At 71.8% G+C, this 50,623-nt stretch carries 49 protein-coding genes and 1 tRNA gene (1 of these 50 running past the window's edge); 27 read left to right on the top strand and 23 right to left on the bottom strand.

Annotated elements, in window-relative coordinates:
* The first annotated feature begins 91 nt into the window (after positions 1-91).
* On the top strand, positions 92-193 hold the full coding sequence (locus J2W20_RS19215) for a hypothetical protein (RefSeq protein ID WP_373458002.1): 102 nt from the start codon (positions 92-94) through the stop codon (positions 191-193).
* 171 nt (positions 194-364) lie between these two features.
* Here the strand turns inward: J2W20_RS19215 and J2W20_RS10950 are convergent, their stop codons facing one another.
* Positions 365-1,594: a hypothetical protein gene (locus J2W20_RS10950; RefSeq protein WP_307006612.1), complete on the bottom strand. Its 1,230-nt coding sequence runs from the start codon at positions 1,592-1,594 to the stop codon at positions 365-367.
* A 247-nt stretch (positions 1,595-1,841) separates the two neighbouring features.
* On the bottom strand, positions 1,842-2,582 hold the full coding sequence (locus J2W20_RS10945) for a helix-turn-helix transcriptional regulator (protein WP_307006610.1): 741 nt from the start codon (positions 2,580-2,582) through the stop codon (positions 1,842-1,844).
* A gap of 150 nt (positions 2,583-2,732) precedes the next feature.
* On the opposite strand from J2W20_RS10945, the gene J2W20_RS10940 reads away from it, so the two are divergent.
* The 7 genes from J2W20_RS10940 to J2W20_RS10910 are packed head-to-tail and all read left to right on the top strand — an operon-like array spanning position 2,733 to position 9,463.
* A complete protein-coding gene (locus tag J2W20_RS10940; RefSeq protein ID WP_307006609.1) occupies positions 2,733-4,100 on the top strand; it encodes an MFS transporter in 1,368 nt (455 codons plus the stop codon).
* 39 nt (positions 4,101-4,139) lie between these two features.
* Positions 4,140-4,532, top strand: a complete 393-nt coding sequence (locus tag J2W20_RS10935) for a RidA family protein (protein WP_307006608.1) — start codon at positions 4,140-4,142, stop codon at positions 4,530-4,532.
* 27 nt (positions 4,533-4,559) lie between these two features.
* On the top strand, positions 4,560-5,873 hold the full coding sequence (locus tag J2W20_RS10930) for an alanine racemase (RefSeq protein WP_307006607.1): 1,314 nt from the start codon (positions 4,560-4,562) through the stop codon (positions 5,871-5,873).
* Between the two features lie 25 nt (positions 5,874-5,898).
* On the top strand, positions 5,899-7,467 hold the full coding sequence (locus tag J2W20_RS10925) for an N-acyl-D-amino-acid deacylase family protein (RefSeq protein ID WP_307006606.1): 1,569 nt from the start codon (positions 5,899-5,901) through the stop codon (positions 7,465-7,467).
* A gap of 6 nt (positions 7,468-7,473) precedes the next feature.
* On the top strand, positions 7,474-8,406 hold the full coding sequence (locus J2W20_RS10920) for a sugar kinase (protein WP_307006605.1): 933 nt from the start codon (positions 7,474-7,476) through the stop codon (positions 8,404-8,406).
* A 17-nt stretch (positions 8,407-8,423) separates the two neighbouring features.
* On the top strand, positions 8,424-9,056 hold the full coding sequence (locus J2W20_RS10915; RefSeq protein ID WP_307006604.1) for a bifunctional 4-hydroxy-2-oxoglutarate aldolase/2-dehydro-3-deoxy-phosphogluconate aldolase: 633 nt from the start codon (positions 8,424-8,426) through the stop codon (positions 9,054-9,056).
* A 2-nt stretch (positions 9,057-9,058) separates the two neighbouring features.
* Positions 9,059-9,463: a rhodanese-like domain-containing protein gene (locus J2W20_RS10910; protein WP_307006603.1), complete on the top strand. Its 405-nt coding sequence runs from the start codon at positions 9,059-9,061 to the stop codon at positions 9,461-9,463.
* A gap of 9 nt (positions 9,464-9,472) precedes the next feature.
* Here J2W20_RS10910 and J2W20_RS10905 read toward each other — a convergent pair whose 3' ends face one another.
* Both J2W20_RS10905 and J2W20_RS10900 read right to left on the bottom strand, forming a co-directional pair.
* Entirely contained in the window at positions 9,473-10,120 is a 648-nt protein-coding gene (locus J2W20_RS10905; protein WP_307006602.1) for a dihydrofolate reductase family protein, read from the bottom strand.
* 125 nt (positions 10,121-10,245) lie between these two features.
* Positions 10,246-10,815 carry a dihydrofolate reductase family protein gene (locus J2W20_RS10900; RefSeq protein ID WP_307006601.1) on the bottom strand — a complete coding sequence of 190 codons (570 nt, stop codon included), beginning with the start codon at positions 10,813-10,815 and terminating at the stop codon, positions 10,246-10,248.
* A 285-nt stretch (positions 10,816-11,100) separates the two neighbouring features.
* On the opposite strand from J2W20_RS10900, the gene J2W20_RS10895 reads away from it, so the two are divergent.
* On the top strand, positions 11,101-11,544 hold the full coding sequence (locus J2W20_RS10895) for an SRPBCC family protein (RefSeq protein WP_307006600.1): 444 nt from the start codon (positions 11,101-11,103) through the stop codon (positions 11,542-11,544).
* A 9-nt stretch (positions 11,545-11,553) separates the two neighbouring features.
* Here J2W20_RS10895 and J2W20_RS10890 read toward each other — a convergent pair whose 3' ends face one another.
* The 5 genes from J2W20_RS10890 to J2W20_RS10870 all read right to left on the bottom strand — a co-directional run bounded on the left by J2W20_RS10890 (position 11,554) and on the right by J2W20_RS10870 (position 15,958).
* Positions 11,554-11,799 carry a hypothetical protein gene (locus tag J2W20_RS10890; protein ID WP_307006599.1) on the bottom strand — a complete coding sequence of 82 codons (246 nt, stop codon included), beginning with the start codon at positions 11,797-11,799 and terminating at the stop codon, positions 11,554-11,556.
* Positions 11,800-11,882: 83 nt separating this feature from the next.
* The gene (locus tag J2W20_RS10885; protein ID WP_307006598.1) at positions 11,883-13,391 is read right to left on the bottom strand and encodes a CYTH and CHAD domain-containing protein; all 1,509 of its coding nucleotides are present in this window, start codon (positions 13,389-13,391) and stop codon (positions 11,883-11,885) included.
* 81 nt (positions 13,392-13,472) lie between these two features.
* Entirely contained in the window at positions 13,473-14,696 is a 1,224-nt protein-coding gene (locus J2W20_RS10880) for an MFS transporter (protein WP_307006597.1), read from the bottom strand.
* Positions 14,697-14,748: 52 nt separating this feature from the next.
* Positions 14,749-15,369: a VC0807 family protein gene (locus J2W20_RS10875; protein ID WP_307006596.1), complete on the bottom strand. Its 621-nt coding sequence runs from the start codon at positions 15,367-15,369 to the stop codon at positions 14,749-14,751.
* Positions 15,370-15,406: 37 nt separating this feature from the next.
* Positions 15,407-15,958, bottom strand: a complete 552-nt coding sequence (locus J2W20_RS10870) for a flavodoxin domain-containing protein (protein ID WP_307006595.1) — start codon at positions 15,956-15,958, stop codon at positions 15,407-15,409.
* A gap of 264 nt (positions 15,959-16,222) precedes the next feature.
* Between J2W20_RS10870 and J2W20_RS10865 the strand changes: the two genes are divergently transcribed.
* Positions 16,223-17,776 carry a hypothetical protein gene (locus tag J2W20_RS10865; RefSeq protein ID WP_307006594.1) on the top strand — a complete coding sequence of 518 codons (1,554 nt, stop codon included), beginning with the start codon at positions 16,223-16,225 and terminating at the stop codon, positions 17,774-17,776.
* 79 nt (positions 17,777-17,855) lie between these two features.
* Here the strand turns inward: J2W20_RS10865 and J2W20_RS10860 are convergent, their stop codons facing one another.
* The 3 genes from J2W20_RS10860 to J2W20_RS10850 all read right to left on the bottom strand — a co-directional run bounded on the left by J2W20_RS10860 (position 17,856) and on the right by J2W20_RS10850 (position 20,263).
* Positions 17,856-18,647, bottom strand: a complete 792-nt coding sequence (locus J2W20_RS10860; RefSeq protein WP_307006592.1) for an IclR family transcriptional regulator — start codon at positions 18,645-18,647, stop codon at positions 17,856-17,858.
* Positions 18,648-18,720: 73 nt separating this feature from the next.
* Complete coding sequence (locus tag J2W20_RS10855; protein WP_307006590.1) at positions 18,721-19,431, bottom strand: HD domain-containing protein; 711 nt, start codon at positions 19,429-19,431, stop codon at positions 18,721-18,723.
* A gap of 202 nt (positions 19,432-19,633) precedes the next feature.
* Complete coding sequence (locus J2W20_RS10850; protein ID WP_307006589.1) at positions 19,634-20,263, bottom strand: HutD/Ves family protein; 630 nt, start codon at positions 20,261-20,263, stop codon at positions 19,634-19,636.
* Between the two features lie 69 nt (positions 20,264-20,332).
* On the opposite strand from J2W20_RS10850, the gene J2W20_RS10845 reads away from it, so the two are divergent.
* Complete coding sequence (locus tag J2W20_RS10845) at positions 20,333-21,412, top strand: tellurite resistance/C4-dicarboxylate transporter family protein (RefSeq protein ID WP_307006588.1); 1,080 nt, start codon at positions 20,333-20,335, stop codon at positions 21,410-21,412.
* Positions 21,413-21,505: 93 nt separating this feature from the next.
* Here the strand turns inward: J2W20_RS10845 and J2W20_RS10840 are convergent, their stop codons facing one another.
* On the bottom strand, positions 21,506-22,798 hold the full coding sequence (locus tag J2W20_RS10840) for an MFS transporter (RefSeq protein ID WP_373458001.1): 1,293 nt from the start codon (positions 22,796-22,798) through the stop codon (positions 21,506-21,508).
* Between the two features lie 115 nt (positions 22,799-22,913).
* Between J2W20_RS10840 and J2W20_RS10835 the strand changes: the two genes are divergently transcribed.
* From J2W20_RS10835 to J2W20_RS10805, 7 genes are all read left to right on the top strand, one after another.
* Entirely contained in the window at positions 22,914-23,660 is a 747-nt protein-coding gene (locus J2W20_RS10835) for an IclR family transcriptional regulator (protein WP_307006625.1), read from the top strand.
* A 174-nt stretch (positions 23,661-23,834) separates the two neighbouring features.
* Complete coding sequence (locus tag J2W20_RS10830) at positions 23,835-25,025, top strand: 4-hydroxybenzoate 3-monooxygenase (RefSeq protein WP_307006586.1); 1,191 nt, start codon at positions 23,835-23,837, stop codon at positions 25,023-25,025.
* A 199-nt stretch (positions 25,026-25,224) separates the two neighbouring features.
* Positions 25,225-25,704, top strand: a complete 480-nt coding sequence (locus J2W20_RS10825; RefSeq protein WP_307006585.1) for a carboxymuconolactone decarboxylase family protein — start codon at positions 25,225-25,227, stop codon at positions 25,702-25,704.
* Positions 25,705-25,862: 158 nt separating this feature from the next.
* Positions 25,863-26,543 carry a PadR family transcriptional regulator gene (locus J2W20_RS10820; protein WP_307006584.1) on the top strand — a complete coding sequence of 227 codons (681 nt, stop codon included), beginning with the start codon at positions 25,863-25,865 and terminating at the stop codon, positions 26,541-26,543.
* Positions 26,544-26,617: 74 nt separating this feature from the next.
* Entirely contained in the window at positions 26,618-28,570 is a 1,953-nt protein-coding gene (locus J2W20_RS10815) for an ABC transporter ATP-binding protein (RefSeq protein ID WP_307006583.1), read from the top strand.
* Between the two features lie 321 nt (positions 28,571-28,891).
* Positions 28,892-30,133: a 23S rRNA (adenine(2503)-C(2))-methyltransferase RlmN gene (rlmN, locus tag J2W20_RS10810; protein WP_307006582.1), complete on the top strand. Its 1,242-nt coding sequence runs from the start codon at positions 28,892-28,894 to the stop codon at positions 30,131-30,133.
* Between the two features lie 121 nt (positions 30,134-30,254).
* A complete protein-coding gene (locus J2W20_RS10805; RefSeq protein ID WP_307006624.1) occupies positions 30,255-31,319 on the top strand; it encodes an FUSC family protein in 1,065 nt (354 codons plus the stop codon).
* A 69-nt stretch (positions 31,320-31,388) separates the two neighbouring features.
* Here the strand turns inward: J2W20_RS10805 and J2W20_RS10800 are convergent, their stop codons facing one another.
* A complete protein-coding gene (locus tag J2W20_RS10800; protein WP_307006581.1) occupies positions 31,389-31,892 on the bottom strand; it encodes a GNAT family N-acetyltransferase in 504 nt (167 codons plus the stop codon).
* A gap of 154 nt (positions 31,893-32,046) precedes the next feature.
* Here J2W20_RS10800 and J2W20_RS10795 point away from each other — a divergent pair, with 154 nt between their 5' ends.
* Positions 32,047-32,712, top strand: a complete 666-nt coding sequence (locus J2W20_RS10795) for a GTP cyclohydrolase II (RefSeq protein ID WP_307006580.1) — start codon at positions 32,047-32,049, stop codon at positions 32,710-32,712.
* Positions 32,713-33,039: 327 nt separating this feature from the next.
* Here J2W20_RS10795 and J2W20_RS10790 read toward each other — a convergent pair whose 3' ends face one another.
* The 4 genes from J2W20_RS10790 to J2W20_RS10775 form a co-directional block, all read right to left on the bottom strand.
* Positions 33,040-34,140 carry a pyridoxal-phosphate-dependent aminotransferase family protein gene (locus J2W20_RS10790; RefSeq protein ID WP_307006579.1) on the bottom strand — a complete coding sequence of 367 codons (1,101 nt, stop codon included), beginning with the start codon at positions 34,138-34,140 and terminating at the stop codon, positions 33,040-33,042.
* A 92-nt stretch (positions 34,141-34,232) separates the two neighbouring features.
* Positions 34,233-35,612, bottom strand: coding sequence for an APC family permease (locus J2W20_RS10785; RefSeq protein ID WP_307006578.1), 1,380 nt, complete (start codon positions 35,610-35,612; stop codon positions 34,233-34,235).
* 113 nt (positions 35,613-35,725) lie between these two features.
* The gene (locus J2W20_RS10780; protein ID WP_307006576.1) at positions 35,726-36,790 is read right to left on the bottom strand and encodes an agmatine deiminase family protein; all 1,065 of its coding nucleotides are present in this window, start codon (positions 36,788-36,790) and stop codon (positions 35,726-35,728) included.
* Positions 36,787-37,908, bottom strand: a complete 1,122-nt coding sequence (locus J2W20_RS10775; RefSeq protein WP_307006575.1) for a nitrilase-related carbon-nitrogen hydrolase — start codon at positions 37,906-37,908, stop codon at positions 36,787-36,789. Before J2W20_RS10775 ends, J2W20_RS10780 begins: the two co-directional genes overlap by 4 nt.
* A gap of 241 nt (positions 37,909-38,149) precedes the next feature.
* Here J2W20_RS10775 and J2W20_RS10770 point away from each other — a divergent pair, with 241 nt between their 5' ends.
* Both J2W20_RS10770 and J2W20_RS10765 read left to right on the top strand, forming a co-directional pair.
* On the top strand, positions 38,150-38,848 hold the full coding sequence (locus J2W20_RS10770) for a TetR/AcrR family transcriptional regulator (RefSeq protein ID WP_307006574.1): 699 nt from the start codon (positions 38,150-38,152) through the stop codon (positions 38,846-38,848).
* 202 nt (positions 38,849-39,050) lie between these two features.
* Positions 39,051-40,454 (top strand): flavin monoamine oxidase family protein, encoded by a 1,404-nt coding sequence (locus J2W20_RS10765; RefSeq protein WP_307006573.1) that lies wholly within the window; start codon positions 39,051-39,053, stop codon positions 40,452-40,454.
* A gap of 6 nt (positions 40,455-40,460) precedes the next feature.
* Here J2W20_RS10765 and J2W20_RS10760 read toward each other — a convergent pair whose 3' ends face one another.
* Positions 40,461-41,135 (bottom strand): methyltransferase domain-containing protein, encoded by a 675-nt coding sequence (locus tag J2W20_RS10760; RefSeq protein ID WP_307006572.1) that lies wholly within the window; start codon positions 41,133-41,135, stop codon positions 40,461-40,463.
* 55 nt (positions 41,136-41,190) lie between these two features.
* Between J2W20_RS10760 and J2W20_RS10755 the strand changes: the two genes are divergently transcribed.
* The gene (locus J2W20_RS10755) at positions 41,191-42,846 is read left to right on the top strand and encodes an FAD-binding dehydrogenase (RefSeq protein WP_307006571.1); all 1,656 of its coding nucleotides are present in this window, start codon (positions 41,191-41,193) and stop codon (positions 42,844-42,846) included.
* On the opposite strand, the gene J2W20_RS10750 is transcribed toward J2W20_RS10755, so the two are convergent.
* Together J2W20_RS10750 and J2W20_RS10745 are read right to left on the bottom strand one after the other, a co-directional pair.
* Positions 42,843-43,418, bottom strand: coding sequence for a hypothetical protein (locus tag J2W20_RS10750; RefSeq protein WP_307006570.1), 576 nt, complete (start codon positions 43,416-43,418; stop codon positions 42,843-42,845). The two genes, J2W20_RS10755 and J2W20_RS10750, sit on opposite strands and share 4 nt — an antisense overlap.
* Before the next feature lie 143 nt (positions 43,419-43,561).
* Positions 43,562-43,635, bottom strand: a tRNA-Met gene (locus J2W20_RS10745).
* Between the two features lie 94 nt (positions 43,636-43,729).
* Here J2W20_RS10745 and J2W20_RS10740 point away from each other — a divergent pair.
* Positions 43,730-44,797, top strand: coding sequence for a YihY/virulence factor BrkB family protein (locus J2W20_RS10740; RefSeq protein WP_307006569.1), 1,068 nt, complete (start codon positions 43,730-43,732; stop codon positions 44,795-44,797).
* Between the two features lie 88 nt (positions 44,798-44,885).
* On the opposite strand, the gene purB is transcribed toward J2W20_RS10740, so the two are convergent.
* A complete protein-coding gene (purB, locus tag J2W20_RS10735) occupies positions 44,886-46,337 on the bottom strand; it encodes an adenylosuccinate lyase (protein WP_373458000.1) in 1,452 nt (483 codons plus the stop codon).
* A gap of 181 nt (positions 46,338-46,518) precedes the next feature.
* On the opposite strand from purB, the gene J2W20_RS10730 reads away from it, so the two are divergent.
* A complete protein-coding gene (locus J2W20_RS10730; protein WP_307006567.1) occupies positions 46,519-47,058 on the top strand; it encodes a hypothetical protein in 540 nt (179 codons plus the stop codon).
* Positions 47,055-48,446, top strand: a complete 1,392-nt coding sequence (locus J2W20_RS10725) for a hypothetical protein (RefSeq protein WP_307006566.1) — start codon at positions 47,055-47,057, stop codon at positions 48,444-48,446. The genes J2W20_RS10730 and J2W20_RS10725 overlap by 4 nt, the downstream gene beginning before the upstream one ends.
* Before the next feature lie 31 nt (positions 48,447-48,477).
* On the opposite strand, the gene J2W20_RS10720 is transcribed toward J2W20_RS10725, so the two are convergent.
* Positions 48,478-48,903 (bottom strand): phage holin family protein, encoded by a 426-nt coding sequence (locus tag J2W20_RS10720; RefSeq protein ID WP_307006564.1) that lies wholly within the window; start codon positions 48,901-48,903, stop codon positions 48,478-48,480.
* A gap of 154 nt (positions 48,904-49,057) precedes the next feature.
* Here J2W20_RS10720 and J2W20_RS10715 point away from each other — a divergent pair, with 154 nt between their 5' ends.
* Together J2W20_RS10715 and pdhA are read left to right on the top strand one after the other, a co-directional pair.
* A complete protein-coding gene (locus J2W20_RS10715; protein WP_307006623.1) occupies positions 49,058-50,128 on the top strand; it encodes a histidinol-phosphate transaminase in 1,071 nt (356 codons plus the stop codon).
* 157 nt (positions 50,129-50,285) lie between these two features.
* A protein-coding gene (pdhA, locus tag J2W20_RS10710) for a pyruvate dehydrogenase (acetyl-transferring) E1 component subunit alpha (protein WP_373457999.1) crosses the window boundary here: on the top strand, positions 50,286-50,623 show its beginning. It continues 889 nt past the right edge of the window; 338 of the gene's 1,227 nt are visible here — the first part of the coding sequence; the start codon lies at positions 50,286-50,288; its stop codon lies off the right edge, out of view.

Here is a 50,623-nt window from a genome sequence, read left to right as displayed (position 1 = left end):
AACGGAGCCAGGAAGCCACGAGGCGCCGCCGGGATCACCTTCCCGGCGGCGCCTCGCCATGCCCACTTGACAGCGGACTACTCCATATCAGGTGTTCATCACCTTCGCTGGCATCGCGCTGCTCGGCGGAATCGTCACGATCTTCTTCGCGGTCGAGACCAAGGAGCGAGTGCTCGAGGAACTCGCACCCTAGGGCTGGGCCGAGGTGTCAGGCGAGCGTACGACAGCGGGTGGGTGCCCGCCGTCGTGCGCGCGCTCCTGAAGTGCGCACGGTGGACGCCCCCTTGGGCGGGCGCCTCCACGAAGCCCGGAGGGCCGCTGGCGGGACGCCGAGTATGCGAGGATGTCGGTTTGCGGCTCCGTTCTACGGAGACGACTGTCCGCGCCGGTCGAGTTCGGTTTCGGTCGTTCGAGGTAGGGCCCCTTCTCGGACCTGTGCCGGCGACATCACCGAAAGGCCTTGCGACGTTGGCTCAAGTTCTAGGACAGTATTGTCGGACTCCGTGAGGAGCGGCAGGGCGTCAGGGGTGGTGTGAAGCGCCCTCGCCAGGCGGCCGAAGCTCGTCCGTGCAGTCAGGGTGCGCTTGCCGGCAATGGCGATGGGTATCTTGCTCGCGTCGATCTGAAGGACGCAGAGATCTTCCAAGACACGAGCTAGCTGCGACTGCCGGTCTGCAAGGGTCGACAGCTCATCTCGCAGGGCGTTCTCGACATGGGGAAGGGATCGGTTCGGGTTGGAAAATTCGGCCGCGATCTTCTCAAGGACAACAACGCGCGCGCGAAGAGCGAGCGCCTCGTACGTCAGCGTGACCAACCGCTCGAATTCTTGAACCTGGTCCTCTCGTTTGCCGACGAGCTCTGTCATCAGCTGAGGGCCATATACCCGATCTGAATCTGCATAGCTCGCGGTAACTTCGAGCCAACGATCGAGCTTTCCGATGTATGTGTTCGTCAGGGTATCGAGGTCGGCGAAGGCGTGTGAGGCACTGGAGATGGCGGGCAGGTGCGCTTGATCCAGAAGGTAGCCGGCGACCTTTTGTGCCTGTTGAGCTGCGGTCGTGAGTACCGATCGCTCCTGCTCGTCGAGCCGCACATGCATTCGGCTGACGGCGTTCTTGATTGAGTCGAGCTTTTGGTTCATCTGGTGCTGTGCGAGCATCTCGGCGGCAACCGCGAGGCCGACCGTCGCAATGAGCGGCCCCGCTGCCGTTACGGCCCCCGCACCTGCTGTGGCCGGGATGAGGCGTGCATGGCCAGTGATCCCTGTCGATCCTGAGGAACGAACCATCCCGCGGAAGCCGCCGCCAACCGCGGGTACGAGATCTCTCGCAACTGAACCGGTCGGAAGGATCACCCGGTAGAGTCCCTCGGGCCGCAGGCTGTTTCCGTTCCGCCCGATCGCCTGGCTGACCGACTTCGCAAATGCTCCGGAAGCCTGCGCCACCATTCCAGATGGAACCTTCCTGCCAGCAGCCGGCTTGTGGGCGATGAGGAGAGCTTCCCGGTTCAGAAGCATGCGGAGCATGACTTCGGTGCTCGGCTGCGCGCTCAATGGAACAAGCGGGATTACTACGGCATTTTCTTCGGGTTCCACGGCATCTCCGGATCACAGTGTGCGAGCACTCCCTGCCAATTGGGAGGTCACCACAGCTTATGGGGTCTCAACGCTGTGGCCGGCGATAAGCGCCGGTGGCGAGTAGAGACGCACCAGCCCTTAAGACGTGATTCTGGGCTGGCCGGGTGTTGCCCTGCCGGGCAACGGAACATGTACGAAGGTCAGCGGAATACGCACCGTTGTGTGTCCGCGGAGGGGCTCATCGCGGCCCAGCTCTGCGCAGAGCTCACGCTTCGGCGCCCTGGTTCCGCGCCTCGTCGAGGTACGAGTAAGCCGTCACCCGCGAAATCCCCAGGCGCGCCGCGACGCGGTCGATCCCCTTCCGCATCTGAAGCACGCCCTGCTGGTCGAGCTTGGTCAGGATCGCGATGCGGTCGTCGCGGCTCATCTGGTCCACGGGCTTGCCCACCTCGCGGATGGCCTCGGTGACCATTGCGTCCATCACCGCCACGAGGTCGCGGCCGAAGAACTCGTTCGGCTGCTCGGGGGAGTCGGACGCGGCCGCCGGCAGCAGGCCCTGGAGGAGGGACTGCAGGCGCTGGATCGTGCTGATGTCGAAGTTGACGCAGAGGGCGGCGATGATGCGCCCGGCCGAGTTGCGGAAGTACACCGAGGAACACCGCAGCTCGCGCCCGTCGGCCGTGAAGCCGCGGTAGCCGAACGCGTTGTGCTCCGCGCCCTGGTTGTGGAGCACGCCGGCGCCCAGGCTCGACGACGGGCCGCCCACCTCGCGGCCGGTCACGTGCCCGTTCTCGATCGCCGCGATGGTGTGGCCGAGGTCCACATCGGGCGCCGACAGGTCGTGGAGCACCACCTCGCAGCCCGGTCCCACGGCTGCGGCCATCGCGTGCATGGCCGGGCGGAACACGGCGAGGATCTCGTCCACGGACTCGTAGGTCCCCATGCGGGCGAGCGGGTGGTCAGCCGCCGGCTGGGCCGAAGTCAGGGTCATGTCTACCTCGCTCATGGGTCAGTCCTACGCGTCGCCGAAGGCCATAGACAAATTGTATTGGTCGTAGACAGACTGTTCAAGGGGTGCTAGCTTCGACAACGAAGGGCGGGGCGACTCGCCGCCCGCACTCACCGCATCTGCACACATCGGGGCAAGGAGGCTCTCGTGGCACAGGCATACCAGGTACCGCAATCGGGGTGGCGCTCGATCTCAGCGAAGCAGCGCCGCACGGTCGCTGGCGGCGCGATCGGCACGCTCATGGAGTACTTCGACTACTACCTGTACGGGCTGGCCTCGGCCACCGTCTTCCCAGCGGTGTTCTTCCCGGGCGACAACCCTGTGGTCGGGACGCTCTCGTCCTTCGCCAGCTTCGCGTTCGGCTTCCTGCTCCGGCCGATCGGCGGCCTGGTCTTCGGCCACATCGGCGACCGCATGGGCCGGAAGACCACCCTGATGATCACCGTCATCGGCATGGGCATCTCGACGGCGGCCATCGGCCTGATCCCCTCGGCCAGCTCCATCGGGATCGCCGCACCGATCCTCCTGCTCTTCTTCCGCATGCTGCAGGGGCTGTTCGTCGGCGGTGAGATGGGCGGCGCGGCCGCGCTCGTCGTCGAGCACGCCCCGGCCGGCAAGCGCGGACTGTACGGCGCTCTGCTCATCAGCGGCGCCGGCATCGCCAACGTCGCCTCGGCCGGCCTGATGGCGGCCTTCGGCGCCGGGCCCAAGTCGTTCTTCATGGAGTGGGGCTGGCGCGTCCCGTTCCTCCTCGCCCTCGTCCTGGCCATCGTGGCGATCGTGCTGCGGTCCAAGCTGGAGGAATCGGAGGAGTTCAAGGAGCTGTCGGCGAACCGCGAACTCAAGGGCGCGCAGCGCAAGTCGCCGCTCCGCGAGGTCTTCCGCCACCCGAAGAACGCCATCCTCGGGATCCTCATCGGGCTGCCGCAGAGCATCGCCGGCTACGTCGTCCTGACGTTCGGCCTCGCCTACATGGTCTCCAAGGGCACCCAGGCGCAGGTGGGCTTCATCGGCACCATGATCGTGGGCGTCCTGCAGATCTTCGTCGCGCCGATGTGGGGCAGCCTCTCGGACAGGATCGGCCGCCGCAAGGTCTACATCGGCGCGTGCATCGGGTTCGCCCTGCTGGTCTACCCCGCCTTCGCGCTCTTCAGCACCCAGACTGCGATCCTGATCTGGCTGGGCATGGTGGTCGGCTTCGTGATCCCCGGCGTGGCCATGCAGGGCACGCTCCAGACGATGCTGGTCGAGATGTTCGACGTCGAGGCCCGCACCACCGGGGTCAACATCGGCTACCAGATCTCGAACACGATCGGCGGCGGCTTCGCCCCGCTCATCGCGACCGCGCTCTCCGCCGCCTTCGGCAGCGTGTGGCCCGTGATCATCTACGTCGCGGTGATCGCCCTCATCGGCGTCGTCGCCACCGCCTACGCCTCCTTCCGGCCGGACACCGAGGATGCGGGCCGGCTGCACGAGCCCGCGGCTGAGACCACCACAGAGACCTCCAACCACTAGAACCACCTACTGAGACTCCGCCAGAGAAGAGGACACCTCATGACCGTCACCACCAAGACCGCCTTCCACACCACCAACGCCCCGCAGCCCGCCGGCCCCTACAGCCAGGCGATCGAGGCCAACGGATTCGTCTACACCGCCGGCTTCGGCCCGCAAGATCCCGCCACCGGCGCCGTCTCCGACTCCGTCGCCGAGCAGACCCGGCAGGTGCTGCGCAACATCCAGGCCATCCTCGCCGAGCGCGGCCTCACGCTGGACGACTGCGTCAAGACCACCGTGCACCTCGCCGACCTGGCCGACTTCGCCGCCTTCAACGAGGCGTACCGGGAGTTCTTCTCCGAGCCCTACCCGGTCCGCACCACGGTCGGGTCGCAGCTGGCGAACATCCTCGTCGAGATCGACGTGGTCGCCGCAGTGCCCGAGGGCCGCTGAGGAACACCCGAAACTCGAAGGGAAGACATGGCAGGGCAGCTGCGACTGGGGGAGCTGGGCACCACCCGGCTCTCCCCACGTGACAAGGGAATCCCGGACCGCGCCGTCGGGATGACGGTGGCCGAGTTCCTCGCCAGCGGGCCGAGGCTCTCAGAGTTCTGGACCCCGATCGTCGCCCTCGACGGCGAAGGGATCAGGCACAACCTCACCGTGATGGGCCAGTGGTGCGCAGAGCGCGGGCTCGAGCTGATGCCGCACGGCAAGACCACCATGGCTCCCTCGCTGTGGCAGCAGCAGCTCGACGCCGGCTGCCTCGGCATCACGCTCGCCACCACGGGGCAGGTCCGCACCGCGCGCAGCTTCGGCCTGGCGTCGATCATGCTGGCCAATTCCGTGGTCGACGAGCGCTCGCTGGCCTATCTCGCCGGTGAGCTGGCGGACCCGGAGCTCCGCTTCGTCTGCTGGGCGGACTCGATCGAGACGCTCGAGGCGATGGAGCGCGGGCTCCGCCGCGCCGGCACGCCGCGGCCGGTGGACGTGTGCGTGGAGCTGGGCGCTCCCGGCGGGCGCACCGGCGCGCGGACGGTCGCCGAGGCGCACGACGTCGCGCGGCGGGCTGCCGCTTCCGACGTCCTCCGCCTGGCGGGGGTCTCCGGCTACGAGGGGTCCCTCGCGCACGACCGGTCGGACGCCTCCCTTGCCGCCGTGCGCTCCTACGTGGAGCGGCAGGTCGACCTGCACCGCGAGCTGGGGGAGCTGTACGACGGCGAGGGCGACCTCTACGTCACCGCGGGCGGAAGCGCCTACCCCGACGTGGTGGCCGACGTGTTCGGCAGCGCAATGGCCAGCGACTCGGACACTGGCGACTCGCGCACCCTGTGGACGCTGCGCAGCGGCGCCTACATCACGCACGACGACGGGTTCTACCGCCAGATCTCCCCGTTCGACGAGGGGAACGCCCGAGCCGCCGGCCCCGCAACGGCGAGCCGACTGCGCTCGGCGATACGCGGCGTCGCCCGTGTGGTGTCCCACCCCGAGCGCGGCCTCGCGCTGCTCGACGGCGGGAAGCGGGACTTCCCCTTCGACGAGGGGCTCCCGGTGCCCCGCGCCGTCGCGACCGACCTGGACGGCGCGTGGGCGCCCCTCGCGGACGCCTCGATCCTGGCCATGAACGACCAGCACAGCTATCTCGGGCTGGCCGGCCAGGACGTAGCCCTCGGCTCGGTCGTCGCACTGGGGCTGTCCCACCCCTGCACCACGTTCGACAAGTGGCGCTACCTGCCCGTCGTGGCCTCGCAGGACGACGACCGCGTCGTCGACCTCGTCCAGACCTTCTTCTGACCCCACTACACGGAAAGGCGCACGAATGCGGTTGCTCCTGCGCGGCGGCACAGTCGTCGACAGCACCGGGATGCGGACGGCGGATGTCGCCGTCGACGGTGAGCTGATCACCGAGATCGGCGAGACCGCGCCCGGCCCCGATGACCGGATCATCGACTGCACCGGACGCTACGTGCTGCCCGGATTCATCGACGCGCACTCGCACGCCGACGGCCTCTTCGAGGATGAGGCCGTGCAGCGGGCCCTGCTCAAGCAGGGGGTCACCACGGTGATCGCCGGCCAGGACGGCGTCTCGTACGCCCCGGGCGACGGAGCCTACGCGAGCGAATACTTCGCCGCCATCAACGGCTCGCACCCGCGCTACACCGGAGGCGGCGTCGCGGCCTATCTCGCGGCGGCGGACGGCCGGTCCCGGCTGAACGCCGCCTACCTCGTGCCGGGCGGGACGGTGCGCTGGGAGATCTGCGGGCGCTCCACCGCACCCGCGGACGAGGAGCAGCGCGCTGCCATGGCCGCGCTCGTCGAGGAAGGCATGCGCGACGGCGCGGTGGGGATGTCCACCGGGCTCGACTACGCCCCGGGGATCTTCGCCACCACCGAGGAGATCGCGGCGCTGTGCGCCCCGGTGGCCGAGGCCGGCGGCGTCTACGTCACGCACATGCGCGGCGGGTACGAGGCGAACTCCGCCGCAGGGATCGACGAGATCGCCCGCATCGCCGGGGCCTCGAGGGCCCGGGTCCACATCTCGCACTTCCATGCCCAGGCGCACATCGTCGCCGAGCAGCTCGAGGCCCTCGCCCGCGCAGGCGTGGACGCCACCTTCGACGCCTACCCCTACACCCGCGGCTGCACCCTGCTGGCCATGCCGCTGCTGCCGCCGGACCTCTCGCTGCTGCCCGCGGAGGCCATCGTCGAGGCCATCAGCGACCCTGCCCAGCGGGCGCTGCTGCGCCGCGAGTGGTTCCCGAAGGTGGAGCGCAACGCGAGTCTCGGACCCGAGTGGCCCTCGATGATCACGCTCGCCCACATCGGAGCTCCAGAATTCGCGTGGGCCCACGGCCTCACCCTCGACGCCGCCGCCGCGCGGAACGGCGCCGATCCCATCGACTTCGCGCTGGACGTGCTCGCGGCGTCCCGCCTCGAGGTCAACGCCATCATGGCGGTGCGCCACGAGCGGCCGACCTCCGAGCTCGCGGCGATCTTCTCCAGCCGCCGCCACCTCGGCGGCTCCGACGGCATCTTCATCGGCGCCCACCCGCATCCTCGGGCGCGCGGAACCTTCGCGCGCTACCTGCGTGACTTCGTCAGGGAGACGCCGACCTGGTCCTGGCCGGAGGCGGCCGGCCACCTGTCCGCCGGCCCGGCGGCGCGGTTCGGCCTAGGTCGCCGCGGGCGCGTGGCACCGGGCTGGGGCGCCGACCTCATCGTCGTCGACCCCCAGACGGTCGCCGACACCGCCACGTACGAGGAGCCGCTCGGCGAGGCGGTGGGCATCGACGACGTCCTCGTGGCGGGCCAGCCGGTGCTCGCGCGCGGCGCGCTCGTCGACGGCGCCCCGGGTCGCGGCCTCAGACGCGATCACATCGGAGAATAGGGAGTCATGCTGCACACCTCGAACCCACGCCTGATCACCATCGGCGAGACGATGATGATGGTGACGCCCTCCCGCGCCGAGTCCCTCGCCACGGCCGACGACGTGCGCCTCCACCCGGGCGGTGCGGAATCCAACGTCGCCTGCCACGCCGCCCATCTGGGGATCCCCTCGGCGTGGGTGAGCGCTGTGGGCGACGACGTCCTTGGCCGCCGGATCGTCCGCGCCATCGAGGAGCGCGGCGTGGACACCCGCTGGGTCACGGCCGACCCGGAGGCCCCCACCGGCGTCTACTTCAAGGACCCCGGCCACGGCGTCCTGTACTACCGGCGCGGGTCTGCCGCGTCCCGGATGAGCCCCGCCAGCGTCGCGGGCATTCCGCTTGAGGACGCCGACATCGTGCACCTCTCGGGGATCACGCCTGCGCTGTCCGTGACCTGCGCCGCCCTGGTCGACGCGGTGATCGACCGCGTCGCCGCGAGCACCGCGACGCTGACCTTCGACGTCAACTACCGCCCCTCGCTGTGGCCCGAGGGCGCGGCCGCCGGCGAGCTGCGCCGGCTCGCCGACCGCGCGGACGTGGTCTTCGTGGGCCTCGATGAGGCGCAGGCCCTGTGGGGCTGCGCGACGCCGGACGACGTCCGCGGGCTCCTGCCCGGGCCCGACAGAATTGTGGTCAAGGACGGCGGCATCGGCGCCACCGAACTGGGCCGGGACGGGACCGTGTTCGAGCCAGCGATCCCCACCGAGGTCCTCGAGGCGGTCGGTGCCGGCGACGCGTTCGCCGCGGGCTACCTCGCGGCCAGCCTGAACGGCGCGGGCGCCTCCGAGCGGCTCCGCGCGGGCCACGAACGGGCGAGACTGGTCCTGCTCTCCATGAGCGACTTCGTCGCAGATCCACCCGCTGCCGCGCCCGCAGCGCTCACGCAGCCCACCTCCTGAAAGGACCGGTCTTTTCGATGATCGACAATTCTGAGTTCAGCAGCATCTTCGGCGGAGCGCCGCTCATGGCGATCCTGCGCGGCATCGGCGTGGAGAGGAGCCTCGCGGTCTCGACCACCGCCTGGGACCTCGGCATCGACGTCGTCGAACTGCCCATCCAAACCCCCGACGACGTCGAGGCACTGCGGGTCGTCGCGGCCGCCGGGCGCGAGCGGGGCAAGCTGGTGGGCGCGGGCACCGTCGTGACCGCCGGGCATGTGCAGCAGGCGATCGACGCCGGCGCGCACTTCACGGTGAGCCCCGGCTTCGACCTCGAGGTGGTCCGGGCGTCCTCCGAGGCCGGGCTGCTGCCGCTGCCCGGGGTGGCGACGCCGAGCGAGGTGCAGATCGCGCTCAGGGAAGGCCTGACCTGGCTCAAGGCCTTCCCTGCCTCGGTGCTGGGCACCGAGTGGATCAAGGCGATGAAGGGTCCCTTCCCCGCGGCCAACTTCGTCACCACTGGCGGCATGCATGCCGGGAATGCAGCGGACTTCCTCGCCGCCGGTGCGCGGGTCGTGGCGGTCGGATCGGCGCTCGAGGACCCGTCCCAGCTCCCCAAGCTCGCGGAACTGCTCGGCACCTCCGGCCAGCCGGTGCAGTCGGGGCGGTAGCGGTGGTCTCGCAGAGCGACCTGCTGGCCTTCGTCGAGGCGAAGCTGGCCTACGAGATCGACGTCGTCGCGGCCGCCGAGGCGCAGGCCGCCGGTGCCGCCGTGATCGTCGATACCCGCCGGCAGTCCTCGTGGGACCAGGGGCACATCGCCGGCGCACTGCACCTTCCCAACGACGCCCTGGACGACCGCCTGGCCGATCTGCCGTCCGACCGGGCCCTCATCGTCTACGGATGGGGCCCCGGCTGCAATGGAGCCACGCATACCGCGCGGCGCCTGCTCGCCGAGGGCTTCGAGGTGCGCGAGCTGATCGGCGGCTACGAATACTGGGTGCGCAACGGATTCCCGGTGGAGCGGGGAGGACGCGTCGAGAAGGGGGATCCGGACGTGCTCGTCACGCACGGGTAGCCGGCGCGGTCAGTCCCGGGCGAACGTCAGGTGGACCACGCCGCTCTCGGCCACCTCGCTGCTGACCGTGTAACCCGCCTCCAGCCCGCGCAGGTCCTGCCACAGGCTCTGCCCCTGGCCGAGCAGGATGGGTGAGATCGCCACGTGCAGCCGGTCGACGAGCCCGGCCTTCAGGAAGGCCCGCACCGTGTCCACTCCGCCGCCGATCCGCACGTCGGCTCCGCCCGCGGCCTCGGTCGCCGTGGCGAGCGCCTCCTCGGGGGTGGCCGAGAGGAAGTGGAACACCGTGCCGTTGTCGAACTCGATGGGCGCCCGTTCGGCGTCATGGGTGAGGACGAAGACCGGCGCGTGGAACGGGGGCTCGTCGCCCCACCATCCGCGCCAGTCCTTGTCGTCGGGGAACGAGTGCAGGCCGAACATGCCTGCGCCCATGATCTCGGCGCCGATGCCCTCGAAGTACGCCGCCCCGTAGCGGTCGTCGACGCCGGTGGTGCCCTCGCCGGAGCGGTCGCCGAGCACCCTCTCGCGGAACGTCCTGGTGCCGGTGTAGGCCGCGACGAGGCGCTGCCAGTCCTCGCCCATCGGGTTCTCGGGCGTCTGGTCGGTGGTCGAGGCGTAGCCGTCGAGGGAGATATTGAGGTCAACGCGAACGGCCATGCGGGGCTCCTTGGCGGTGGCGGTCTGGCGAGATACTGCGGCGACGCGGCGCCGCCGCAGTCCGGGGGGCTTCGTCGTCAGAGCCATTCTGCCGCCCGGACTTCCGTTGGGCGAGGATGCATCCCTCACCGCCGCGTCTCGTACCGGGTCAGCACCACCCCGTCGGGGAAGGTCCGCGTCTCAATCAGGTCCAGGGTCACCCAGCTGTCCAGCGCGGTGAAGAACGGCGTCCCGGAGCCCAGGAGGACGGGATAGGTGGCGAGCATGTACTCGTCGATGAGCCCGGCGCGCATGGCGGCCGCGGCGAGGGTCGCGCCGCCGATGGTCATCGGGGCCCCGTCTTCGGCCCGGAGCCGGGCGATCTCGGCGGCCGCGTGCCCCTTGACCAGTCGGGTGTTCCACTCGAGGGGCCCGCGGAGGGTCGAGGAGAAGACCACCTTCGGTGTCTCCCGCCAGTTCCGGGCGAACTCGATCTCAGCCGGGGTGGCGCCGGGCTCCTGGTCCGCGGTGGGCCAGTAGGGGCTCATGGTCTCCCACAGCCTGCGCCCGTACAGCGTCAGGCCGCTGGCCCGCTCCTGGTCGAGCCACCACTGGAACAGCTCGTCGCTGGGCGGGCCGCCCCAGCTGATGTCCCCGCCCGGTGCCGCGATGTAGCCGTCCAAGGACACGTTCATGCCGTAGACCAGTTTCCGCATGGGCCCAGCGTTCCACCGGGCGCCCTCCGCGTACAGACCGCAGCGCACGACGGCGGGCGCCCACCCGCCGTCGTGCGCTCCTCGCGCCGCCGGCGTCGGGCCCTTGCCCCGGACCTGGGAAAGACGGACCATGCTTCTGTGGGGCTCCCGGACCCGACGGAATCCGGGGCCTCCGCCGCGCGCCGGAGCGGACAGACGGCTGGGGAACACCGCATCACCACGCGAGGCCGACCTCGCACCTGCCACAGGCCGTGGCGCCACAGCTGCCGAATCGAGCGTCTCACCATGCCCACCACCGACGAGAGCATTGTCATCGCCGCCAGCCCGGAGCGGGTCTTCGCCTACCTCGAGGACCCCGCAAACCTGCCCTCCTACCAGGCCACCATCCTCCGCGCCGAGAGCGACGGCCCCGCGGCCGTCGGGACCCGGATCCGGGGCACCAGCAAGATCCTCGGGCGGACCTTCGACTGGACCATGGAGGTCACCGAGCACGAGTTGCCCACGAGGTTCGCGCTCAAGTCCGTCGAAGGCAAGATCAGCTTCACCTCGGCGTTCACCCTGGCGCCCGAGGGGGAGGGCACCCGCGTGAACTACCGACTCGACGCGGACCCGGGGCTCGGTGGCGTCTTCGGACGGATCGCGGATCCGCTGGTCAACAAGGTCTACTCCCGGCAGATCCGGGCTGACCTCGAGACGCTGTCCCAGATCCTCACGGAGCACGGGGACTGACGGAGAATGTCAGGCAGGGCCCTCCGAACCGAACAGCTCCTCGGCGACGTCCTCGCGGAGGTGGTATTCGCGGTTCTCGACGGGCCAGAGGTGCCCCTTCACCACGTAGTAGCCGCGGCCCTCTCCCGGACCGCCGGCCGCGGTGTCGATGGCCCTCAGCAGCGCCTCGTCCAGGATCTGGGCGGGGCCCCGCGAGCGGAGCGTCTCGAGCTCCTCGGGCCGAAGGGAACGGAGCATGCCGGTGACGTCGACCATGACGTTCCTCCTCGTGACGCTTCTGCTTAACGACCACAGGGCTGCGGGGTCGAGTGTACGGTTGGCGCCGCGCGCAGGGGAAGCTACCGGTGGCTGCGCTTCCACTGGGTGGCAAATGCCTCCCGCGCCCGTTCGGCCCGGCCCTGCTCGAGGGCATGCAGGCGGCCGAGGGCGAACGCGTTCGATCCCTCGAGGAACACCGAGACGGCCAGTTCGCGCAGCAGCTGGCGCAGGACGATGCTGTCCTGGAACTCGCCGAGCACCTCCTGGATGGCCTCGGCCTCCTCGGCGGTGCGCTGCGCCTCCTCGCCGAGCACCGGCGCGACGGACTCGGCGGTGTAGCGCAGGCGCTTGGCACACTTGCGGACCTCGTGGAGCGCCGTCTGATCGGACCCGGTGCCGGCCACGGCCTGCGCGGCGGCCGCGGCCCGTTCGACCCGGCCGCGGTCTGCCTCCAGACGGCGGGCGGCGGCCTTGCCCGCCTTGCGGCCGGCCGCATCGCCCAATGGAGGACTGTCGACGAAGGCATCGAGCGCTTCGAGCAGGTCGAAGTAGCGGTCCGACTCGAGCGCCTCGAGCGCGATTCCCCTGGCGGCGGTGTACCGGGCGCCGAGCTCCTCCTCGATGCGCTGGGCTACGGGTCCCATGAGCAGCTCGGCAGGCTCGGCCGCGATGAGCGCTCTGAGGCGCTCCCGCATGACCTCGATGTCCCGGGTCCCCCCGACCGCCGCGGCGAGCCACTGCAGATCCTCGCGCAGCCGGGCCACCGTGCCCGGATCGACGAGCTTCTTGTACGAGGCGAGGACCGACCGCAGCCGCCGGGCGCTGACCCGCATCTGGTGCACGGCATCCGGCTCGTCGTCCCGCACGGCGGGGTCCACGGACAGGAGCGTCTCGGCCTGCTGGCGCACGTAGGCGAGCAGAACCGAGGAGATCGGGTCCTTCGGACCCGGGACCCGACTCCGCCGCCCGCGGCCCCCGGGCCCGCGCGACCCGTCCGGGCCGTCCGGCGCGGGGACGAGCCCCTGGAATGCCGCCGTGTGGTCCGCGCCGTCCCTGAATGCCGCTTCCGCCGCCTCGACGAGCCGCCCTGGGGCGTCGACCAGCCTGATGCCCCACGTCCGGCGCTCCTCCATGACCTGGGTTGGGTAGACCGACTGGGTCCTGATGACGTCGTCGGTGAACTCGGCGAGGACCTTCTCCTTCTTCCCGTAGAGCACGGTGCTGCTCCCGTCGACGTCCACGTGCGCGGTCGGCTCCAGAGGCCTGCCGCGGGCGCGGGCGCGGGTCATCCGGACGAAGCGCTCCGGCACCGGCTCGTCCCCGGCGCCCAGCGGCTCGACGTGGTGCTCGCGCGGGCCGTCTGTGCCGGGTAGGTCCAGCTGCCAGCCGGCGTCGGGCCCGCCGGTCCTCCGGCTGAGGACGATCCCGCGGGAGCGGAGGGCGAGGTCCGCAGTGTCAAAGTACTGCGTCCGGAGATGATGGCCCACGGGGCTGCCGACCCGACGCACGCCGGGGAGGGCGTCAAGAGGCGGAGGCGTCCCGGGCGGACGGACGTCGAAGATGTGCTCTGCCCTGAGGTCTTCCGGCATAGGAGGAGCGTAGGCCGTGGCCTGACGGGGCGCACGATGCAAAGGGCCTTGATTTCGCCGGGGGCCCTCTTGAGGTGCCCGCTAGCGCCGGCGGTCACGCTCGCCGCCCAGCCGACGGCCCGCCACGACGAGGCCGACGGCGAGCAGCAGCCCCGCCGCCCCGCTCACCAGCAGCGGCACGCGGCCGGCGTCGCCCCACGCGAGGCCTGCCCAGATCCCGGCCACGAGGACTCCGCCGCCGGTGAGCCCCTGGAACAGGCCCTGCGCCCGGCCCTGCACCTGCGCCGGGGCGAGGCTCGAGACCCACGCCTTGCCCACGCCATCGGTCGCCGCCGCGAACCCGCCGTACACGATCAGCACCGGGAACACCCATCCCGGATCGCTGATGAGCCCGAGCCCCAGGTAGCCCGCCGCGAAGCACGCCAGCCCCGCGGCGAACACGAGGTGGCGGGGGACCCGGTCCGACAGCGCCCCCGCCGGATACGACAGCCCCGCGTACGCCACGTTGTAGAGGATGTACGCGCCGATCACGCCCTCGGTCGTCAGCCCCAGATCGTGCGCCCGCAGCAGCAGGAGCGCATCGGGGAAGTTCACGAGCGAGAACACCGCCAGGCCCCCGATCAGCAGCCGCAGCCGTGCCGGGAGGCGGGCCGGGGCGCCCGGGTAGGCGGCCGGCGTCGTGCGTCGCGGCGCCCCCGCGGGACGGACGACGCCGGCCCGGGACTCGCGCTGCTCCCGCACCGCGGCGACGAGCAGCACCGAGAGGACGGCCGGGACCACGGCGACCCACAGCAGCGGCGGGATCTGGCGGTGGAACAGCTCGTAGAGGACGAGGCCGAGGGCGGGGCCGACCACGGCGCCGAGCGTGTCTGCCATGCGGTGGAAGCCGAAGATCCTGCCGCGGCTGTCGGACCCCACGCCGTGCATGAGCAGGGCGTCGCGGGGCGCGCCGCGGATGCCCTTGCCGAGGCGGTCCACGCAGCGCGCCACCAGCACCACGGGCCACGACCCGGCGAGGGCGATGATGAGCTTTCCCACCGCCGCGAGCCCGTAGCCGAGACCGATCAGGCGCCGCCTCGAGGACCGGTCCGCGAGGCGGCCGGCCGCGATCTTGGTCAGCGACGCTGCGCCCTCGGCCGCGCCCTCGACCGCTCCGACCACCGCCGCCGGTGCCCCGAGCACCGTGGTGAGGAAGATCGGCAGGATCGGGTACAGCAGCTCGCTCGCGGCGTCCTGCAGGAAGCTCACGCCGGAGAGCGTGGCGACGTTGCGGGTCAGCCAGCGCGGGCGCCTCACGGGGGTCACGGTCCGAGGCTTCCACGCGGGGGAGGGGAAGCCAAGAGGTGTGGGAGGGCGTTCAGCCGCGGGCGCGCCGCCGCCTGAGGTCCCGCCCGGTCCACAGGATGAGCGCGCCGAACGCGGTGACCGTCAAGGCGGCGGAGACCACCACCATCACGTCGATGGGCAGCAGGTAGACCAGCGGCACCCGGACCGCCGCCTCGGCGAGCATTCCCAGGCCCCACACCACCGACATCTTCAGATGCCAGCGCCGGGCCGCGGGGCTCGTGCGGAACTGGCTGAGCAGCTCTGCGGCGCGCTCCGGGCTCCAGCTCCGCGCCGCCTCCAACGTCAGGGGATGCCCTAGCGCGGCCATGGAGAGGAAGGTGAGGCCGACGACTGCCGTGGTGATGGAATCCTTGAGCAGCAGGAATCTCGGATCCCCCGTGACGAAGGACAGCACCAGGCCGAGGCCGAACACGATCACCATGAGCAGGCCGAAGGCGTTCAGCGAATGGTCGCGGACCGCGACCATTGCAACGCGCGCGGCCGCGACCAGGGCGCCGGACAGCAGGGCGATCCAGTCGCCCGCGCCCAGCAGGTGGAGGGCGTAATAGGTGACCACCGGCAGCCCGACGTCCCAGGCGAGGCCCCGGACGAGGGCCTTCGTCACGAACGCGGAGTAGGGAGGGACGTCCATCGGCGGGTGCATGCGGATTCCCTGCTGAACGGGCCGTTCAGGGCGCGCGCGTCCCGCTGGCGTTGACGTCCGCGGCGACATCCTCGGCGAACCGCCGGACCGCGTCCCACTCCGTGTACACGTAGTCGCGGCTCACGTCGGTGCCGAGCCCGGGCTTCTGCCCCTCGGCCCACCTCTTCATGAGGTGCCGCCGGACGAACCCGTAGTGCGTGTGAACGAGCGCCCCGCCGAACAGCGCCACCCGGTCGGGGCGCCAGCCCGTCTCCTGCTCGAACCGCTCGACGTAGCCCTTGGCCTCGGCCGGGTCCAGCTCGACCGTCAGGCTCACCGAGAAGAACGCCGTGGGCCTGCCGTTCAGCGCGTCCGCGTGGGTCCGGATGAAGTCCACCGTGTGCTGGTCGTGCTGGCCCAGGTGGACGGACGCCCCCACGACGACCCCGTCGTAGGGGGCCGGGTCCGCGTCGGGGACGCTCTTCAGGTCCACGAGCGTGGCCTCGATGTCATGCGAGCGGAGGACCTCCGAGACCACGTCGCTGATCTTCGCGGTCTGCCCTTCGGCCGCGCCATAGGCGAGGAGAACGCGCTTCACGGTGGCCCCCTCCAGGAGTCTCCAGGGCTGTAGAGCGATTCTGTGCTGCTCCGGCCCGGCGCGACACGGGCCAAAGACTCTAAAGCGCACCGCCCCCGCGAGGGGCGGTGCGGGGACGCTGGTGTCTGGACTCCACTGTCATGCCCTTCACCGATGCCGTAAGCTGCCTTGGCGGTCTGTGTGGGGCGGGACCGCCCGTCCCCCCAGCCGCATGGCCCCGCTCCGTGGCAGGGGCGCCCACCGCGGGTGAAGAGAGAGGGACCGATGACTCAGATCGACGCAGTGCTGTCCGTCACGGGCGAGGCCCAGATCACCGGCTCCGACGGCAGGACGTGGCGCACCGCCTACCCCGACCTCGAAACCGCCCGCGAGTCGGTCCACGCCACCGCCGTCGCCACCGCCGCGGAGATCGACGCCCCCGTGCACCTGAAGATCTCCGAGCCGGCCGGCGAACAGCGCCTGCTCGTCCACGGCAACGGCGAGTTCGCAGTGGACGCCCCCCATGGCTCCGCGGGCCCGTCCGCGTTCGAGGCGTCCCTGGGCGTTCCCCCGGCGCCCGCCCACGCCCCGGCCCATGCCTCGCCCTCGATCGATCCCGCGGCCGTCGCGCCGGCGTTCCCCGCGCACTTGCCGACCCAGTCGGCGTCGTACGAGCCGGCGGGTTTCGAGCCGGCGGGGTTCGAGCCCGCGACCTTCGAGCGGGCCTCCTTTGAGCGGGCGGCATCCACGCCGGCACCGCCCGCGCACGCCCCGGCAGGCGCTTCCGCCGCCGCTCCGGCGCAGGGCCCCGAGCTCCCCGCGGCGGTCCGCGACGACTCCCGCGACGACTCGCGGGCCGAGCCGCCGCTGCGCGAGCGGCGCCGCCGCCCCACCGCCGCCGACTTCGCAGCCTCCCGGCCTGCCGTCCCGCAGAGCCCGGCGCGCGAGGGCTGGCAGGGCGCGTTCAACACCCTCTCCGGAGGCACCCTGCGGTTCGCGCCGGGGGAGCGGGAGATGACGCGTCGCGAATGGCGCGCCTCCGTGCAGCGTGGCCTCGCCGGCCACAAGTGCGTCGTCTTCGTGAACCTCAAGGGCGGTGCCTCCAAGACCACGAGCTGCTACCTCACGGCCGCCACCCTGGGCCGCGTCCGCGGCGGCAACGTCCTCGCCTGGGACAACAACGAGAACAAGGGCACGCTCGGCGACCGCGCCATGCAGGCCAGCCACGACCACACGGCCGCGGACCTGCTGGCCAACATCGACCGCTTCGCCCAGCCCTCCAACGCGCACGAGCTCGTGAACTACGTGCGCGCCCAGGGCGAGAACAAGTTCCACGTCCTCGCGTCCCAGAATCAGGCCGGGGACAAGGAAGTGATCGACGGGAGCGCGTTCGTGCAGCTCCACACGGTGCTGCGGCAGTTCTACCACCTCGCCCTCGTGGACACCGGCAACGCCTCCACCGCCGGGACCTGGCAGGCCGCGGTGGAGATCGCGGACGAGATCGTCCTCGTGGCGATGAACAAGGAGGACTCCTCCAAGACCCTCGCTGCCACCGTGGACACCCTCGTGGACATGGGCTTCGCCGACAAGCTCAGCCGCGGCATCCTCCTGGTCACCCAGCCCGCGCTCCCGTCCAAGAACCGCAAGGCCCGAGCCGCCGCCAACGAGGAGCGCCTGGCCCGCATCCGCGACCACTTCGGCCACTACGTGCGCAAGATCGTGGTCGCCCCGCACGACGAGGCCCTCGACGACGGCGCGGACATCATCTTCGAGAACCTCGCCCCGGAGACGCAGGAGGCCTACCTCGAGGCGACCGCCGCGATCGTCGACGGCCTCTGACCCCGGGGCCGCCGGTCACCGGTGCTGCGGCGCGCTCGCCGGAGGCGCACGACGCCGGGGGGCCACCCGGCGTCGTCCGTCACCTCTCGATCGTGGCGCTCGCGCGGAGCGTCTCGAGCGGGATGTGCGCGGTGGCCCGTTCGATCTGGGCCGAAATGCCGCGCAGTGTCGGGAGGTGGCGCAGCATCCCGCCCGCCTGCGAGGACAGGACCACGATGCCCAGGCCCGCACCGATCCGGCCCGTGTGGAACACCGGGACCGCGAGGGAGGCGGAGCCGAGGCGCACCTCCTCGGCGGTGGTGGCGTAGCCCTGCTCGCGGATCTGGACGAGCTCGTCGGCGAGCCGCGCCGGGTTGACGTGGGTGAACGCCGTGGGCTGCTCGAGCTGCCGGTTGAAGTACGCGTCGCGCACCCAGTCCTCCTCGAACGCGAGGATCACCTTGCCCACCGCGGTGGCGTGCATCGGCAGGCGGCCGCCCACCCGCGAAGCCCGGGGCACCCTCTTGGTGCCGTAGATCCGGTCGATGTAGAGGACCTCGTGGCCCTCCCGGATGGCGAGGTGGGCGGTCTCGCCCGTGAGGGAGAACAGGTCCTGCAGGTACGGGCGGGCGGAGTCGCGGAGGGCTCGCCCGGCGTTCTGGCCCAGCTCCCACAGCCTGATCCCGAGTTGGATGCGGCCCTGCGTGTCCCGGGCCAGGGCGCCCGAGTCGACGAGCTCGCCGACGAGACGGTGCGTGGTACTCAGCGGGAGGTTCGCTGCGTCGGCCAGCTCGGACAGGCTCAGGGACCGTCGCCCGGACTCGAAGGCGAAGAGGATCGCGAGGGCCTTGGATGTCACGGTGCGGCCGGGTTCGCTGCTGCCGCCAGCCATCCGTGCCTCCTCGCCGGTGATCGCCTGCCGCATGCCAGTTTGGCGGCTGTCTTGTGGGGCCCGTGCCCCGCGGCTACGGCAACTCTAGCGCTGCCCGCTCGGGCCAGAGGTTGGCGGACTCGACCGCCGCGAGGCCGCGGGCCAGCGCCCGTGCCGTGTCGGTGAACAGGTGCCCCGTCACGCGCGAGGCGCACAGGCGCAGGGCCTGGCCGCGGTCCAGCCCGAACCAGTCCATGACGGTGTCCAGCCCGTGCGGGGTGAGCCGCCACGTCTTGTCCGAGTCCTTCACGATCGCGTCCTCGATCGAGAGGGCCTCCCGGCGAGAGTCGTGCCCGTCGATAATCTCCACGATCCGGGCCGAACGCTCGCCGGGTACGCCCGCCTCGGCGAGGATCCCCTCGGCCAGCCGGGCTCCCTCCTTCTCGTGCAGCAGCACGAGGTCCGGCCGGCCACCGCCGGGCGCGATGGCCTCGAGCACCTCGTCCGGAGGCACCTTGGACCAGCCGATGTCGTGGAGCATGATCGCCGGCAGGACCACGCCGGGATCGGCCTCGGAATGCGCCGCGAGCAGCGACCGGGCGATCGCCACGGCGTAGAGGGTGTGGGCGTCGTTGCTACGGACTCCCAGATGGACCACCGCGCGCGGCCAGATCCGCGCCAGCTCGGCGTCGAGCTCGTCCCCGAGCCCTGACGCGAGGCCGAACACGCCGTCGGGCTGGGCGGGGATGGACGCGCTGACGTCCCGGCCCACGTGGTTGGCGGCCGCGGTGTGCTTCAGACCCATGGGGCCAGTCCACCGCGCCGGGTGTGCGCCGCGCCACCACCGGCTTCCGCTCAGTGGGAGGAGGTGTTCCGACGCGCCGCGTGCGGGATGCAGAGGTCCGAAACTGCACAACTCAGGCGGTCTCCGGGCCCGTTCGGGCGGTTGCAGCGCCCGAGTGATGCAGTTCCTGACGCAGAGGCGAACCGGAGTCGGCCCGAGTGGCCTATGCCTCCGCCTGCTCGGCCTCGACGACGGACACGACGGCCAGGAAGCCGCGGCCGCTCACGGTCGGGGCGGGCTCCCCGCCGACCACTGTGTCGTAGCGCGCCAGGGGAGTCGCGCTGTCGTCCTGGGCGCTGGTGGTGGCCCCGCCATCGGCGCCCATTCCGGGCGCGGCCACGGCGTCGCCCTGGAGGAGGACGCCGAGCTGCCCGGGCCCGAGGGGGAGGGCGCGCTTCTTGGACAGCTCGAGGATGGTCACGTAGCCCGTGCAGGCGCCGCGCCGCGTGATGAGGTTGAGGTCGCGGATGGGGCCGGTGGGGAGCACGGCGCTGGCGGGCGCGCCGCCGTCGAACCGCAGGGGACGGTAGCGCTCGAGCCCGTGCTCGCGGCCGTCCACGGTGAGCACTAGCAGTTCGCCGTCGATCACCGTCAGGACCCGGTCCATGCCCTCGAAGCTGGAGAAGTCGCCGGCGCGCTCCACCTCCGCGATGCTGAGCCGCCAATCCCAGTCCCCGCCGGCGGGCTGGACGGCGCCCGGGTGGCTGCCGCGGGCGATCTCGACCGTGGTCCCGCCGCCGTTGCGCCAGCGGGCGGGTGCGAGGTCGGCGAAGCGGATGATGTGCGGGGGCATGGGCGTCCTTCCGTCGGTGCTCCAAGGCTACGGGGCAGGGGCGCGGGTGCGCGGCCTAAGCTGGGTTCCATGAGCGCCGCCGCGACCCTCCCGAAGGCCCTCGGAGCCCGCGTGGCCGAGGCGGTGCAGACCCTCACCCCCGGGTACTTCGCGCTCACGATGGCCTCCGGGATCATCTCCGTGGGGCTTGAGCTCGAGGGGATCCACTGGCTCTCGGCGGCGCTGCTCGCGATCTGCGGAGTCTCATACGCGGTGATCCTGGTCCTGAGCCTCGCGCGGCTGGTGAGGTTCCGTGCCGACATGACCCGGGACTTCCTGGACCCCGGCCGCGCGTTCGGCTTCCTCACGTTCATCGCCGGGACGAACGTGCTCGGCGTGCGGCTCGGGATGACGGGCTGGCTCGGTGCGACGGCCGCCCTCCTCGCCGTGGCCGCACTCGTGTGGGCGGTGCTCGGCTACGTGGTGCCCTGGACCGCGGTGCTGGGCCGGGAGGAGCGGCCTGTGGTGCGGGACGCGAACGGGTCCTGGTTCATCTGGTGCGTGGCGAGCCAGTCGGTGGCGGTCGCCTCGGCATCGGTGGAGCAGGCGGCCGGGGACGACTGGCGGCCCGCCCTCGCCCTCGTCGCCGTGGTGGCCTGGTCGGTGGGCCTCATTCTGTATGCCGCAGTGGGCATTTTCGTGTCCCTGCGGCTCATGACCTATCCGATCCGGCCGGAGGACCTGCGCCCGCACTACTTCGTGGCGATGGGCGCGATGGCCATCAGCGTCCTGGCCGGGGCGCGGATCGCGGAGATGGCCGGCGCCCCGATGGTGGACGCTACCCGCGGGCTCGTGGCGGGTGCATCCGTGGTGTTCTGGGCGTTCGCCTCCTGGCTCTTTCCCGTGCTCCTGGCCGCAGGGTGGTGGCGCCACCTCGTGCACCGCGTCCCCCTCGCGTACGAGCCCGGCCTGTGGAGCGTGATCTTCCCCCTTGGCATGTATGCCGTGGCGGGAATCTATCTGGGCAGAGCGGACCGGCTGCCCATCGTCGAGTTCGTCGGCCGCGCCGAGCTGTGGGTGGCCGTGGCCGCCTTCACCGCTGCGTTCGTCGGGATGCTCTGGCACCTCTGGGCCACCCTCGTCCGGCCGGGGACCGCGCGCCCCGCGTGAGGATCACCTCCTGGGGGCGACTCTCAGGAGGTGACCCTCAGACGGTGGCCTTCAGGAGGTGACCCTCAGACGGAGGTTCCCGGGAGGTGACCCTCAGACGGAGGCCTTCGGGTTCGGCCGGGGTGCCTCGCGCGGCACGGCGACGAGTGCCAGCACGGCCAGGACGGCCGCTGCGGCGAAGACGTAGAACCCCCACGGGTAGGCGACGCCGAGCGTGACGAGCGTGCCCGTCACCGCGGGCCCGAGGATGGCGCCGATACGGCCCACGCCGGCGGAGAAGCCCAGGGCCGTCCCCCGCAGGTGCGCAGGGAAGAGCTGCGAGACCCAGGCGTAGACGAGCACCTGCGCGCTGAAGACGAACACGCCCGTGACGAACACGGCGGCATTGAGCAGGATCGCGTTCTGCATGCGGATGCTCAGCACTGCCAGCAGCAGCGCCGAGAGCCCGAACCACACCAGCACGATCCGCTTGGCGCCGTGCCGGTCGCCGAGCCATCCGGCCAGGAGGAGGCCCGCCACCGCACCCACGTTGAGCACGAGCAGGAGCGTCAGGGACGAGCTCAGCGAGTACCCGGCCTCGGCCATGAGGGTGGGCAGCCACGTGTTCAGCCCGTACACGAGCAGGAGTCCCATGAAGGAGGCAACCGCGATCCCCACGGCGATGAGCGGGTACGGCTTCTGCAGGAGGGCCGAGTAGCCGAGCTTCGCGTCCGCTGCGGCAGGGGCCCCGGCGGACGGCGAGTCGGACGACGGCGCCGGTTCGCCGCCGTCGTCCGCGGAACCGGCGGCGGGCAGCGACTCGGGGAGCTTGGCCCACAGGAAGGGGACGAGCGCGAGGCCGGCGAGGCCGCCGAGGAGGAACATGGCGCGCCAGTTCGGGACGATCAGGAGCGCGAGGAGGGCGGTGGCGACGGCGCCCGCGTGGTAGCCAGTCATGGTGCGCGTGGTGCTGGAGGCGCCGGCGCCGGCCCTCGCATAGTCGTTGATGTAGGCGAGGGCCGCCGGGAGGCAGGCGCCGAGGCCGAGCCCCGCGAGCAGGCGGAGCGCGCCGAATACGGCGACGTTGGGCGCGATGACCACCGCAAGGGTGAACACCGAGAACCAGGCGACGCAGGCGATGAGGAGGCGGCGCCGTCCGAAGCGGTCGGAGAGCGGGGCGATGAACAGCGCGCCGAGGCCGACGCCGACGAGCGAGATGGTCGCGGCGAGGGTGGCGCCGACCGGATTGAAGCCCAGTTCGTGGGACTTCAGGAGTGTGGGGATCACGGCGCCGAGGACCACGAGGTCGAAGCCGTCGAGGACCATCGCGAACCAGCAGAGCCAGACCGGCCACTGGGAGCGCACGGCCGGGACGGTCGCATGGGTGCGTGGAGTCGTCGTTGACATGGATTTCCTCAGGGTGCGGGGAGGAGGGACCTGAGAGTTGTATCACCGATCCCCGTGGCCCATGACACGTGAGACCATTGAACGGAATAAGGGGCGTCGCGTGGAGGAGGGCATGATGGCCAATTCGGGCTCCGGGGACTCCGTGGTGGACCGCGTGGTCCGGATCCTGGAGGCGTTCCCCGAGGGGGTGAGCTCGCTGCCGCTCGGGGAGCTCGCGGCCCGCGCCGGCCTGCCGCTCACGAGCGCGCACCGCCTGGTCAGCCAGCTCGCCGGCCACCGCCTCCTCGAGCAGGCTCCCGGCGGGAAGGTGCAGCTCGGCCTGCGGCTCTGGGAGCTCGTGAACCGCAACTCGCCGACCCTCGTGCTCCGCCAGGCGGCGCTGCCGTTCATGGACGACATCCACCAGGTCCTCAACCAGAACGTCAACCTCGCGGTGCTCCAGGGCGACGACGTGCTGTTCGTCGAGCGCCTCTCACGCCGCGGCTCCGTGGCGAATCGGGCCAAGGTGGCCGGGCGGATGCCCGTGCACGTCTCCTCCGCCGGGGTCGCGCTCATGTCCGCCCAGCCGCCCCACATCCAGGCCGCCTACCTCGCCCGGTTCCGCGACCCCACGGGCAAGGCGACCACCGAGCATGTCCGCCAGCTCCTCGCCGCCGCCGCGACGCACGGGTACGCGGAGCTCGCCGGCGTGGTCGATCCCGACACGTGGGGCATTGCCGTTCCCATCTTCGACCGCCAGCGCCGCGCGGCGGCGGCGATCGGCGTCGTCGTGCCCCTCGCGGAGGTGCGGATGCAGCAGCTGGTGCCCGCCCTCAAGACGGCGGCGCGGGGCATCGGCCGGCAACTCGGGTCCGTGGGGTAGGCGGGGGGCGCTGCGGAGGCACGACGCCGGTACTCGGCTCTCGTTTTCGGCAGCACCTTCCGATGAACGGAATTCGGGTTCGCGGTGTGAGCGAGCCGCGTCACACTCGAGGGAGACGCACGCCGCAGCGGATCCCGCCGGCCCTGTGCCCCGAAGAACCCGAAAGGAACGATCATGGGCGATCGCACCGTCATCACCACCCAGGTGGCCATCATGGGCGCAGGGCCCGCAGGCCTCATGCTCTCCCACCTCCTGCACCAAGCGGGCATCGAGAGCACGGTCGTCGAGATCCGCAGCCGCGAGGAGATCTCCGGCACGATCCGCGCAGGCATCCTCGAGGCCGGCTCCGTGGACCTCCTCGTGAACTCCGGCGTGGACAACGTGCTCCGCAACGGCCACGAGCACGAGGGCACCGAGTTCCGGGTCAACGGCGAGGGCCACCGGATCGACTTCAAGGGCCTCGTGGGCCAGTCGGTGTGGCTGTACCCGCAGAACGACGTCTTCGACGACCTCGCCGCGCGCCGCGAGGCCGACGGCGGGGATGTGCGCTACTCGTGCTCGAACACCGACGTCTACGACCTCCTCGGCACCCCCAAGGTCTACTTCACCGACGCGGACGGGCAGGATTTCGAGCTGCGCGCCCAGATCCTGGTCGGCGCCGACGGCTCGCGCTCGTACTGCCGCCACCAGATCCCCGAGTCGAGCCGCAAGACGTACTTCAACGCGTACCCGTTCGCGTGGTTCGGCATCCTCACCGAGGCCCCGCGCAGCGCCCCTGAGCTCATCTACGCCAACTCGGCCCATGGCTTCGCACTCATCTCGCAGCGCACCGACACGGTGCAGCGCATGTACTTCCAGTGCGACCCCACCACGAACCCGGCCGACTGGACCGACGAGCAGATCTGGGAGCAGCTGCGCGTGCGGGTCAACGGCAACGGGTTCGAGCTGAAGGAGGGGCGGATCACGGACAAGGTGGTGCTGCCGTTCCGCTCGTTCGTCCAGGCCCCCATGCGGCACGGGAACCTGTTCCTCGCCGGCGACGCCGCGCACACCGTCCCGCCCACGGGCGCCAAGGGCCTGAACCTGGCCCTGCACGACGTCAAGCTCCTGTTCGAATCCCTCGACTCGTACTTCAAGTCCGGTTCGAGCGCGCTCGTCGACACCTACTCGGACCGCGCGCTCGACCGCGTCTGGAAGGCCCAGTACTTCTCCTACTGGATGACCACGCTCCTGCACACGGTTCCGAGCGAGGAGAACCACGACTTCTTCCGCGCCCGCCAGCTCGGGGAGCTCCGCTCGCTGCTCGAGTCCGAGCACGGCCGCGCCTACATCGCAGAGTGCTACACCGGGTGGCAGGGCAAGTAGCCCCCGGGCGGCGGGCGGCAGCGCACACCCCCAGGAGGTGACCCCCAGGAGGTGACTCCCAGGAGGTGCCCCCCAGGAGGTGCCCCCCAGGAGGTGACCCCCAGATTCTGGGGGTCACCTCCTGTGCGTGGTGGCCCTCTGTACGGGTCGCCGCCCGCCGTTGCCGCCTCCGGGCACGGCCGCGGGCGAAGATGGGTCCATGACCAACGCTGTCCCGGACCTCACCGATGAGCCCTCCTTCTACCTCGACAAGTCGGACCCCGCGGCGTGGAAGGCCCTCAACGGCCTCACCCTCGCCGTGCGGAAGGCGACGGACGACGCCGGGCTGCCGCGCGCCGTCGTCGAACTCGCCTCGGTACGGATCTCGCAGATCAACGGCTGCGCCTACTGCCTCGACCTGCACGGCCGGCTCGCCGTCGAGGCGGGCGTGCCCGAGCGGAAGCTGCACGTGCTGCCGGCGTGGCGCGAGGCCGGGCTGTTCACGGTGCTCGAGCGGGCCGCGCTCGATGTCGCCGAGGCCGTCACGCTCCTGCCCGACGACGAGGAACGGCTGAACACCCTCGCCAAGGCGAGGGCCGAGCTCGGCGACGCCCGGTTCTCCGCACTCACGTGGGCCGCGGTGACGATGAACGCCTTCAACCGCGTCTCCATCGTGAGCCGGCACAAGGTCCAGCCCTAGGCTCCATCCTCGATCGGCTCTGGCCCGCATGATCGGTGCTGCCCCGCGCCGATCGTGCGGGCCGGGGCCGTTCCTGTTTTCGGAGCCGCCCCGCCCTCTTGTTCTCCGATCTTCAGCGATATATCGTTGAGTATCGATCGCGCGAAAGGAGAACCACCATGCGATCCCATCCACACCACCACGACGCACTGCACCACCACGACGGCCCCCGCGGGCCGCGCCGCGGATTCGGCCCGGGAGGGTTCGGTCCCTCAGGCTCGGCGGCCTTTGCCCCCGGCGGCCCGGGCGGCGGATTCCCGGGCTTCGGCCCCGGATTCGGCGGCCACGGCTTCGGCCCCGGCCACCACGGTCCCGGTGGCCACGGCTTCCCGCCCGGCTTCGGACCGCGCGGGGGCCGGAGGGCGAGCCGCGGCGACGTCCGGGCCATGATCCTCTCGCTCCTGTCCGAGCAGCCGCTCACGGGCTACGGCATCATCCAGGCCGCCGGCGCCAAGACGAACGGCGTCTGGAAGCCCAGCCCCGGCTCCGTCTACCCGACGCTCCAGCAGCTCGTCGACGAGGAGCTCGTCGAGCAGGCCGGCGAGGGCAAGCGCACCGAATACGCCCTGACCGAGGCCGGCCGCGCCTACGTCGCCGACCACGCCGAGGAGCTCACCAAGGCCTGGGATGCCGCGCCCGGAAGAAGCGAGGCCACCGAGGCGTTCATGGAGAGCGTCGGGAAGTTCATGGGCGTCCTGCACCAGTTCCGGGCGGCCGCAACGGACGAGCAGCGCGCCCAGGCCGCCGCGAAGATCGACGAGGCCCGCAAGGCCCTCTACCTGATCCTTGCCGAGGACTAGCCGGCGCACCCCGATCCTCTCGGGGCGAACACAGATCGCTTGGGCTTCGCAGGAACCGGGCGGAAAGTAGGAGCATGTCACAGATGCCACCCTGGCGGGGAGGCGGCCCCGTAGGCCGCGGAGGCCGCGTCTCGACCGGGGACGCGGCCCTCCAGCGCAAGCTCAACGCCGAGGCGCCGAAGATCCCGCACCTCTTCCGGCGGATCGCCGAGCTGTTCAGGCCGCACCGCTACGCGCTCGTGCTCACGGTGGTACTCGTCCTCGCGTCCGCGGCGCTCTCCGTCGCCCCGCCGCTGCTCACCCAGCGGATCTTCGACCAGGGCCTGTTCCCCGCCGGCGGCCACCCGGTGATGTCCGTGCTCGGGGAGCTCGTGGCCCTCATGGTGGGCGCCTATGTGCTCTCCGCCCTGCTCGGGGTCTGGCAGACATACCTCACCTCGACCGTGGGCAACGCGGTCATGGGGGCGCTGCGCGTGCGCCTGTTCACGCACCTGCAGTCCATGGAACTCAGCTTCTTCACCCGCACCAAGACCGGCGTCATCCAGTCGCGCCTGCAGAACGACGTCGGCGGGGTCGCCACCGTACTGGCGAACACCGTGAGCGGGGTGGTCGGCAACGTCGTGACGGTCATCGCGGCGTTCGTGGCCATGGTGGCGCTCAACTGGCAGCTGACGCTCATCGCCGTGGTGCTCATGCCGTTCCTCGTCGTGGCCCAGCGGCGGGTGGGGCAGGTCCGCGCCCGGATCGCGACCAAGACGCAGGAGTCCCTCTCGGACATGACCGCGATCACCCAGGAGTCCCTCAGCGTCTCCGGGATCCTGCTGTCCAAGAGCTTCAACCGCCAGACGGACGAGATCGGCCGGTACTCGGCCGAGAACGGCAACCTCGTGAAGCTGCAGATCCGGCAGGCCATGAGCGGGCAGTACTTCTTCGCCCTCGTGACGATCTTCATGTCCTCGATCCCGGCGATCGTGTACCTCGTGGCCGGGTGGCTGCTGACCGGCGGCGCCGGGTTCCACCGGGCCGGCGCTGGCGGGGCCGCGGGTGCCGGCGGCGCCGTGATCACGGCCGGCACCATCGTGGCCTTCACCAACGTGCAGGCCAGGCTCCTCTTCCCCCTCATCGCCCTCATGCGCGTGGCCCTCGACCTGCAGACCTCGGGCGCCCTGTTCGCCCGCATCTTCGAGTACCTCGACCTCAGGCCCGCCATCGCGGACAAGCCCGGCGCCGCGGCGCTGCCCGACGGGGCGCCCCGGCTCGGCGAGGTCGCCTTCGAGGACGTGACCTTCCGCTACCCGGATGCCCGGGGCGACGACCGGGCCACCCTCGACCGGGTGTCCTTCACCATCGAGCCCGGGCAGTACGCCGCGTTCGTGGGCCCGAGCGGCGCGGGGAAGACCACCGTCTCCTACCTCATCCCCCGCTTCTACGAGGCGAGCTCCGGGTCGGTCCGGTTCGCGGGGCAGGACGTGCGCGACCTCCAGCGCGAATCCCTGGTGGGCCACATCGGTGTGGTCAGCCAGGAGACGTATCTCTTCCACGCGACCATCGCGGAGAACCTGCGCTACGCCAAGGCCGACGCCACCAGCGAGGAGCTCGAGGCGGCATGCCGGGCCGCCAACATCCACGAGACCATCGCCTCGTTCCCCGACGGGTACGACACGGTGGTGGGGGAGCGCGGCTACCGGCTCTCCGGCGGCGAGAAGCAGCGGATCGCGATCGCGCGGGTGCTGCTGAAGGACCCGGAGGTGCTCATCCTCGACGAGGCCACGAGCGCTCTCGACACCATCTCCGAGCGGGTGGTCCAGCAGGCCCTCGACGCCGCGTCCCATGGGCGCACCACGATCGCGATCGCGCACCGGCTCTCCACCGTGGTGGGGGCGGACGTGATCTACGTCGTGGACCGGGGCCGGATCGTGGAGCACGGGACGCACTCGGAACTCCTCGCCGCGGACGGCGCCTACGCCCGGCTCTACCGGGAGCAGGCCGCCGCCCCCTCCCCGGCGCGGGCGGCGCCCACCCCCTGACGCGCCCCGACGCGCCCACCCCCGGTCGCTGCCCGGCCGCGCCCCTCCCCGTTTCGGGTACGCATCTCGTCGCCCTTTCCCGCCCTCGGGTACGAGGGTGCCGCGGACGACGGCGGGTGCCCCGCCCGCGCGGGCCGGGCACCCGCCGTCGTGCGTACCAGGAACCCCGAAAAGGCGACGAGATGCGTACCCGAAACGGAGAAACCCCGACGAGATGCGTACCCGAAACGGAGCGAGGAGGGGCGAAGCAGGGGTCAGGGAGAGCGGAATCATAGTGGGCCGGTTGGAGGATCAACAAACGGGCGTGGGATGATGGAAAGGATGACTTCTCAGACGCGAACCCCGAACCCGGAGAGCCAGCCCCCCGCCCGCACCGCAGCCGGGGCCGCCCAGGAGCGACCCCAGGTGCTCCCGACGGCCGAGGGCTGGGAGCAGCAGCGCACCCCCGAGGGCCGCCCGCTGCTCCAGTTCGCCTCGCCCCGCGTCAAGCAGCCGCCGCAGCACCTCGCGGACCTGAGCCTCGAGGAGCGCCAGGCCAAGGCCAAGGAGCTGGGCCTGCCGGCGTTCCGCGCCAAGCAGCTCTCCACCCACTACTTCCAGCACTGGACCACGGACCCCGAGGCCATGAGCGACCTGCCCAAGGCCGGCCGCGAGGAGCTCGTCGGGCAGCTGTTCCCGCCGCTGCTTAGCGAAGTCCGCCGCCTCAAGACGGACGACGGCAACACCATCAAGTTCCTCTGGCGCCTCTTCGACGGCGCGCTCGTCGAGTCCGTGCTGATGCGCTACCCGGGCCGCATCACCCTGTGCGTCTCGTCCCAGGCGGGCTGCGGGATGAACTGCCCATTCTGCGCCACCGGCCAGGCCGGGCTCACCCGCAACATGTCCACGGCCGAGATCGTGGACCAGGTCGTCGCCGCGAACCGCCTCATCGCCGCCGGCGAGCTGGGCACCGCCGAGCACGACGACGAGCGCGTCACCAACATCGTCTTCATGGGCATGGGCGAGCCGCTGGCCAACTACAAGCGCGTCATGAACGCCGTGCACCGCTTCGTGGACCCGGTCCCGATGGGCCTGGGCATGAGCGCCCGGAACATCACCGTCTCGACCGTGGGCCTCGTCCCGGCGATCCGCAAGCTCGCAGACGAGGACCTCCCGGTCACCTTCGCGCTCTCCCTCCACGCGCCCGACGACGAGCTCCGCGACGAGCTCATCCCCGTCAACAACCGCTGGAAGGTCGACGAGGCCCTCGACGCCGCGCACGACTACTACGTCAAGACCGGCCGCCGCGTGAGCATCGAGTACGCGCTCATCAAGGACATGAACGACCACGCCTGGCGCGCGGCGCTCCTGGCCAAGAAGCTCAACCAGCGCGGCCGCGGGTGGGTCCACGTGAACCCGATCCCGCTCAACCCGACGCCGGGATCGATCTGGACCTCTTCCGAGCGCCACGTGCAGCAGGAGTTCATCGAGACCCTCCGCGCCGCGGGCGTCCCCACGACCCTGCGCGACACGCGCGGCAAGGAGATCGACGGCGCGTGCGGCCAGCTGGCTGCCGCAGAGTAGGGGCGCGGTGAGCGAGGGGCGCAGCACCGGCCCGAGCACCCCGGCGCACGACGGCGGCACGCGCCCGGGCGGCCCGCTCGCCGTCGCCGGCACGCGGCTGCGGGAGTTCGTGCACCAGCTGCTGTTCAGCATCGGCCCGGCGCGGAAGGACCACCAGGCCGCGATCCGGGTCGCAGCGGGACTGTTCATCCCGCTCATCACGCTCGTGGTGCTGGGCCGGCTGGACCTGGCGATCTTCGCGAGCTTCGGCGCGTTCGCCGGCATCTACGGGCGCAACGAGCCGCACCGTGCCCGGATCGTCGCGCAGGTCCGGGCCGGCCTGCTGATGCTGGCCGTGATCCTCGCGGCCACCCTCACCGCCCGGCTCAGCCCCGGCGACCTCGTGAGCCCGTGGACCATTGTGGTCGGCACCACGGTGGTGGCGTGGGCGTGCACGGTGATCGTGGGGTACTGGAGGCTGCGGCCGGCGGGCTCGCTGTTCCACATCTTCGCGTACGCGGCGATCGCCTCGGTCCCGCACCAGCCCCCGCTCGGGGCGGCCATGCTCACCGCGGTCGCCACGGTCGCCCTCTGCCTGCTCATCGGGCTCTCGTCCCGCGTCCACCCGGGGCACCGCACCCCGCTCACATGGGCGGGCGTCCGCGCGGCCTGGCGCGTGCGGCTCGGGGCGGACGAGCGCCGGGCCCTGTGGCTCGAGTCCCTCGGCTACCTCGTCGCGGCGGCCGTCGCGGGGGTGGTCGCCACGATCGTGGGCCAGTCCCTCGGGTTCGGGCACAACTACTGGGCGATGGTCGCCGCCGTCGTGCCGCTCGTGGGCCACACGACCCGGCACCGCGTGGCCCGGGGCCTGCAGCGTATCCTCGGCACGATGGTGGGCCTGGTGGTGCTCGCCGCGATCGTCGCGCTGACGCCCCAGGCGTGGGCGATGGTCCTGCTCATCGCCGCGTGCCAGTTCGGGGCCGAGATGCTGATCGCGCGGCAGTACTTCCTGGCCCAGGTGTGCGTCACCCCGCTCGCGCTCATGTCCACGCTCCTGGTGGTGCGCGTCGATCCGCTGGACCTCCTGCACGACCGCTTCATCGACACCGTGATCGGCGCCGTGGTCGGCGTGGCCGTGGTGACGGCGCCCAGCGCCTGGCGGCGCTGGATCCACTGGCGCTCGCGGTCCGAGCAGCTGGACTGGTAGCCGGACTGGGTGCCGGCAGCGCCCCCGGGGCCACACACCCCCGGCCCCCCGGCCCCAGCCCCGGGGTGCTCACGCCGTGATCGCGTGCACCCGCACCGGCGTCATGACCGGCTTCGCGTAGCAGACGGAGTCGGCGAGGTCCGTGTAGGGGCCGAAGTTCGGGATCCGGCGGTACCCGGACGCCTCGTAGAACATCTTCCCGTCGGGCTGGGCGGACCCCGCCTCGGCGAGCATGAGCGTCACCCCGGCCGCATAGGCCTCGGCCTCGAGGGCCACGAGGATCGAGCTCGCGATCCCCGCCCCGCGCGCGTACGGGAGCACGTAGACCCGCTTGACCTCTGCGGTGGTCCGCTCGACCCAGCGCAGGCCGCCGCAGCCGAGCGGCTGGCCCGTGGCCCTCTCGTAGGCGACGAGGAACACGGCGGTGTCCGCGGCTGACGGCGGCCCCCCCGCCTCGTGCGCGGCGTGGCCGTACCGGGCGTCGAGCTCCGCCTGCTGGGCGGCGCGCAGGTCGCGTCCCACGGGGTTGGACCACGGGACCAGCCGGATCGTCAGCTTGGGGTGGGTCTGCATGCCGCCTCCTTGGTGCAGGGAATGCCCTGACGCTACGGGCTGGGTGTTTCGCTTCCATGACGGCCCTGTGAGGAATGTCGAACGGCTGGGTAAAGTCGGCGTACACGGATGCAGAGTGGGGCGGGCGCCGGTTGCCCGCCGAAACGGAGGGGCCATGTCAGCTGCAGCAGAGGTGCGCACGCGGGTGCAGGTGCCGCTCAGATTCGCCGGCGGGTTCACCGCCACGGCGGACGTCTTCACGTTCCAGGGCCTCGTGGACGCCCGCGAGCACCTCCTGCTCGGGCTCGGCGACTGGGAAGGCGCTCTGCAGCGGGCACAGGAGGGCGGCGAGCCCCCGCTCGTGCGCCCGCACAGCGAATGCCTCACCGGGGACGTGCTCGGCTCCGAGCGCTGCGACTGCGGCCCGCAGCTGCGCGAGGCCGTGGAGCGGATCTCGGCGGCCGGCGGCTTCCTGCTGTACCTCCGGCAGGAGGGCCGGGGGATCGGGCTGTACGCGAAGCTGGACGCATACGCCCTCCAGGACCAGGGGCTCGACACCTACGCGGCCAACCGGGCCCTCGGCCGCGGCGAGGACGAGCGCGACTACGAGGCCGCCGCGCAGATGCTCGGGGCGCTGGGTGCCACGCGCATCAGGCTCCTGAGCAACAACCCGGACAAGGCCCTCCAGCTCGAGGCCTTCGGGATCGAGGTGGCCGAGCACGTGCCCACTGCGGTGCACCTGTCCGCCAACAATGTCCGCTACCTCAAGGCCAAGCGGGACCATACCTTCCACACCCTCGACCTGGCGGCCGCCGGCGACGTCGAGGTCGACTCGGCCTAGCCCCGGGTCAGGCCGGACCCTGGCCTGGCGGCCGGAACCGACAGGCTTTCACCGGCCTCCGGCGCCGAGGTGCCGCGTGTCCGCTCCCGAGACGCGGCCTGCGCGCTCAAAGCAGGTCGGTCTTGAGCGGCGGCGGATTCCGGTTCCGGTTCGCCGGTCACGGTCCCGCGCACGACGCCGGCCGCCGCGCCTCGAACACGAGGCCGCACCCGCCGTCGAACGTCACCGCCTGGAACGAGGCCCCCGAGGCGACCTGCCGGAGCTGCGGGCCCGCTCGGCACGAGCCCGTTCCCTCCGTCCCCGCATCCCCCGCGCGGTCCACGGGCGTCAGCGCACCGCGCCGATCGCCTCGCCCAGGGCGCCGAGGACGAGCGTCACCGAGGCCGGGTTCGCGTTGGGCCCCATGAGCCCGATCCGCCAGACGGTGTCGGCGAACTCGCCCACCCCGGCGCCGACCTCGATGGAGTACTGCTCGAGGAGGATCCGCCGCACCCGGGCGGAGGAGACGCCGTCCGGGACGCGCACGGTGGTCAGGCTCGGCAGGCGGCTGCCCTCGGCGGCGAACAGCTCCAGGCCCATGTCCTCGAGCCCCTCGCGCAGGGCGGCGCCGGCGGCCTCGTGGCGGGCCCACACGGTGGGCAGCCCCTCGGCGAGGATCCGGTCGAGGCCCGCCTCGAGTCCGGCGACCATGGTCACCGGCGCGGTGTGGTGGTAGGTCCGGCTGCGGCCCCGGGCGGCGCCGACATAGCCGCCGAGCAGGCCGATGTCGAAGTACCAGGAGCGCGGCTCGCGGACTCGCCGCTCGAAGGCCCGCTCGGAGACGGTGAACGGGGACAGGCCCGGCGGGACGCCGAGGCACTTCTGGGTGCCCGCGTAGCCGATGTCCACGCCCCACTCGTCCGCGAGGAGCTCGAGGCCGCCGATCGAGGTCACCGCATCCACGAGCAGGAGCGCGTCCCCCTTGCCGGCCCCGAGGACGGCGATGTCGGAGCGGACGCCCGTGGACGTCTCGGCGTGCACGGCCGCGATGATCTTCGGCGACGGGTGGGCGGCGAGGACGCGCTCGGCATCGACCGGATGCCCCCACTCGTGGTCCACGCGGACCACCTCCGCACCGCAGCGGCGGGCCACCTCGCACATCCGCTCGCCGAAGAGCCCGTTGACTGCCACGACGACGGGGTCGCCCGGTTCGACGAAGTTCACGAACGCCGCCTCCATGCCACCCGAGCCGGTGGCCGAGACGGGCCACGTGCGCGCGTTCGCCGTGCCCCACACCTCGCGCAGCCCGGTCGAGACGCGGTCCAGCCGCTCGATGAACGCCGGGTCCAGGTGCCCGATCACGGGGTACGAGAGGGCAGCCATGACCTCCGGGTACGCGTTCCCCGGGCCCGGTCCGAACAGGTAGCGGAACGGCAGGATCTCACTCATGCGCCCACCCTACCCACGGCGAGGCGCGACGTCGCCGGGCCGGGTCGCGGACCCGGGCCCGGCGGCGTCGCGCGTCGGGGAAGGTGGTGAGGTCAGACGCGGGGGCCGGCGAGGTGCTCGAGCTCCACGGCGTCCTCCTCGTTCATGCTCACGTTGACCGTGCGGCGGAAGCCGCGGGTGATCACGAGCAGGCACACGGCGCCGATCCCGAGCCAGATGGCCCCGTACACCAGCGCGTCCATCTGCAGGTTCGCCCACAGCACGCCGGTCAGGACCATGCCGATGACCGGCAGCACGATGTTGACCAGGACCTCCTTCGGCGTGCGGATCTCCTTCTTGCGCAGCACGAAGAACACCACCACGGTCAGGTTCACGAACGTGAAGGCGATGAGCGCGCCGAAGTTGATCATCGAGGAGATGAACTCGAGCGTGAACGGGATCGCGAGGAGGGAGACGGCGCCGACGAACAGCACCGCGAAGGACGGGGTGCGGAAGCGCGGATGGACGAAGGAGAAGAACCGCGAGACCGGGCCGCGGCCGTTGCGGCCCATGACGTAGATCATGCGGGACACGGAGGCGTGCGAGGCGAGGCTCGAGGCCACGGTCGCGGCGAAGGCGGCCGAGGTGAAGAGGACCTTGAACAGCTGGCCGCCGACCTTGAGGGCCATCTCGGGCAGGGTGTCGTCGGTGTTGTCGAAGCCGTCCAGGGTGGGGAAGACGGACTGGCCGAACCAGGCGGCGACGAAGAAGATCGTGCCGCCGATCAGCAGCGCCAGGACGATCGCCTTCGGCACCGTGGTGGCGTCCTTGGCCTCCTCCGTGTACATCGTGATGGCGTCGAAGCCGATGAAGGAGAAGCACACCACGGTCGCGCCGCTGATCACTGCCGAGGCGTCTACGCCGCCGTGGAAGAGCGGGGCCGAGCTGAACACCGCGCCGGTGCCCGTGCCGTGGGCGAGCGCGTTCCAGGCCAGGACCACGAAGGCGCCGATCAGCACGATCTCGAAGACCACGAGGATGCCGTTGATCTTCGACGTCGAGTTCATGCTCCACAGGTTCATCGCGGTGATGACGACGACGTAGGCCACGACCCAGATCCACGAGGGCACGTCCGGGAAGAACGACTCCATGTAGATGCGCACGATCACGGCGTTCACGAGCGGCAGGAGGAGGTAGTCGAGCAGGGACGCCCAGCCGACGAGGAAGCCCACGTTCGGGTGCATCGTCTCCGACGTGTAGGTGTAGGCGGAACCCGCCGAGGGGAAGAAGCGGGTCATCCGGCCATAGCTGACCGCGGTGAAGACCATGGCGACGAGCGCGACCAGGTAGGCCAGGGGGACCACGCCGTTGGTCTCGCCGGAGACGATGCCGAACGTGTCGAAGACAGTGGTCGGGGTCATGTACCCGAGGCCGAGGCCGACGATGGCCCACAGGCCCAGCGACCGCTTGAGCGTGGAGGAGTTCTGGGACATCAGCAGTATTGTCCTTCGTGTGTGTCCGCCGTCACAAACGACGGCGGGCGGGTGGCGGCCCGGGACCGGGCTGGGGACTGTCACCCCTCGGGTGGAGGCTGTGCGCGTGGTGGTCAGGCGGGCGCCGGGATGGCCGGCTGCTGCTGGGTGATGCAGTGGATCCCGCCCCCGCGGGAGAAGATGACCCGGGCATCGACGGCGCTCACGTGCCGCCCCCGGTAGGCGTCGGCGAGGAGGCGCAGGGCCTTCTCGTCGTGCGGGTCGTTGAACGTGCAGGCCACGAGCCCGCCGTTGACGGCCACGTGGTTGATGTAGCTGAAGTCGACCCAGCCCTCCTCGTCGTGCAGCTGGGCCGGGGCCGGGACCTCGATGATGGTCCACGGCGTCCCGTCCACGGTGCGCGAGGCGTGCAGGGCCTCCAGGATCTGGCCGGTCACCTCGTGGTCGGGGTGCTCGGGGCTGTGCTGGACGTGGACCAGGAGAGTCCCCGGGCTGGGGATCGCCGCGACGAGGTCCACGTGGCCGCGGGTGCCGAAGCGCTCCGAGTCCCGGGTGAGGCCGCGGGGGAGCCAGACGGCGTGGCGCGCGCCGATCGTGCGCTCGAGCTCGGCCTCGACCTGGGCCTTGGTGACACCGGGGTTGCGGCCCGGGTCGAGCTGGACCGTCTCGGTGAGCAGGACCGTGCCGCGCCCGTCGACCTGGATCCCGCCGCCCTCGTTCACCAGCTGGCTCCGGACGGGCTCGGCGCCCGCGGCGGCGGCGACCGTGCCGCCGATCCGGGCGTCGTTCTCCCACGAGGCCCAGTCCTGCTGACCCCAGCCGTTGAACACCCAGTCGACGGCGCCGAGGCGGGCGGGGCCGCCGCCTGTGGTGCCGGCGTCGTCGGAGGGGCCGCCGAGCACGAAGCTCGGCCCCATGTCCCGCATCCAGGCGTCGTCGAGGGGGGCTTCGAGGAGGTCGACCCGCGGGTCCAGGTACGCCTCGGCGATCCGGCGGTCCTCCGGCCGGACCACCATGGTCACCGGCTCGTACCGGCGGGCCGCATGGGCGACCGCGGCCCAGGCGGAGCGGGACTCGTGCGCGTCCTCGTCCGTCTCGCCGAGCGTGTACCCGCCGGAGGGCCACGCCATCCAGAGCCGCTCGTGCGGGTCGGTCTCCGCGGGCATCCGCCAGCTCATGCGTCCGCCTCCTGGAGCTCGTCCGCCCGCTGCGGGGCGATGGCCGAGGGCGAGGCGGACGACGCCGGTGCGTCGCCGCCGTCGTGCGTCCCACCCGGGCGGGCGGCCGGCTCGGGCGATACGAGCGGGCCGGTGGCGCCGAACGGGTGCGCGGGGTCCACGGGCGCGGTGAGCGCGGCGTAGGTGTCCGGGCGGCGGGTGGTGAGGAACGGGAAGAGGGTGAGCCAGTCGCGCCGGGCGTCGAGGTCGAGGTCCGCGACGAGCACGGCCGAGCCTTCGCGCGGGGCGCGGGCCAGGATGCGGCCGTAGGGGTCCGAGATGAAGGACGAGCCGTAGAACGTCACCAGGCCCTCGGAGCCCCAGCGGTTCGGGACCACCATGAACGTGCCGTTGGCGATCCCGTTGCCCACGATCACCTGCCGCCACAGCGGCTCGGTGTCGAACTCGGGGTGGCCGGGCTCGGAGCCGATCGCGGTCGGGTACGCGAGGACCTCCGCACCGGCGAGCGAGTAGGCGCGGGCGAGCTCGGGGAACCACTCGTCCCAGCACGTCGGCAGGCCGAGGCGGACGCCGCCCAGCTCCGCGGGGGAGTGGACCGGGTAGGGCGTGCCCTGCTGGCCGGGGGCGGGCTGCTGGGGCCCGGGGCGGAAGAACCTGTCCTCGTAGTAGCCCTCGGTCACCGGGATGTGGAGCTTGTCCGTCGCGGCGAGGAGGGCGCCGCCGGGCGCCACGAGGATGGCGGTGTTGTAGCCGAGCGGGTCGCCGGCGTCGCCCCTGCGGTAGAGGCTCGCGTGGACGCACACGCCGTGGGCGGCCGCGGCGCGACGGGCGAACGCGAGCGTCCGGCCGTCCTCGAGGTCTTCGGCGATGCTGCTGGGCGTGTAGTCGGGCAGCGTGTCCGCCGGGTAGCGGGAGAGCGTGAGCTCGGGGAGGAAGACGACCGTGGCGCCGTGGGCCGCCGCGCGGCCGATGCCCTCCTCGAGTTCGGCCTCGGTCGCGGCCGGGTCCTCGTGCCAGCGGTGCTGGACGACGCCGACCCGCAGGGGAGCGCGGCGGGGAGCCTCGGTGTCCGTGCGGGCCCACGACACCGGGGGCTGCAGGGCAAGGATCTCGTGCATGGAAGTCCTTCGGGGGAAGTCGGGGAGTCCGTCGACTCGGAGCGGGCGCGGGATCGGTGTCCTAAATGAATGACGTTCGTTTATTAGAGCAGTGACCTGCGCCACGGTCAACCCCCTCCCCGTTGAGGGGTCATCTCCCTAGGTTGAGGGGTCATGTCCCAAGGGTGAGGGGTCATGTCCCTGCCGCGGGGCCATGCGCTGGCAGGCGGCGCCCCCTCCGCCGTCCCCTAGACTCCGAACCATGGAATCCCCCGCTTCCGACTCCCGCGAGGCCGCGCCCATCGCCCCGCGGCGCCGCGGCCGTCCGCCGAGGCCCGTCCTCTCCCGGGGGAAGATCACGACGGCGGCGCTCGCCGTCGTCGCCCGCGCGGGCTACCCGGGGCTCACGATGGCGGCCCTGGCGCGCGAGCTCAAGACCGCGCCGTCGGCCCTCTACAACCATGTGGAGTCGAAGGACGAGGTCCTGAACTGGGTGCAGGACGACGTCTGCGAGACGATCGACACCTCGGGCTTCGGTTCGGACCCCTGGGATCTCGCGCTCTCCCGCTGGGCCTACTCCTACCGCGCGGCGTTCGCACCCCACCCCCCGCTCATCCCCATCATCGCGGTCTTCCCGGTGGCCGGAGCCCCGCACACCCTCGCCATGTATGAGCGGGTGGCCTCTGGGCTTCGCGGGGGCGGATGGCCCGAGGACATGGTGGTGGATGTGATCGTCGCGGTCGAGTCGTTTGTGCTCGGCTCGGCCATGGACGTCTCGGCGCCGGAGGGGATCTTCGACGTCGGCGAGCGCGGGGACCTCGCGCCCACGTTCGCGGCCGCCGTTGCCGCGCGTCCGGCGAGGGGTGCCGCATCGGCGGACGCTGCCTTCGGCCTGGGGCTCAGTGCCCTCATTGCCGGCCTCCGGGGCACCCTCGCGGCGGTGCGGGCCACCCGCGGCTGACCCCTCGGGGTGACCCATCAACGTGGGGACATGACCCTTCAGCGTAGGGACATGACCCCTCAACGTAGGGACATGACCCCTCAGCGTAGGGACATGACCCCTCAGCGTAGGTCGGGCGAGGGGTTGTCGGCCGGGTAATAATGAACTAGATTCATTTTGAGACCTCTCCCACACCCTCCCTCCCTTTCGAAGGAAGAGCATCATGTCCCAGCCAAAGACTCCTGCCACCCGGACCTGCGAGGCCGATGTCGTCGTCGTCGGTGCGGGCCCCGCCGGCCTCATGGCCGCACGGACCCTCGCCAAGGAGGGGCAGCGGGTCGTGGTCCTCGAGGCCCGCGACCGCGTGGGCGGCCGCACCTGGAGCGACACCATCGACGGCGCGTTCCTCGAGATCGGCGGCCAGTGGGTCAGCCCTGACCAGACCGAGCTCCTGGGCCTCGTCGACGAGCTCGGCAAGGAGACCTTCCAGCGCTACCGCGAGGGCGAGAACGTCTACGTCGCCCCGGACGGCACCCGCACGGTCTACGCCGGCGTGGACTTCCCGGTCTCCCCGGGCACCCTCGCCGAGGTCGAGCGCCTCACCGCCATCCTCGACTCCCTCGCCGCCGAGCTCGGCGCCGAGGAGCCGTGGGCCCACCCGAGGGCCCGCGAGCTGGACACGGTCAGCTTCCACCACTGGCTCCGCGGCCAGTCCGCCGACGAGGAGGCCTGCAACCTCGTGGGCCTCTTCATCGCCGGCGGCATGCTGACCAAGCCGGCCCACGCGTTCTCGGCCCTCCAAGCCGTCCTCATGGCGGCCTCGGCCGGCTCCTTCAGCAACCTCCTCGACGAGGACTTCATCCTCGACAAGCGTGTGGTCGGCGGCATGCAGTCCGTGAGCGAGGCCATGGCCGCCGGGCTCGGCGACGCCGTCGTCCTCGGCGCCCCCGTGCGCACACTGGAGTGGGGCGAGCAGGGCGTCACCGCGACGGCCGACGGCGGCACCGCCGGCCGCGTCACGGTCACCGCGCGCCGTGCGATCCTCGCGGTCCCGCCCACGCTGTACAGCCGGATCTCCTACGTCCCGGCCCTGCCGCGGCGCCAGCACCAGCTGCACCAGCACCTCTCCATGGGCCTGGTCATCAAGGTCCACGCGGTCTACGACCGCCCGTTCTGGCGCGAGGCCAACCTCTCCGGGACGTGCTTCGGCGCGGACCAGCTCGTGCAGGAGGTCTACGACAACACGAACCACGGCGACGCCCGCGGCACCCTCGTGGGCTTCGTCTCCGACGAGAAGGCCGATGCGGTGTTCCGCCTGTCCCCCGAAGAGCGCAGGGCGGCGATCCTCGCCTCGATCGCGCACTACCTCGGCGACGAGGCCCTGGCCCCCGAGGTCTACTACGAGTCGGACTGGGGCTCGGAGGAGTGGACCCGCGGGGCCTACGCGGCGAGCTTCGACCTCGGCGGCCTGTCCCGGTACGGCGCGGACCAGCGGACGCCCGTGGGCCCGATCCACTGGGCCTGCTCGGACCTGGCGGCCGAGGGCTACCAGCACGTGGACGGCGCCCTGCGCATGGGCCGGCGCGCGGCGGAGGAGGTCAGCGAGGCGCTCTCCCCGGTGCTCTGACGCGCGTCAGCGGTCCCGGCGCACCGCGCCCGAGACGCGCCAGGCGAACCCCCGGTACTCGTAGACCGGGTCCAGGCCGGCCGCACGCACAACCTCGATCATGGCCCGCGGCGGGTGCGCGTAGCCGCGGAAGGACCGGCCGCCCAGGCGCAGCAGGCCGTTGCCCACCGCCAGCCCGGCCCGCGTGACGGGGTTCGCGGGCGGGTAGCTGAAGGCGATCGCGCGCCGGGCGTGCGCGGCTGCGGCGCCGAGCAGCCGCGCGTAGTCGGGGTAGCAGCACACCACGCGGTGGAGGACGACGACGTCGGCCGGCTCGACGGCGTCGGGCGCCTCCGCGATGTCCACCCCGAGGCGGCGCGAGGCCCGCCCCGCCATCCCGGCGTCCGCCAGGAGCCTCGCCGCGTCCGCCTCGTAGGCGTCGGAGAGCTCGAGGTTCTCGGTCCTGCCGGCGCCGCGCCGGAGGAGCTCGAGCTGGATCTCACCTGCGCCGCCGCCGATCTCGAGCACGCGGGCACCTTCGATCCCCGTGCCGGCCAGGAAGTCGACGATCCGCTGCTCGACGGGGCGCAGCCCCTTCCTCTCGTACCTCCTCGCGATGCTGCGGGAGAACCGGGAGGTGAAGACCGCGCTGTACTTCGTGGGATCGGTGTTCCGGGGGGTGGGGCCGCAGCAGCCGGGCATGGGTCCAGTATGCGGCACCGTTGACGCGCGCGGGATGGGCGTAAAGGCTGGGCGCATGGCAGATCAGACGGTCCAGGCGGACGTGTGCGTGGTCGGGGCCGGCCTTGCCGGGCTCGTGGCGGCGGTCGAGGCTGCCGACGCCGGGCGGGAGGTCGTGGTCCTCGACCAGGAGCCGCCGCAGTCGCTCGGCGGCCAGGCGCACTGGTCCCTCGGCGGGCTCTTCCTCGTCGGCTCGCCCGAGCAGCGGCGCATGGGCGTGCGGGACTCGCTCGCGCTGGCCCGGCAGGACTGGTTCGGGTCCGCACAGTTCGACCGCCCCGAGGACTACTGGCCCAGGCTCTGGGCGGAGGCCTACCTTGACTTCGCCGCCGGGGAGAAGCGGGCGTGGCTGCACGGGATGGGCGTGCGCTTCTTCCCCGTGGTGGGCTGGGCCGAGCGCGGCGACGGGCGCGCGGACGGCCACGGCAACTCCGTGCCCCGCTTCCACCTCGCCTGGGGCACCGGCCCGGGCGTCCTCGCGCCGTTCATCCGGCGCGCCCGGGCGCACGCCGACGCCGCCCGCATCCGCTTCCTGTTCCGGCACCGCGTCGACGAGGTGGTGACGCACGACGGCGCCGCGACCGGCGTGCGCGGAGCCCGCCTCGCGCCGTCGGACGCGGAGCGGGGGAAGGCGAGCAGCCGGCAGATGGTGGGGGAGTTCGAGGTTGAGGCCGGCGCGATCGTGATCGCCTCCGGCGGGGTCGGCGGGAACCACGAGATGGTGCGCAGTCTGTGGCCCGAGCGGCTCGGCACGCCCCCGCGCAGCATGGTGGCGGGCGTGCCCGCCCACGTCGACGGGCGGATGCTCCCGATCGCCGAGTGGGCCGGAGCACGCGTCATCAACGGCGACCGCATGTGGCACTACACGGAGGGGCTGCGGAACTGGAACCCGGTCTGGGAGAACCACGGCATCCGGATCCTGCCGGGCCCGTCCTCGGTGTGGCTGGACGCCCTGGGCCGGCGGCTGCCGGCGCCGCTTTTCCCGGGGTTCGACACCCTCGGGACGCTCAAGCACCTGCGGGCCACGGGATACGACTACTCGTGGTTCGTGCTCACCCAGTCGATCATCGAGAAGGAGTTCGCGCTCTCGGGGTCCGAGCAGAATCCCGACCTGACGGGCAAGGACTTCCGGCTCCTCGCCTCGCGGCTGCGGCCCGGGGCGGCGGCGCCGATCGAGGCGTTCAAGGAGCACGGCGAGGACTTCGTCGTCGCCCGGACCCTGGGCGAGCTCGTCGAGGGGATGAACCGGGTGGGGGAGCCCGGCCTCGTGTCCGAGCCCGCGGTCCGGGCCGTGCTCGAGGCGCGCGACGCCGAGATCGAGAACGCCTTCGGCAAGGACGCCCAGGTCACGTTCCTGCGCTCGCACCGGAAGTACCTCGGCGACCGCCTCATCCGGGTGGCAGCCCCGCACCGGATCCTGGACCCCAAGCACGGCCCGCTCATCGCGGTGCGGCTGAACATCCTCACGCGCAAGACGCTCGGCGGGCTCGAGACCGACCTGTCCGGCCGCTGCCTGGCCCGATCGGGGAGGCCCGTCCCGGGGCTGTTCGCCGCGGGGGAGGCCGCCGGCTTCGGCGGCGGCGGCATGATGGGCTACAACGCGCTCGAGGGCACGTTCCTGGGGGGCTGCCTCTTCTCGGGGCTCGTGGCCGGGCGGGCCGCCGGGGCCTAGGAGAGCGCGACGGGGATGGACCGGTCCCCGGCGGGGAACCTGAATGTGAGGGTGAGGGACCGTGCGCTCGCGGGGACGACGAAGCGGACCACTCCCGTCTTGCTCGACTCCGCCGAGACGAGCTCGTCGAGGCCCGAAGTGGGCGAGTAGACGTCCGGACCGGCCGCGATGCGGAACGCCGCGTCCCAGAAGTTGGCGTCATACCGGCCGTAGTTGAAGCAGCGCACGGTGAACTCGAGCGCGCTCATGCCGTCGGCATCGGACCTGGCCGTTGCGCTCACCACGGTGTACTCGAGGTCCCCCACGCGCTGGGGCTGGTTCGTGACGTGGACGGCGGCAACGGGCTCTGAGGAGCTCGCTGCCCCAGCGGCGGAGCCTCCGCCGGCTGTGCGCTCCGGACTGGCGGCCGCTGCGGTCTTCACCGCCGTGGTGGTGGGTGCCGTCTGCGAGTTGAGCTGGACGAGGCCGAAGAACAGCCCGGCGAGGGCGGTGATCAGCGCGGCCACGCCGGTGAGAATCCCGGGGAGGGTGCTCCACCACGACGGCGGACGATGTTCTTCGGAGTCCGACATGCCGATCACCTGAGGAGGGAAGTCCCGCGATGGGGGCAGCCCCTCCCATGGTAGGCCTCCGGGCCGACGCAGACACAGGCTTGGCGGGTGCAGGCAGGCATGGAAAAGGCCCCCGGTCCGTGGGGACCGGGGGCCTTCGCGAGTTGCGGGGGCAGGATTTGAACCTACGACCTCTGGGTTATGAGCCCAGCGAGCTACCGAACTGCTCCACCCCGCGGCGCTTGATCTACTTTACACGCCCGGTGGGCCGGGACGAAATCGGTGGGCAGGACGCCCGATTGCTTCCCGGCCCACCGGGGTAAGGAGCGCGCATGACCGACCAGAACGCTGCCCAGACCGCGCAGAAGGAGTCGTCCGCTCCGGCGCCCGACGACGACGTGAAGCCGGAACGCATCCGCGACGTCACCAAGCCTTCCTGGAAGTACATCGCCCTCAAGACCTTCCGCGAATTCAGCAACGACGCCTGCCCCGACCTCGCGGCGTCGCTGACGTACTACGCGGTGCTCTCCCTGTTCCCGGCCCTCCTTGCCCTCGTCTCGATCCTCGGGCTCTTCGGCCAAGCGGAGACGACCGTGAACGGGATGATGGACATCGTCCAATCCGTGGCCCCGGGCGCCGCGGCGGACACCGTCCGCGGCCCGGTCGAGGAACTCGTGAAGAGCCCCGCCGCCGGCCTCGCCCTCATCGGCGGCATCCTCGGCGCCCTCTGGTCCGCGTCCGGCTACGTCGGCGCATTCGGACGGGCCATGAACCGCATCTATGAGGTCGGGGAGGGCCGGGGCTTCGTGCGGCTCCGCGGCACCATGCTCGCCGTGACCATCGCGTCGGTCATCCTCGTGGCGATCGTCTCGGCCATGCTGGTGCTGAGCGGGCCCATCGCCGAGGCCGTGGGCAACAAGATCGGGCTCGGCGACGTGGCCGTCATGGTCTGGAACATCGCGAAGTGGCCTGTCCTGCTGGCCCTCGTGATCGTCCTCATCGCGACCCTCTACTACTTCACCCCCAACGTGAAGCAGCCCAAGTTCCGCTGGGTGACCACAGGCTCGCTCATCGCCCTGCTCGTGCTGGCCGTGACGACCGCGGGCTTCGGGTTCTACGTGGCCAACTTCGGCCACTACAACAAGACCTACGGGGCGCTCGGCAGCGTCATCATCCTGCTGCTGTGGCTCTGGCTCGTGAACATGTCGCTGCTCTTCGGCGCCGAGTTCGACGCCGAGACCGAGCGCGGCCGCGAGCTCCAGGCCGGGATCGGGGCGGAGGAGTCGATCCAGCTGCCCCCGAAGGACACCGCCCAGATCGAGAAGAAGCAGAAGGTCGCCCAGGAGGACATCCGCAAGGCGCGCGAGCTGCGGCAGGGCCTCGCCCGCCCGAACGACTAGGCCGGGAGCCGCCTAGCCCCACAGACGCCGACGACGCGCCGACACCCCAGGGTGCCGGCGCGCCGTCGTGCGCGGAGCGGGCGCGAGCCTAGCCGAGGTGGTCGACGAGCCGGCCCGCGACCCCGTTGTACGTGGCGGGGGTGAGGGCCAGCAGGCGCGCCTCGGCGTCCGCGGAGAGGCCCAGGCCGGAGACGAACTCCTTCATGCGTGCGGCGTCCACGCGGTGGCCGCGGGTGAGGTCCTTGAGCCGCTCGTAGGGGTTGTCCATTCCGGGGACCCCGGCGATCGCCTCGGCGCGCATCACCATCTGGATGGCCTCGGCGAGGACCTCCCAGTTCGTGTCGAGGTCGGCGGCGAGCACGTCCTCGGCGACGTCGAGCCGCTCGAGGCCCTTGGCCACGTTCGAGATCGCCAGCAGGGAGTGGCCGAACGCCACCCCGATGTTGCGCTGCGAGGACGAGTCGGTCAGGTCGCGCTGCCAGCGCGAGGTCACGAGCGTCGCGCCGAGGGTGTCGAGCAGCGCCGAGGAGATCTCGAGGTTCGCCTCGGCGTTCTCGAAGCGGATCGGGTTCACCTTGTGGGGCATCGTCGAGGAGCCGGTGGCGCCGGCAACCGGGATCTGGATGAAGTAGCCGATCGAGATGTAGCTCCAGATGTCCGTGCACACGTTGTGCAGGATCCGGTTGAAGCGGGCCATGTCCGCGTACAGCTCGGCCTGCCAGTCGTGGCTCTCGATCTGCGTGGTCAGCGGGTTCCAGGTGAGGCCGAGCCCCTCCACGAAGGTCCGGGAGACCTGCTGCCAGTCCGCGCCGGGCACGGAGGCGTAGTGCGCGGCGTAGGTGCCGGTCGCGCCGTTGATCTTGCCCAGGTACTCGGTGCGGGCAACGCGGTCGAGCTGGCGGGTGAGCCGGTGGGCGACCACCGCGAGCTCCTTGCCCAGGGACGTGGGCGTGGCGGGCTGGCCGTGGGTGCGCGAGAGCATCGGCACGTCGCGGTTGGCCCTCGCCATCTGCGCGACCTGCTCCACGAGGGCGCGGGCGGCCGGCAGCCAGACGTCCTCCACGGCGCCCTTGATCCCGAGGGCGTAGGAGAGGTTGTTGATGTCCTCCGAGGTGCAGCCGAAGTGCACCATCGGGGTCAGGTCCTTGATGCCGAGGCCCTCGAGGCGGCGGCCGATATAGTACTCGACGGCCTTGACGTCGTGGACCGTGACGGCCTCGATCTCGGCCAGCTCGGACACGGAGGCGGCGTCGAACTCGGTGACGATCGCCCGCAGCCCGGCCTCCTGCTCGGCCGTGAGCGGGCCCGCTCCGGGCAGCACGGAGTTCTTCGTGAGGTGGATGAGCCACTCGACCTCGACGGCGACGCGGTCCCGGTTCAGGGCGGCCTCGGACAGGTAGTCGACCAGGGGCGCGACGGCGGGGCGGTAGCGGCCGTCGAGCGGCCCGAGGGCGATCGGCCTGCCGGCGTCCTCGCCGGCCACGGCCAGGGAGAGACGTCCGGACGGGATGCGCGAGGGGGAATCAGCCATGGCCTCCATTCTTCCATGCCGGGCACGGCGCCCCGCAGGCCGTGACGAGCGGTTGCGGGGCCCCTGCAGCCCCCGCGATGAGCCGGGCGCGTTGTCCACATACGACGCCGGCCGGTCGCCTCGGGAGATCCGGCGCGCCTAGCGTCGTGGCAGGCGGCGCCAGCGGAGCGCCGGAAGCGGGGGAGGGCCCATGGCGGGGACGACGGGCGGCGGCTTCAGCGGGTGGGGGTCCGCCTCGGGCCTCGGCGGGGGATCGGGATCCGACGGGCCGTCCGGCCCGGGCGGTCCGTGCGGGCACGACGAGGTGGAGCTCGGGGCCGCGACGGCCCAGCTCGCCGCCGCCCACGAGGAGTGCGAGGGGGCCCGCGCCGCTGTGGCCCGCGCGGGCGCCGCCGACTGGGAGGGCCCCGCCGCGGCCGCCTTCAAGGGGACCGCGGCCTCGCTCACGGCCCAGCTCGCGGCGATCGCTACCGCGCTGACGGGCCTCGCGCTGATCGCGTCGTCCCTGCAGTCCGAGGCCGGGGGCTGCCAGGGGGCTGCCTCGCCCCTCGTGTCCCCCGGTGTCGGGACGGCGCCGAGGGGCCTCGTCGTCGACGGACCGACAGGCCCCATCGCGCCCCTGCCCTCACGCGCCCCGGTTCTGCGGCTCCCGGTGCCGGAGGGGCCCGTGTTCGCGCGCGGTCTCCCGGACGGGGCCGCGGCGCCTGGTCCCGGAGAGGTCTGCCGATGAGCGGGGACGGAGCAGGCGGGGCGGCGCGCGATCCGTCCACATTCACGGTCACCGGCGGAGAGGCGTTCCGGGTGAACACCGCGGCGCTCGAGGAGGCCGCAGCCTCCCTCGCTGCCGCGGCGTCCTTCGCCGACGCCCTGGCGGCCCGGCTGGAGTCGGCGCGGGGCGCCGCGTGGCGCGGAGCGTGCGCCGGCAGCCCGGCTGCTGCCGCCTTCGACTCCCGCGCCGCCGAGCTCGTCGGCCAGACGATGCGCGCGGCGCTGGACCTCCGCGGAGCTAAGGAGGCGGTCGCCGCCGCGGAGGCCGGCTACCTCGCGGCAGAGGGGCGGGCCGCGGCCAGGACAGGGATCCTCCCCTGGGCCACGGGGACCCTCGTGGCAGGCCTCGGTTCGCCCGGCTCCCTCCTCGGCATCCCGCCGGGGACGTTCGGGCCACCCGGCAGGACCGGCGCGGCGGCCGTGCGCGCACTAGCCTCCGTGATGCCGGCCCTGCCGCTGGTCGGCCCCTGGGCAGCTCCCTGGGCGCCGGCGGGCACCGGCCGGGACCCGATCGGCGTCACCCGCACCGAGGTGGCCGCCGGCAGTACAGATGCCTCCACCTTCGCGTACGCAGGGGAGAGCCTGCGCCAGGCGCAGGGGGCGGCGCCGCTCGAGGACGGCACGCCGGTGCCGCCGTCCTCGCTCCTCGTGGAGCGCATCCCCCGGGGGGACGGCTCCACCGCCGTGGTGGTCACGGTCCCGGGCACCCAGTCGTGGTCCCCGGACGACCCCGGAGGCGGCGTCTTCGACATCGAGGGCAATCTGGACGGCATGACCGGCGGCGACAGCCATGCCCGGCAGCTGATCGAGCACGCCCTGGCCGACCAGAAGCTCGGGGCCGGGGACTCTTTGGTCTTCAACGCCCACAGCCAGGGCTCGCTGCACGTCCTCGGCCTCCTCGAGGACGAGGACTTCCGCTCCCGCTACCCCGTGGCCGCGGTGACCCTCCTCGGCGGGGTCCCCTCAGGGTTCCGGGTGCCGGACGACGTCGCGGTCCTGGCCGTGTCCAACGAGAACGACGTGGTCCCGTCCCTGTCGGGCATGCGGCCGGTGCCGCAGCCCAACGTGGTGGCGGTCCGCACCCCGCCGGCCGGCGGAGACTCGGGGCCGATCGCTGCCCACGACGTCACGCGCTACGCTGCGGACGCCCGGGCGCTCGATGCCTCCCAGGAGCCGTCCATCCGCGGCTATGCCCTGATGCTGGGCGCGACCATCGGAACAGGCGTGGTCGGTGTGGCGGGGGCCGCCGGGGCCGGGCGCAGGCGCGAACGCTTCATCTACACGGGCACCGATCCGAAGGTGCCCCAGGCCCCGTGGGCGCCCCGGGCGCCGTCGTCCGGGCCCGGCTAGCGCGGCGCGAGGAGGCGGATGTCGCGCCCCTCTAGTCCTTCCGCAGGCCCACGGCCCAGCCGGTGACGGCCGAGACGACGGCGACGATGATGGCCCCGAGGAGTGCGGTCACGAAGGAGTCCAGGGTGAGGTGCACCGGCGTGTAGCCCGAGATCCACGCGGTGAGCCCGAGCATCGCCGCATTGACCACGAGCGCGAACAGGCCCAGGGTCAGGCACGTGACCGGAAGCGACAGGAAGCTCACGATCGGCTTCACCACCGCGTTGACCAGCCCGAAGATGAGCCCGAGGAAGAGGTAGCCGAGCACGATCCCCACCGTGTTGCTCGCCGTGCCGGCCCCCGCATTCGCCGCCGCACCCGCGGCTGCCGTGGTGGTGATGTCCATGCCGGGCAGGACCCACGCCGCCACCCAGAGGGCCAGGGCGCTGACGATGACGTGCAGCAGGAAGCGCATCATGCGCCTATGCTCCCATAGCCCCGGCCCTCGCGCCGCGCACGTCAGGAGGGCGGCGGCTAGGCTGTAGGGCATGACTTCACCGCTGAACGAGCACGACGGCACCGACGCCGCCGCCGTCGCGGCCGGCACCACGGGCGTCACCCCCCGACCCGTCATGGACCGGCTCCCCAAGTACGCCGCTGGGCGCCCTCCCGCACCCGTGGAAGGCCTCACGAGCTACAAGCTGTCCTCCAACGAGAACCCGCTCGGCCCGCTTCCCGCGGTGGCCGAGGCGATCGCCCACGAGTCGGCGGTGAACCGCTACCCCGACGCCGTGTCCACGCGCCTGCGCACCGCGCTCGCCGGGTTCCTGGACGTCCCGGCCGATGACATCGTCACTGGGGGCGGCAGCCTCGGCGCCCTGAACCAGATCCTCGCGGCCTTCGCCGGCCAGCAGGACGACGGCACCCAGGACGAGGTCGTCTACGCGTGGCGCTCGTTCGAGGCCTATCCCATCTCGGTGGGCCTGGCCGGGGCGCGCAGCGTCCAGGTGCCAGTGCTCGCCGACGGCCGCCACGACCTGGACGCGATGGCTGCCGCGGTCACCGAGCGGACCAAGGTGGTGCTGCTGTGCACCCCCAACAACCCGACCGGTCCGGCCCTGCGCCGCGCCGAGACGGAGCGCTTCATCGAGTCGGTCCCGGGCAGCGTCCTGATCGTGGTGGACGAGGCCTACCAGGAGTTCGTCCGCGATCCGGAGGCCGTGGACGGGATCGAGCTCTACCGGAAGTACCCGAACGTCGTGGTGCTGCGGACGTTCTCCAAGGCCCATGGCCTCGCCGGGCTGCGGGTCGGCTACTCGATCTCGCGCCCGGAGGTGACCCAGTACCTGCGCGTCGCGGCCGTGCCCTTCGCCGTCTCGTCGATCGCCGAGGCCGCGGCCGTGGCCTCGCTCGAACACTTCGACGAGGTTGTAGGAAGGGTACAAACGCTTGTGGACGAGCGGGACCGTGTCACGGCGGGCCTGCGCGAGCTCGGCTGGGACGTCCCGGACGCCCAGGGCAACTTCGTCTGGCTCGCGCTCGGCGACGCGACGCCCGAGTTCTCCCAGCGTGCCGCGGCGCAGGCCCTCTCGGTGCGGGCCTTCGGGACCGAGGGCGTCCGGGTGAGCATCGGCGAGTCGGAGGCCAACTCGCGCTTCCTCGAGCTCTGTAGGGCATTCACAAAGGTGCCGCAGTCTTCCTAGAAGAATTCCACTTCGCGGCGGCCCAGCTCCTCTCGGTAGAGTGTCAGCTGGGCCGTCCCCTATATTCCGGCATGAGAATGCATTCCTGACGGGGAATATGTGCCGGCCTACCGCCCGGTGCTCCGGGATCGGTCCCCACGGCAGGCGAGGAGGCGGTATGGGAGTAGAACTTCCCACCACCGAGTTCAGCGACATCCCCGACGAGCTCGCGATGGAGCTCGAGGCCCACGCCCATGACGGCGCTGAGGGGCACGGCGCCATGGTCCAGCTCCTCGACGAGGACGGGCGCTTCCGGTCCGACTCGAAGCTCGCGGAGTCCATCAAGGACCTGAGCAAAGATTCCCTTCTGGGAATGTACCGGCAGATGGCGATGATCCGGCGCTTCGATACCGAGGCCACCGCGCTCCAGCGGCAGGGGCAGCTCGCGCTCTGGGTCCCGCTGCGCGGACAGGAGGGCGCCCAGATCGGCTCCGGCACGGCCACCCAGGCCCAGGA

The organism is Sinomonas atrocyanea, assembly GCF_030812675.1.
GTDB classification, from domain to species: domain Bacteria; phylum Actinomycetota; class Actinomycetes; order Actinomycetales; family Micrococcaceae; genus Sinomonas; species Sinomonas atrocyanea_B.
The sequence above is the reverse complement of the archived record's forward strand: the minus strand, read 5'-3'. Positions and strand labels throughout refer to the sequence as shown.

What these genes read in the sequence shown, in the direction of transcription:
- J2W20_RS10945 (WP_307006610.1), bottom strand. Translation starts at nt 2,582, where the DNA reads ATGAGCGAGGTAGACATGACCCTGACTTCGGCCCAGCCGGCGGCTGAC.
- J2W20_RS10935 (WP_307006608.1), top strand. Translation starts at nt 4,140, where the DNA reads ATGACCGTCACCACCAAGACCGCCTTCCACACCACCAACGCCCCGCAG.
- J2W20_RS10930 (WP_307006607.1), top strand. Translation starts at nt 4,560, where the DNA reads ATGGCAGGGCAGCTGCGACTGGGGGAGCTGGGCACCACCCGGCTCTCC.
- J2W20_RS10925 (WP_307006606.1), top strand. Translation starts at nt 5,899, where the DNA reads ATGCGGTTGCTCCTGCGCGGCGGCACAGTCGTCGACAGCACCGGGATG.
- J2W20_RS10920 (WP_307006605.1), top strand. Translation starts at nt 7,474, where the DNA reads ATGCTGCACACCTCGAACCCACGCCTGATCACCATCGGCGAGACGATG.
- J2W20_RS10915 (WP_307006604.1), top strand. Translation starts at nt 8,424, where the DNA reads ATGATCGACAATTCTGAGTTCAGCAGCATCTTCGGCGGAGCGCCGCTC.
- J2W20_RS10905 (WP_307006602.1), bottom strand. Translation starts at nt 10,120, where the DNA reads ATGGCCGTTCGCGTTGACCTCAATATCTCCCTCGACGGCTACGCCTCG.
- J2W20_RS10900 (WP_307006601.1), bottom strand. Translation starts at nt 10,815, where the DNA reads ATGCGGAAACTGGTCTACGGCATGAACGTGTCCTTGGACGGCTACATC.
- J2W20_RS10895 (WP_307006600.1), top strand. Translation starts at nt 11,101, where the DNA reads ATGCCCACCACCGACGAGAGCATTGTCATCGCCGCCAGCCCGGAGCGG.
- J2W20_RS10890 (WP_307006599.1), bottom strand. Translation starts at nt 11,799, where the DNA reads ATGGTCGACGTCACCGGCATGCTCCGTTCCCTTCGGCCCGAGGAGCTC.
- J2W20_RS10885 (WP_307006598.1), bottom strand. Translation starts at nt 13,391, where the DNA reads ATGCCGGAAGACCTCAGGGCAGAGCACATCTTCGACGTCCGTCCGCCC.
- J2W20_RS10875 (WP_307006596.1), bottom strand. Translation starts at nt 15,369, where the DNA reads ATGGACGTCCCTCCCTACTCCGCGTTCGTGACGAAGGCCCTCGTCCGG.
- J2W20_RS10865 (WP_307006594.1), top strand. Translation starts at nt 16,223, where the DNA reads ATGACTCAGATCGACGCAGTGCTGTCCGTCACGGGCGAGGCCCAGATC.
- J2W20_RS10860 (WP_307006592.1), bottom strand. Translation starts at nt 18,647, where the DNA reads ATGGCTGGCGGCAGCAGCGAACCCGGCCGCACCGTGACATCCAAGGCC.
- J2W20_RS10855 (WP_307006590.1), bottom strand. Translation starts at nt 19,431, where the DNA reads ATGGGTCTGAAGCACACCGCGGCCGCCAACCACGTGGGCCGGGACGTC.
- J2W20_RS10850 (WP_307006589.1), bottom strand. Translation starts at nt 20,263, where the DNA reads ATGCCCCCGCACATCATCCGCTTCGCCGACCTCGCACCCGCCCGCTGG.
- J2W20_RS10845 (WP_307006588.1), top strand. Translation starts at nt 20,333, where the DNA reads ATGAGCGCCGCCGCGACCCTCCCGAAGGCCCTCGGAGCCCGCGTGGCC.
- J2W20_RS10840 (WP_373458001.1), bottom strand. Translation starts at nt 22,798, where the DNA reads ATGTCAACGACGACTCCACGCACCCATGCGACCGTCCCGGCCGTGCGC.
- J2W20_RS10835 (WP_307006625.1), top strand. Translation starts at nt 22,914, where the DNA reads ATGGCCAATTCGGGCTCCGGGGACTCCGTGGTGGACCGCGTGGTCCGG.
- J2W20_RS10830 (WP_307006586.1), top strand. Translation starts at nt 23,835, where the DNA reads ATGGGCGATCGCACCGTCATCACCACCCAGGTGGCCATCATGGGCGCA.
- J2W20_RS10825 (WP_307006585.1), top strand. Translation starts at nt 25,225, where the DNA reads ATGACCAACGCTGTCCCGGACCTCACCGATGAGCCCTCCTTCTACCTC.
- J2W20_RS10820 (WP_307006584.1), top strand. Translation starts at nt 25,863, where the DNA reads ATGCGATCCCATCCACACCACCACGACGCACTGCACCACCACGACGGC.
- J2W20_RS10815 (WP_307006583.1), top strand. Translation starts at nt 26,618, where the DNA reads ATGTCACAGATGCCACCCTGGCGGGGAGGCGGCCCCGTAGGCCGCGGA.
- rlmN (WP_307006582.1), top strand. Translation starts at nt 28,892, where the DNA reads ATGACTTCTCAGACGCGAACCCCGAACCCGGAGAGCCAGCCCCCCGCC.
- J2W20_RS10800 (WP_307006581.1), bottom strand. Translation starts at nt 31,892, where the DNA reads ATGCAGACCCACCCCAAGCTGACGATCCGGCTGGTCCCGTGGTCCAAC.
- J2W20_RS10795 (WP_307006580.1), top strand. Translation starts at nt 32,047, where the DNA reads ATGTCAGCTGCAGCAGAGGTGCGCACGCGGGTGCAGGTGCCGCTCAGA.
- J2W20_RS10790 (WP_307006579.1), bottom strand. Translation starts at nt 34,140, where the DNA reads ATGAGTGAGATCCTGCCGTTCCGCTACCTGTTCGGACCGGGCCCGGGG.
- J2W20_RS10785 (WP_307006578.1), bottom strand. Translation starts at nt 35,612, where the DNA reads ATGTCCCAGAACTCCTCCACGCTCAAGCGGTCGCTGGGCCTGTGGGCC.
- J2W20_RS10780 (WP_307006576.1), bottom strand. Translation starts at nt 36,790, where the DNA reads ATGAGCTGGCGGATGCCCGCGGAGACCGACCCGCACGAGCGGCTCTGG.
- J2W20_RS10775 (WP_307006575.1), bottom strand. Translation starts at nt 37,908, where the DNA reads ATGCACGAGATCCTTGCCCTGCAGCCCCCGGTGTCGTGGGCCCGCACG.
- J2W20_RS10770 (WP_307006574.1), top strand. Translation starts at nt 38,150, where the DNA reads ATGGAATCCCCCGCTTCCGACTCCCGCGAGGCCGCGCCCATCGCCCCG.
- J2W20_RS10765 (WP_307006573.1), top strand. Translation starts at nt 39,051, where the DNA reads ATGTCCCAGCCAAAGACTCCTGCCACCCGGACCTGCGAGGCCGATGTC.
- J2W20_RS10760 (WP_307006572.1), bottom strand. Translation starts at nt 41,135, where the DNA reads ATGCCCGGCTGCTGCGGCCCCACCCCCCGGAACACCGATCCCACGAAG.
- J2W20_RS10755 (WP_307006571.1), top strand. Translation starts at nt 41,191, where the DNA reads ATGGCAGATCAGACGGTCCAGGCGGACGTGTGCGTGGTCGGGGCCGGC.
- J2W20_RS10750 (WP_307006570.1), bottom strand. Translation starts at nt 43,418, where the DNA reads ATGTCGGACTCCGAAGAACATCGTCCGCCGTCGTGGTGGAGCACCCTC.
- J2W20_RS10740 (WP_307006569.1), top strand. Translation starts at nt 43,730, where the DNA reads ATGACCGACCAGAACGCTGCCCAGACCGCGCAGAAGGAGTCGTCCGCT.
- purB (WP_373458000.1), bottom strand. Translation starts at nt 46,337, where the DNA reads ATGGAGGCCATGGCTGATTCCCCCTCGCGCATCCCGTCCGGACGTCTC.
- J2W20_RS10730 (WP_307006567.1), top strand. Translation starts at nt 46,519, where the DNA reads ATGGCGGGGACGACGGGCGGCGGCTTCAGCGGGTGGGGGTCCGCCTCG.
- J2W20_RS10725 (WP_307006566.1), top strand. Translation starts at nt 47,055, where the DNA reads ATGAGCGGGGACGGAGCAGGCGGGGCGGCGCGCGATCCGTCCACATTC.
- J2W20_RS10720 (WP_307006564.1), bottom strand. Translation starts at nt 48,903, where the DNA reads ATGATGCGCTTCCTGCTGCACGTCATCGTCAGCGCCCTGGCCCTCTGG.
- J2W20_RS10715 (WP_307006623.1), top strand. Translation starts at nt 49,058, where the DNA reads ATGGACCGGCTCCCCAAGTACGCCGCTGGGCGCCCTCCCGCACCCGTG.